Below are 56,731 nucleotides of genomic sequence, written 5' to 3' on the forward strand. Positions count from 1 at the left end.
CGAACGCACCCGCGCCGCAGAAGCACGCGCCCAACAACGCGCCACCGAACGCGCCGAGGAACGCGCGGCCGCCCAACAAGCCCTCGAGGAACTACGCGCCCAACTCGAACGCGCCCACGCCGACCACGCCACCGAGCTGGCCGCAGCACGCGGCCAGGCCGAGGGACAGGTCGCCGCGGCCCGCCAGGCCGCCGACGAACGGATCGCGAAGGCACTCGCCGACGCCGGGGATGCGACAGCTCAGGCCCAGGCAGAAGTCGAGCGCATCGGCGCGGAGGCGGAGGCGCGGGTAGCCGCCGCACATGAGCATGCCGAGCGAGAGATCGCAGCGGCCCGCCTCGCCGCCGACGAACGAGTCGGGAGGGCACGAGCGGACGCCCAGGCCGCTGTCCTCGCTGAACCAGGGCAGCTGGGGATTGCCTTGAGCGTCCCCATCCCGACAGCGGAGCTGCGGGCGCACACGGGCCCGATCGAAGACGCGTTGGCCGCGGTCCGCGAGATCGACTATCTGCTCGAAGCCGGTGTGGCCGAGCAGCAAGCGCGTCAGCCGTGGGACATCGAGCGGGTGCGCATCTTGGTGCATACAGTCCAGCAGCAAGCTTGGGACTTGGCTCAGCAATTACGCGGCCTGCCGGGGCGATACACGGGTTCACCGCAGGAGCAGGCCGCTGATAGCTACGCCACCGCTGCCGCCGCTGTCTACGGCGCCTTCCTGCAGCGCATTGCCGCCGCTGTTGAGCGCCTGGCCGCCCGTGGTGACAGTCGGGATGCCGAGATCGTTGAGGTGGTGGCTGCCATGTTGGATGAGCACCCGTGGCGAGACGCCGGCTAACCGTTGTCGATACGGTGAGGCGATGGGCGAGTTGTACCCGCCGATCGAGCCGTATGAGTCGGGCATGCTCGGCGTGGGAGACGGTAACCGAATCTATTGGGAGTCCTGCGGAAAGCCCGAGGGCATCCCTGCACTGACCATCCACGGTGGACCCGGGTCGGGCTGCGTGCCCGGGATGCGCCGGCCTTTCGACCCTGAGCGCTACCGCATTGTGGCGTTCGATCAACGTGGCTGCGGCAGAAGTACACCTCCCGCCAGCGATCCGGCCGTGGAGCTCAGCACCAATACCACCGACCACCTCACCGCCGACATGGAGCTGCTGCGCGCACATCTCGACGTGCCGCAGTGGTTGCTGGTTGGCTGGTCATGGGGCACCACCTTGGCCTTGGCCTACGCCCAAGCGTTCCCGGGCAGCGTCACTGGACTGGTCCTCACGGCGGTCACGACGACCAGTCCGAGTGATGTCGCATGGATTACTCACGACGTGGGTCGGCTGTTTCCCGCTGAATGGATGCGATTCCGTGATGGCATACCCGCCATCGAGCGCAACGGTTCCCTGGTGGACCAATACGCCGCGCTGCTGGCTAGCCCCGATGCGCAGGTGCGGAACAAGGCTGCCCGTGACTGGTGCGACTGGGAGGAAAGCCACATCAACCTCGGACCCGAGCGCCGGCCAATACCGCGATATGACGATCCGCGGTTCCGAATGTGCTTCGCGCGCTTGGTCACTCATTACTGGCGGCACGCGGCGTGGCGAGCTGAGGGGGAGCTTCTTGCCGGTGTCAGCCGAATCAAGCACCTACCGGCAGTTCTGATCCATGGCCGCCTCGACCTGAGCTGCCCACCCGACGTCGCCTGGAAACTGGCACAGAAATGGCCGGGAGCGCAGCTGCACATGGTGCCCGGCGCCGGTCACTCCTCAGCAGGAGCGATCTCTGATCACGTCGTTGACGCCCTCGACCACCTGGCGGCCCTCACCAGCGCCGATAACCGGGATGAGATCTGATCGCCGGCGTTTTCCTCGCGAGCGAGACAGGACGGGGCCGAAGCTCAGACAGTGGCGGAAGAGACCGGACGTCGCATAAACGCGCAGGTGGGGCGGCCACCGTACGGTGACCGCCCCACCTGTCTGTGTTGGAGCTAGTTGCGCCGGGTTAAACCCACTTGGCGGCTTCGTTCTGGTCGTAGTTCATCATGTTCATGGTGTTCTGCTCGTGGATCTCGACCAGGTTGTTGTGGCGCTGAGCGAGCTCCTCTTGCGCTTGGTTCCACTGGCTCAGCCACTGGTTGGCGGTCTGACCGGTGTCGCCTTGCCAGTTGGCGGCCAAGGCGGCCTGCTCGGTGCCGATAGTTGAACCGATCGAGCGCAGCGCGGCGTTGTGGCCCCGCATCTCTCCGACGTGCGCGAGCATCGCCGGGTACTGGTAAGTGATTTGGCTCATGAGCTGTACCTTTCGCTTCGTCTAGTGGGTGTGTAGCCGGGGTTGCCCCCGGGCTGCTACATGACGTATTCGCCGGCCGCGTTGGTGTCGGCGGTGGTGTAGGTGGTCGCGCCTTCGTGCACGTTCTGCTCGGCGATGGCCAGCAGCGCGTTGACCTTGTTGGCGGTTTCGACGAAGCGGGCGTGAGCCGCCTGGAAGGCCATCGCCGAGTCGCCCTTGTGGAATGCCTGGGCGGCCTGGGCGGATTGCTCAGCGGCGGCCAGGGTGCTCTTGTAGATGGCCACGTTCTGACCGAAGCTGTGGCCGGCCGAGACCATGGCTGGAACGTTGGTGTCAAGAAGTCCCATTGTCGGTGTCCTTTCTTGGGGACCGATGGTGATTTTCGGTGCTGGATTGGCTTGTGGATTTAGTCGATGCGATCCGCAGTGTGGGTGAAGGCGTCCTAGCGGGTCATTGCGTACGCCTCCTTTTCGCTGTCGGCGTCCTCGTCGACAGCGTCGTCGGCGTAGGTGTTGACCCGCTGACCGCGGGCCCGGGTGTTGTGGGCGCCGCCGCCCATCATGCCGCCGCCAGCGCCGCTACCACTGGATCCGGCGGCGCCGGGAAGTCCGGTAGCGACGGGGGTGATGGCACGCGCGCTGTTGGCCAGCGACGAGGTGGTGCTCGGCGCCGCACCCCAGGTGGAGGGCATCAAAGGCTTGCTGGGCCCGCTGCCGAATGCACCGCCGGCCAGGCTGGTCATGCCGGCGGGGTTGAATCCTCCGATGGCCCCGGTGCCAGCGAAGCCGACCGGCACCCCCTGCTGTCCCAGGGAGCTGCCCCCTCCGGTGAATTGGCCCAGCATGCTGCTGAGCTGCTGGGGCGCCGACAAGAGTTGCTGGGGCGCTGAGGTCAGCAGCTGGCCGGGGCCCTGCGTGAGCCCCTGGGCGGCCTGAGGGCCGATGGATGCGGCTTGCTGCAAGAAGCTGCCGGCCATGTTCTGGGTCAGCCCTTGCTCGGCGGTGCCGTCTTGGTTGCCGGCCGCTTGCGCTTGGTTCTGCGCCGGCGGCAGTTTGTCCGTGACTGAGGCCGGACTGCTCGCGGCTTTGCCCGCGAGCAGCTTGTCGCTCGAGATATCGGAACCGGTTGCCGCACCGCCGCCGATCGTGCCGTACCCGGCGGTATGGAATCCCGCTGAGACCGCGGTCGCCAAACCCGCTTCCCCCGTACCGACGCTCAGGGTGACCGGTGACATCGGGGTGGGGGGGATGGAGGTCGCGGCCGCGCTGGAAGCGCCATCCCAGGTGCTCATGACATCGGCGGCCAGCTGCCACATGCGCTGGTAATCGGCTTCGTTAAGCCCGATGGGGATGGTATTGACGCCCATGAAGTTGGTACCGATCAGCACGCCGTGAACGAAATGGTTTTCGAACAGCTCCCCCATGGTCGGCATCGCGCCGACAGCGCCTTCGTAGGCCGCCGCGATCTCGCCGTGGGATCCGGCCGTGAACGCCGCCTTGGCGGCGACGTCGGCCAGCCACAACAGCATCGGCTGGTGAGCGGCCACGAACTGGGTGGCTGCCTCGCCTTGATACTGGGATTCGACAGCCGCGATGATCCCTTCGAGTTCGGCCAGCGCCGCCATGTATTCGGCACTCAGATGCGTCCACGACGTTCCCGCGGCAGTGATTCCCGCCGCGGTGGCGCCAGCGTTGAGCAGCGCCGAGTGGACTTCGGGCGGCGCCGCCACCCAAATCTGGGCTAATACCGTGTCGAAGGACATGGGTGCACGTTCTGCCAGATGATCGAAGCTAGACGCTGATGCCGGCGCTGGCCCCGTATGCGCCGGCCTGAATGCCGTCGACGAGGGTGTAGCCGATACCGGATTCGCCGACGCCTTCTGAAGAGGCGGCAAGCTGGGTGTTGCCCATGCCGGCCATCGCCTGGTGCGACACACCCTCAGCGACCAGTGAGGCGGCCGTCTTCACCGACACCGCGTCTGCGCCAGGCGGCAGGATGGCACCCGTGGCCACGGCATGCGCGGCGTTGGTGCCCAAGAGACGAGCGGTCAATGCAGCCACCTGAGCTGAAGCGGCTGCCAACGCTTCGGGTGTGACATCAACTTGCATGAAACAACATCCCCTCTGGTTTCACTATTCGCGATTGTTTTGTAGTAATTATCGCTGCCCCGCCCCAGTGCGGCCACCGACAATTCGGCCCCCTGACGGCCCGGTTAGATGCACGGTACCGCCGACACATGACACCTGCGGTAATTGCAGCAGGCGCACTAACACGCTAACACCTCTATCGTGCACATTTAACATTCCGGTTACATTTGGTCGGGGATCGCCAACTGGGCATATCCTTCGTTCTGACCGCCGCTGGCCAACACATAGCCGCGGCCGGGATCGAGGTCCTGGAATTTCATTCCACCGACCTTGTCATTGCTCGCCGTGGAGCCCAGCATGATCCGGACGGCGTTTTGGTTGGCCAGCTGACCCGACACGGTATTGGGCGACATTTCCGCAGCAGCAGCTCCTTGCGCCCGGTGGGTCATGATCACCCGCAAGCCCACCTCGCTGGCAGAGGCGAAATGGCGCAGCATCGGCTGCCAGGTCTGCACCATCCGACCCGATCCGCTGGCCGGTACACCGCCGGCAGGGACGTGGTCATAGATCTGCTGCTGGGCGGGAATGGCATCGAGGTCGTCGACGAACAAGTAGATCAGCGCCCCTTGCAATTTCCAGGTCCGCTTTTCTTCCCAGGGCAGATCCTTCGGCGGTGTTCTGCCGTCAAGGACGTGCGCCATCTGCTCAAGACGCTGGGCCATGGAAGCGAAGTCGGTCTCGTAGTAGTCCTCGCCCTCGATGAGCCGTGCCGTCTCTGCGCTGAGCCCAAGACCTCTGTCGAACACGCACACAATCGCTTGCTCGGGACCCGAGCGGCGCGTGACCACGCTGCGCAGCAGGTGGGTGAGAAAGGTCGTCTTACCCTTCTCGTCGTCGCCGTAGACGCCCACGAGGGGGTTTCGGGCGAAGTCATGCACCAACGGCTGCAGGTCGCGGCCCCGCAGACCCAAGGCGAACCGCTCTCCGTCGAGCCGATCTTGACCCAGGCCGGCCGCTCTGACCACCGCCGGCAGCAATTGCGGGCTCGGCACCGGGGTGTGTCCTGCGTAGTGCTGCGCCACGGTGGCCACCGTTTCGCGCACCTTCTCGTCCAAGTTGTCCATGCTGGGCTGACCGTCGAGGCGACCCACCGCGAAGCGGATGACATCGCCGACACCGTTGATGCCGCGACCCAGATCGTGCTTGGGGATGCGGTCTTGCGGGCGGATCATCTCGTCGGTCTTCTGCGGCTTGATTTGGGAGTCGGAAGCTTGCGAAAGTTTCAGCTCGAACCGGGTGTTGATGTGGTTTTGCACCTCGTTGCCGAACTTCAACCAACTGGCCGCCGAGATCAGCACATGCATACCCCGGCCGGCGGTGGCCAGCCGTTCCACACTCTTGACGTGCGGGTTCTTGGGATTCAGAAGCGAGGTGTTGTCGTCGAGGAAGTTGTCCCAGCCGTCGACCACCAAGAACAAGTCAGTGGGGTAACCGTCCTCGAGTCCTGGCTCATCGCCTTGGCTTCGCCGCCGACGAAATTCAGCGAGCGAACCGATGTTGAACTGATCGAAGATACGGCGCCGGCGCGCGATCACCGCCTCGAGGTCTCCGAAGATCCGCAAGTTCAGTTCATCGCGCTCGTTGCCGCCGATTGCGCCGATGTGGGGCAGGCCGTTGAGCGTCCCCACCGCCGGCCCGCCATAACTCATGACGTAGAAGCCCACGTCACGCGGGGAGTAGCGGGCGGCCGCGGCCAGAATGAAGGTCTGCACCGCCATCGACGCTTCCTCTTTGCGCATGCCCAGGATCGACACATTGCCGTCATCAACGCTGTAACTGAGCAGGCTGTGGCTCAGTTGGCGCGGTCGATCGATTTTGCCCAGCGGCCACCATGGGGCCGCTGCGGGTGTCGCCGTGTCCGCAGCGCCGGCCTGGGTGAGCATGGCATCGAGCGGGATCGGCTCATCCAGCGGCGGTGACCACAGCTGCGGTGAGGGCTTGCCATAGGCGGAGGCCAACTGCGGCCCGACGGTCAATACCAGCGACCGCGGCGGGCCCTCGATCACTGATTCGCCGGCGATTTCCTCTTCGATCACGGTGTCGGGGTCAGGCTCGACACGACCGGCGGTGAACACCCGCGCGCGGGGCTTGGCGTTGATGACCTTGCGGCTGATCGTGGTCGGCGGCTCGTAGCGGGCGGGGAGCATGAATCCGCGGTACTTCATCGGCTCAGCACCGGGCGCGCGCACGAAATAGCCTGTGCCTTTGACGTTTTTGCCGTCGGGGATGTGGTAGGCGTCGCCGCTGCCGATCACTTGCCTTGAGATGGATTCGCTGGCGACCTTCAACCCGATGCGGTAGTTGGTGTTCTTGTCGATGTCCTTGATGTGGCCCTGGTCGAGCGTTTGGCTGGCAAACAGGAAGAAGATCCCTTGCGAGCGGCCCTTGCGGCACACAGTGTCGAACACCTTGGCCATCTCCGGATGGTCGCGCAGCAGCAACGAGAATTCGTCGATGATCACAAACAGGAACGGGATCGGTGGGAGATCTTTGCCGGCGGCAGTGGCCCGTGCCTCGTTGTATTCGCGCAGCGACTCAAACGCGGCGCCCCTGATCTGGCGACCGGCGTGAGCAAACGCCACACCCCGCTGGTCGAGCAACCCCAGGCACGTCTCGCCGAACCGCTCGACGTGGGATCTCTTTTCCTCGAGGTTGGTGATGACAGCGACCGCATGTGGATAACCGGCGAAGCCGTCGAAGCCGGCACCGTCTTTGAAGTCGACGAGGATCGCCTGCACCACGTCGGGGGAGTGGTGGGCAAAAAGCGTGAACACCAACGTTTTCAGCAGTGTGGACTTGCCTGAACCGGTCATGCCGATCATCAGCCCGTGTGGCCCGTTGCCGCCGTCGGCTTCATCTTTGAGGTCGAGCATCTGCGGCGCCCCGCTGGGCTGCAATCCCAGCGGCACCCGCAACATCGGTGACAGATCCACCGGCTCTCCGGTTCCTACGGGCAGCATCCGCGGCGCCCACAGGGTCTCGACGTCCAGCTTGGCGGCATTGGAGATACCCAGTAACGCCAGAAGATTCTGCGCGGCAGCTGATTCGGCATTTTGTCGGCTCGTGGGCGCGGCGTCCCACTTCGACATTTGCCGCGCCACATGCCGCGAGACGTGCGCATCGAGCACGTCTGGTTCAGCGCAAAAGGTCTGCCAGCGAAAGCTCTGCCACGTGTCCATTCGCACGGCGGCGTCGGGGGCGTCACGGGCCACCCGCAGCAGTAGCTCGCGCGAGTGGGGCGCGTAATCGCGGTCAGGGCCGGCGGCCGCGCGGAAGGCGATCACGGTGACGCCGTCGCGTGCGGCGATGCGCCGCACCCCATCGTGGCCGGCGCCGGGGTCATCGACCACGACCACCACGTGTTTGTGCGATTTGCTCACCGCCGCGGAGTCGGTATTTCCTTTGTCGTCGACCACTTTGTCGCGATCCTTGATCAGCGGGGCCAGCATGGTCTCGACCTCACGCAACGAGATACCCAGCAACCGTGCTGGCCCGGCGCCATCGATGTCGTGACTTTCGGTGTGCGGCAACCACTTCGCCCAATTCCACTGCGATTCCAATTGCGGCGAGGCCACCGCCAAAGCGATGTCGTTGGGGGTGTGCCAGCACACCAGTTGCGCCATCCAGGCCCGCAGGATCGCCCGAAAGAGCACCTGGTCGCCGTAGACGGCGATCATGCCGTAACTGGCCAGGTCAATCGCCTTAGGGCAGTGCGGAATCGATTGCTGCACAGCCCTAAGGTGCTGCAACGCCGTGTACGTGACCGGTTCTAGATCCAGTTCGGACTCAACGGGTTTGACCTTGATCTTGCTCTGTAGCCGCACCTCGTCACGGCCGACGCGCACATGCAGATAATCGGGGTCGGTAGCGCCACGTTCCCACATTCGAGGTGATCCAAGAACCGCTTCAAGCACCTCGGGGTCTGGATGTGACCACTCGGCGCTAGCTTTCTGCGCGGCCGCGACGTCCCGAATTTCTTCGCCCTTGCCCGATAGCCAGCGCAAATATTCCGCCCGCTCGGAATTGACTTCGGGAGTAGACAGTTCGCTGTTGCCGCCCTGGGCCTGCATGGACTGAAACAGCGCGATCACCATCATGGCCACAAAGAACAGGTACATCGGCTGCATCTGCCGGTACCCGGTCATGAACATGAAGACCACCATGACGACCATCGACGCGCCGAAAACCCATGGCAGCGCCTTTTTCAGTGCGCCGACCTCGACGGTGCGGGGCAGCTCCGGCGGGGGGTTGAGGGTGAAATCCTTGGCCTTGTGCTGGGGACCGGCCACGCGGCGCCGATGGGGGAATCGTTCTCGCATCAAGGAGTTCCCTTATCAGTGCGCAACCAGCGCATCGGCTTTGGACAGGGTGGGGCCAGGCGCAAACAGACTCAGCACCGACCAGGGGACCGGCAGCGGCGGCGAACTCAAGCCCAGCACTTCTGCCGTGGACGTCGTTGACTGCCCAGCTGGTGGGTCTTCTAACCCGTAGCGCACACCGAGATCAGAGACCCAAAACAGCGACTCTTTGGTCTTCGCTTGTGGTTGCTGCCCTGTGACCTGCACGTAGTAGCCATTGCCCCGGGGCAACACGACCCGCGCGGCGGTGGTGGCCCCGGCCCCAGTGAGCCCCACTGGCTTGGCGTCGGCGGCAACGGGAAGGCTCTGTCCGGACAACAGCGTCAGGCTGGACGTGGGCGCGCCGGCCAGTTTCACCCACTGTCCGCAGGTCACCGGGTCGGTCTCAGGATCCATGATCCGCAGCGCCGCCGCCGGGTAATCGTCGACCGAAATCGGTGTGGCTTTGGGCGCTTTGGCGACCTGGTCTGGTGTCAGGGCGGGCGGCTCGACAAGGCCATAGGCGTCGTTGGCACGCAGGATCGCCGCCACCACCGGGGAGATGGACTGTAGCCCTTCTGCGGTCACGACGTAGTAGCGAATCTGGTTGTTCGTGTCGTGGTCGATCACCACCGAGGCCACCGGCGGCGGCGTCTGGCCGGCGACCGGCCACACAAATCGGGGCGGATCCCCGGCGTTGGCCACGAACGGCACCACCAGCGGCGCCGACTCGGGAATCAGATTCAGCAGTGAACGGTTGATGGTCCGCGGTGCGGGCGTGTCGGCATTGATTCCTACCGCCGCGGTGACCGCGGCGTTGTGCAGATCGATTTGACTGCGTTTGCCGCCCCAGATCAGCCAGGCGGTCTGGCCGCCGTCGGTGGTGGCCAACACCGCCGAGGACGCCGGCAGTGCAGACGCGTGGCCTGAGCCGGCAACCGGATCGCCGAAGATCACCGTTGTGCCACTTTGCGCGCCGCCGATAGCGTCGCACACCATCCAGCGCGCGTCGCGAGCATCGGACTGCACCATGCGTGAGGGCGCATTGGGGATGCCCAACGTGTTGCCCAACGGGAACTTGTCGATTTCGCTGGATTTCACCACGGTCGGGTTATCTGGATGGCCCGAGATCAGGCGGGCGCTGGCCAGGTTGAGCACCGGATGTAGTTCGTCGTTGACCACCACATACAGCGCGTTGGTGGACCGTTCAGCCAGCACGTGCTTGGTGCCGGTGACGCCGGCGGGTTTGAGGATCGACAGCACCAGCGCCCCCGCCACCAGCACGGCCGCGATCAGGGTGCCCACGCTCAGGGCGCGCCCCTGCCGGCGTAGCGGATCGGTGAGCATCCGAGTGTCGCGCAGCGCGACGCCGTTGCTGATCCGCCGAATCAGGAATCGCCAGCCCGAAACCTGGTGTCGGGTAACGAATCCCCAGGGCCGCTTGCGCGCCGAGGTGGGCCCTAACTCGACGCTGCGGGACTTAAACCCCCGCCGTGGACGTGGGGTAACCGGTGCGGTCATCACGCACCTCCGCCGGTGTCTGCACCGCGGCGCCACAAGTCGGGTTCAGCTGAACCCACCGCCTCTCCGTGCTGCGGTGCCGCCCCTACGAGCGGTCCTTGATCGCGGTCGTGCCGCGATAGCTTGATGTTCTGTTCCTTGTCGGCGCGATCGAGTTCACGCGCGACCGCGGTGCGCACGTCCTCGGCGGTGATGGTCTGCAACTCCTCGGCGGTGGCCGACGCGACGAGTTTGCCGGTGACGTCGAGGCGGTGATCGCGCTGCTCTTCGGCGAATTGGATCAGGTTCTCACTGAAGCGGGCGTTGCCCAACACATCTAGCGCTCGGCGGCGCCGGCCGCTGGTGTCCACGGCGGTAGCATCAGCCAGCTCGGTGAATGCGGCCCGCAGCGGTTCAGCGTCGGCGATGATGCTGCCGCCCTTATCGGCTTTGCGCAGCGTGATTTCCACCAGCTCGTCGACGGTGTAAGAGGGCAACGTGATGCGGCGTGTAAACCGCGACCGCAAACCTTCATTGGAGTCGAGGAATTCCTGCATCTTGTCGGCGTAGCCGGCGGCGATCACCATCAGCTTGTCGGCGTGATTGACCATGGCGCGCAACAGTTCTGCGATCACCACCCGGCCGTAATCTCTTTCGGAATCCGATTCGGTGAGTGCATAGGCCTCGTCGAGGAACAACACCCCGCCGCCCTCGTCGATAATGCGGTCGATGATCGCTTTGATTTTGGCTTCAGAACCGCCGATCACTCGGTCCACCAGATCGGCCCGGCTGGCTTCGACGAAGGTGTCGGACGGCAGCACATCGGCAGCACACAACAGTTTGGCGATCACGCGAGCCACGGTCGTCTTGCCGGTGCCGGGCGGACCTTCAAGCAGCAGGTGCAACGAGCGGTTGCGCACCGGCAGCCCTTGGGCTTCGCGCAGTTTGTCGGCCCGCACGCTGGACTCCAGGCGCGCGATTTGCTCTTTGACGTCGACCATGCCGACGAAATCGGCGAGTTCAGCGGCGGCTTCGGCTTTGAGTTCCTCACGGCGCGCCGACCCCAGTTGGCGAACGAAATCACGTTCGCCAGGCTCGGTTTCGGGATCCCAGTAGTCGTTGCGGGCATCGATGCGCGCCGCCGTGGTCGGGTGGATCCCGAAAGCGGGATCGCTAAGCGCCGTGGCGATCGTCGATCGCACATTGTCGGAGATCCCCACCACGGCGTAGGCCTCGTTGAGCAGCGCGGTGGCAGCCTCAGCGCGGCCCAGCGCTCGAGCGCACAATCCCGCCCCGAGCAGCGCTTCAGCGCTGGCAGCCTCGATCGGCCCCTGCCCTTGGCTGCTCAATTGGTCAAATCCCTGCTCCCACAGGCCCAGATAGGCGCCGGACAAGCCGAGGGCCACCTGTACTGCTTGGTGCAGGAACGGATCGTTGCGTACCTGTGCGGCCAGCGGCGCCAGGACCCGGCGTACGTCATGCCAGCGTTTGGCCCGGAAGTACACCACCGCCAACACCCAGCTGGCGGGGCCGGGGACGGCCGCAAGCAACCGGTCGTCGAGCAGATCGCGGGCGCCGGCGTAGTCACCGGCGGCGGCACGCGCGGCCGCGCACGCCATGATGACGCCGTCGGCGCCGCGCGCGTGCAGCTGGATGTACAGGCCGGTATCGAAGGCGAAATCGATTGCGTCAGCAGCTACGTCGCCTGCGGTGATCAACTCACCGCAGGTGTCTAGGGCGCGGTAGGCGTTTTCCAGGACCGCTCGGCTGGCGTCGCCGCTGGTGGCTAGGCCCAGCCATCCGTCGCACTGATCGGGGTACTGCACGGTCAGGCGCTCGAATCCGCTGCGCGCGGCGCGCTTATCGGGCACCTGCCGGCGTCCGTACACTTCGGCGCCCAGGGCTGCGCAGCTGCTTAGGAAGAGGTCCAGCGCGTCGCTGCTTGTCATCGCTGCTCCACGACCGCGGCGACTTGGGCGCTGACGTGTTGTGACACTTGGGAAAATCCTTCCTCTGACATGGCCAGCAGCAGTTCACTGAGCTTGTCGCCGGGGTAGCGGTCAAACAGGTCCTCGGCGAACGACGCCTCGACGATCATGCCGTCGCCGTCGAAGACGAGGGTGTTGTCGCCGTCGGGGCAGCTCACCGTGACCCGTAGTTGTTCGAGGTTTCGGCGTGCCGCTCGGATTCGTTCGAGGAATTGCTGGCCGCGCGCCATTTCGGCGGACACGGCGGGGTGCAGGGGAATGTCCATCAGACGATGTCGCCTAACACTGGTGGGCTGGTGGGATCGCAGAGCGGGTGTGCCGGCGCGGGTGCTGTCCCTGAGGGGGTCGCACTGTGGTGTGCGGGGGGCGCACCGGCTGATCGGTCATGCCATCAGCGTGGCACAAAAGTGCGACAGCCGGGGGCGCAAGGTCAGCCACCGCTAGGCGTCGTCGCGGGTCGAGGTTTCTTTCTTGCGGGCAGCGATGCGCGCCTTGACGGCGTTGTGCGCGTCGGGTTTGACCGCGGGTTCGGCTTTTTCGGTAGCGCCGACAACTCCGGGCCGCCCTTTGGATTCGACCTCGGGTATCGGCTGCTCGTAGCTGTGCACCTTTTTGGACTCCGTGCCCTCACCGTGGCGTCCCATTGGCATCATGCCCATGCCGCCTGACCCGCTGGAGCTCGCGGCGGCGGGGCTGGCCGCCGGCTTGCTCGGCCCGGTAGTCGGCGAGGCGGCGGGGGTTCCGGTCAGCCCGGCCGAGTGGACCCCGCCGAGGGCGGCAGGTTTGATCGGGCTGCCACCGCCTCCTCCCTTGTGGGCTCCGCCTCCTGCCGGGTGCGCATGAGTCAGCGCGGCGGGCTTGATCGGTGGTTTGGTGGCCTTGGCCAGATTGCCGGCCTGCTGGCTGAGTTGCTGGCCGAGTTGGCCCAGCGACTGTAAGGGGTTGCCTTGGCCAAACGACTGCATCAGCGGGCCGAGCGCGCCCATTAGGGAGCCCAGCATGTCTTGGAAACCCGATCCTTCCCCGGACGCCGACGATTTGGACGTCTGGGGGCTGCCATCACCCGACTTCGGCGCTGGGGGATCGTCTTGCTGATCGGTTTGGCCGGGTTTGTCAGCGGTGTTCGGCGTGGGTGAGCCGGGGGCGTTTGGCGTGTTGGGGGCCAATCCGGGACCGGGGGGAAGTGTGCTCGGCGGTGTGCCGGCCGCTTTGCCTGTGGTGGTATAGCCGGTCAAGGTGACTCGGGCGGTGTGCTGCATCCCGGTCAACTGGGTTTGGTAGGCCTGCGCTCGAGGCGCCCCGAACGGGTCCGCGCGCGCCTCGGCCAAGTTCGTTTTGGTCGTGCGCCACACGGTGGGGTGGCCGACTGCTGTGGTGGCGGTCGTGTGGGCGCCGGCGGCTGTGCTGTAGCCGTTGGCTAGTGCGCTGGCGTGCGTGGCGACCTGTTGCGTCCAGCCGATGGCCCGGTCCAGCCGGGTCAACAGCGGTGCGCTCATCGCGGCGTGACCTGAGGCGAGCAGTTGGGTTCTGGCCCCGGTGAGTGCGGTATGGGCGGTCACTGCTTGGGTAGCCACGCCTTCCCATTGCGCGGCCTTGGCCAGCGCCGGCGTGGGGCCGGCGCCGGAGTGCAGCGCCAAGGCGAGCTTCTCACCGTCGCGGCCGCTGATGTCAGGCACGGGCGAGGTGGCCGGCGGCCCGGCAGGCGCTGCGCCCGCCGCGCCCGGCCCGCTGTGTGCGGCGGCCGGCGTGGCCGCTGGTGCGTGGCCACCTGCGCCGCCATAGGCCGCCGCCGCTGCAGTGTCTTGGGTGTCGAAGCCGCTGGCTGTGCTGTGAATACCGGCCGCGGCGCTAAATGCTTGCTGGGCACCGGCTTTGATGTGTTGCACCAGCCAGCGTTGCCAGGCGTTGAGGTTGTCCATCAGCGCCTTGGAGACTTCATCGTCCCCGCAGGGCGGCACGTCTGCTTCCAACTGCTGGTGTAAGGCCTCACCGGCGGCATGAACCAGTTCGCCGGCGCGGCGCAGTCCACTGGTGTCGATATCCAAGCCCATGATGCCCCTGCCGCTACTCGGACAACAGCGGGTCGTAGCGGTGGGCGAACGCCGCCTGCGCGCAGGTGAGGAACAACTCGGTGAATCCCTCGATGCCCAGTGGACGCAGCGTAGTGACGGCGGCGTCGACATCGACGATCGCGCCGGTGGTGCACACCGACACCGACAAGGCAGCCGGGTCGGTCTCGGCAGTGGTGATGACCTCGTCGTCGTCGTCCTTGAATTGCGTCACAGTGATGGAATGCATTGGTGCGGGCCCCTATCCTGCCTGTCGAGTGAGGTCGAAGACCGCCGGATCCCTATCGGGGCCGGTGACGGTGGCAAGGAACTGTCCACGCAGCGCGCGGAATGCGTCCTTGTCGTGGCCGTCGAGGGCCGCCGACAGCGCGACCTGCCATAGGTCCTGTCGAACGTTGTCATACCACAAGCCTTTGCGCGCGATTTCCACCGCGGCGCCGAACCGCTTGGCTTCGTGGTGCCGGCGGGCCAAGGCCACCGCAGCTGCGGGCACTCGATCCCGTAATTCTTCGCGCAAGTCTTTGGTCCAGGCCCATTCTTTCGGCGGGATTCTGCTCAGCGGCGGCCCGGTGACCAGATCCATCGCGGCGATCAGGTTCGGGGTAGGGGTGGTCTCGACGAGGATTTCAACCAGCCGCTCGAATTCCATCCAGTCTGAGCGCACCGCGTTGTCGAGGTGGTAGCCACCATCGCTCATGGGCGGCAACGCTTTAGGCCCGCCGGGGCGCACGACTCCCAGGCGTGCGCGCAGTAAGGAGAGCTGTTGGGTGACCGTTTTTTCCGAGGCGGCCCCACCGTAGACGCAGCCGATGATGTCAGCGGCGCTGGCCCAGGGGCGGTGTTGAAGGAACACGGTGAGTTCGTTGAGCCGCTTTTCCCGGGGCCCGGGCTCTTGGGTGCTGTGCGGCGGTTGGAGAGTTACCTGGCCCAGGATGCGGTTCCATATCGGCGCGATGACCGGCGTTGGGCCATCGGTCAGTGGCCGGGTTTCGGCTGTCTCGGGGACAGGGCGTGCAGGGGCTGGCGGGGCGGCCTGTGCGGCGCATAGGGCCGGGCCAGGGGAGTGGAGCTCGTCGGCCGGTGCCGGCCAGGGGGTGAGACGGCCAATTTCGCTGTCGTCGGGGTGGTCGGCGACCAGAGGCGTCGGCGCCGCCGGCGCCGAGGGTGCGCTCCTGGGTGCGAAGAAGTCGATCGGCTCCTCGTCGCTGGGCGCGGGTCCGGGCTGGCTGTCCTCGAGGTCTGGAGCCTCCGCGGCGCCGCTGTCGTCGTCGAGGAAAGCGAACTCGGCGTCGGGGCCGCCGGCGTCGGCGGCGGATGAGTCATCCCAGTGCGCTGCGCCGGCCTCGAGGCTGCGCTCGGCTTCCACTGATTCAGGGGTGTCGGTCGGCTGCTCGGGCTGGTCGGTGAGCAGTTCGGCGCAGCGGTCAACGACTTCGGCGCTGGGAACGATCAGTGTGGCCGTCAGCGGCCGCGATGAGGAGCCGCGACTGATCTGCCCGAGCCGATCGGGACCACAGCTGATCACCCATGTGCTCGACATCGCCGCGTCTTGGCCGAGGTCAATCAGGATCGGGCTGGTTGAGGCGGCCACGATTTGGGCGCGTTCGGCATAGGTCAGGCCGGGACCACACACCAGCACGTCGACGTCGGGAACACGCCCGGGCGTCACAGGTTGCACCCGGGTGGTCCATGGTCCTTTCCACACATCGTCGGTGACCCCGATGCTGATGGCGGGATGGGTGGCCATCAGTTCAAGCACCCAACGGCGGATCAATGCGGCAGCGGTGTCGGGATCCCCTTCGACGCGAATGCGGGGAAATGCGGCCAGGTTCAGCCCCACCAGGCCACCGTCGTCGGTGGTTCCGAACACCACCAGGTAGACCGGATGCTCAGGGTCGGGTGGGTGTCCGGGATCGATGGCTTCCCAACCGATTCGGGCTTCTCGTCCGGCGGGCTGCCACGGCTGGGGCAGGGGGGCCTTGAGCCCTTCGACGAACGTCACCGTCAGTTCGTCGCGGCGGGCGGTGATCACCCCGGCGGGCCCCGGTGCCGGCGAGAGCCCCGACAGCGATTCCAGGCGCCGCGCGACGTCGCGCGCTCGGCTTTGCCCGTACCACCATGAGGTGACCGGGACGCTGCTTACGGCGGTGGCAACCATGACCTGTGTGTTGTGCCCGGGCTACTTGCTGCCCGTACCGCTGGTGGCCGGGTCAGCGGGAACTGCGCCGCCATCACCGCCGGAGAATGCGTCCAGATCAACACCCGCGGTGTTCGTCGCGCTCGTGCCGGGCTTGGAGCCGCCGCCGGTCGCCGGAACAGCCCCCGCACCGCCGGCGCCACCGCCTTGGCCGCCGGGGTTGTCTGCGGTGGTGAACGGGTTGGTGGCCGCGTTGGGGTTGCTGCCCGCCGGGGTCGCGTTGGTGGCGCCGGAGGGGGTGCTGGCGAAGGGGTCTGAGGTGGCCCCCACAGTGGTGGCTGCCGGCGCGCCGGGGGAGGCCAGCGGGTCGGCGAAGGGGTTGGCGGCCGGGCTGGCCGCCCCGGCCTGCTGGGCACCGTAGGGGTCGCCGAATGGGTTGGCGCCAGCACCGCCCATTCCTTGCCCGAATGGGCTCATGCCTTGTCCGAGCGGGTTCATCCCCTGTAGCCCTGAGCTTCCTGAGCCGAGCAATTGGCTCAGGATGTCCATCAGGCCGCTGCCGCCTTTGGAGTCGTCCTTATTGTCGTCGTCTCCATGGTGGTGGTGGCCACCGTTGGCGGCGTCCTCTCCGTTGGCCTGCTGTGTGGCCGAGGATTCTTCGACTGTGCCAGCGCTTTTGGACTGGTATTTCTCGATGATCGCCAAGATCTGGCGTTGCCCTTCGGGTGATTGCGGATTGGGGACCGCCGCGATTTCCGCGGCCTCGGCAGCGGAGTTACCCGCGATGGCGTTGCCGCCGTTGATGTTGACGTCGGCGCTGCCGTCCGCGGCGCCACCGGCGCCGTTCGCGCCGCCGTGGAACCCGTCCAGGGGTAGGTGATCACGACCGGTTGTCTGGGCAAACGGCCCCCCGCGAGGCCCCATTAGCCGAGCACCGCCGTGGAGAAGTTCGAATCCAACACCTGTTGGCGGATTTCGCGGGCCTGCTCGGCGCATTGCCGGCTCAGTTCACCGACCTCACGCAGCCCATCCCCACGCACCGGGTTGTGGCCGAACAGCTCGTAGTAGCGGCGGTGCTGATCCTGAGATTCTTGGACCAGTGCGTCGATCGCACTCATCAGTACTCCCCTCGGTTGGCGGCGCCCACCGAGGCCAAAGCCGGCTCGGCCGATACACCGTTGGTCTGTGGATCAGAAAATGGCTCGGGCCGGCCCGCGGCGGCGTCCGGCTTGGACGCCGCGGGGCTATCCGAGGCGGGTGTGGCGGGGGTTCTGGGCGGCGGGGTGGGCAGCTTGGCGGTTTTCTTGTAGCCCATCTGGTCGAGTTGATCGTTGGTGACCGCACCACCTTTGACCGCTGCGGCGCGCGCGTCTTCATAGCGCTCCCGTGCCGCCGCAGCGTCATGGAGCTGGGCCACGTAGGCATCCCAGGTTTCTCCGACATCACCGACTAACGCGGTGTTGTCTTTGAGCAGGTTGGCATACGCGGCCTCCGCGGCAGCCCTGCCGGTCTTTTTCCTGGGCGCCATTCCCACCTCCGTTGTCGCTAATGCATATGCAGTTTGCGAGCCTGCACCACCTCGTAGGGATCGACCTCGATGTCGGCGGCGTTGTGACCGTCTTCGAGGTCCCGAAAGGGGATCACGAGCCGGTCAAGACCATCAGCATCTTCGGTGAGGTAGGGCTCGGCGTGAACGTACTTCCAGTCTGCGACACCGTCAACGGAAACGTCCACCAGATCACCGTGGGCGACCTCGTTGGCCGCGACCGGGATCGCGGCGTCGTATTCGTCCTCGATGGTCGGCAAATAGTCATCGTCAAAACCGTCAACGGGCGCCCCGAATGACGCGGCCGCCGCCGCGGTGGCGCCCTGCCTATCGTGGCCGTGGTGCACCTCCGCGAACTCGGGATGCTCGTCGTCCATGGTGGCCTGCCGGACTGCGCTCAACGGTCGCACGTATTGGTCACTCAGGGGGTCCAGATCGGGACGCTCAGAGGCGAGCACGATCGGTGATTGGCGGATGTCGGCGAACGACAGCGACTGGTCTTCGTCCTCGGGGTCATAGCCGCGCAGCGCACTGTCGACAACCCGGCGCGGCCAAAAGCTGTCGACGTTGCGCAGCTCGGTCAGGATTGCGCGTTCGTGGTCGGACAACGCCGCCCACTGCTCCTCGGTGGCTGGGATTTTCGGCGTGTAGAACGCTTGCATCTCCCGGAACCGGCCGTCGGGCAGCTGCACGGTTCCGCGGCCTTTGATGCCCGGTTGGATGCGGGTGCCAGCGACCGCGTCGTTGAACATCATGATCGCCGCATCCTTGGACCGCAGGCGGCCCATCGCCACCCGCAACGCGGTGTTGTCGCGCGCCTCACCGGAGATGAACATCGTGTCGGGACGCTGGATGCCGATCGCCATATGGATGGCCACTGCCCGCGCGGTCCGCAGCAGGATCCCGACGTCTTTGGTGGTCGGCGGCGCCCCTTTTTCCTTGCTGGTCTTATACGTCGCGTAGAACTCCGCCAACGCCACCACCAGGTTGGAGAACTCGTCGGTGATCACGATGATGGGGTCGAAGTCATCAGCGCGGTTGGGATTGATCTTGACCTGCGAGAGCCGATCGCGCATGGTGTCGGCGATGAACCGCAGCGCGGCGGTGTGTCCGACCAAGCCGTCTTCGTCGGTACCGGCGGTCACCAGCGACACGTTCGGCCAATCCCGCATCCCGGGGGAGTCGAAGCCCTTCGGGTCAATTTCGACCACGTTGAAACCTCGCCGCGCGCACTGGGTGGCCACGGTCATCAGCGCCGACGTCTTGCCCGAGGAGGTCTGGCCGGCGATGAGCATGTGCGGGGACTGTTTGAAGTCCCAGCTGATGGTGTTGCCGTAGGCGTCGACGCCGAACGGGATGACCGTGTGCTTGTACAGGGCGCGGATCGTTGCGCGGGTGACCGTGGGGAACTCCAGCGGCGGGTCGACCAGGGTGGGCAAACCGGGGCTGCGCACGAAACGTACCCGCCGCGAGGCCATGCTCCATTCGGCTTCCCAGGATCCTCCGAGTGCATCAGAGACCATGCCTTCGATGACTCCGCGCCGATATGCCGAGCTGACCTTGAGGTTGTAGGCGAAGCCGACGGTGAACTCGCGGATCCGCGCGGCGATGGCGTCGTTGCCGGTGGCGGCCGCCCGCTGCGCGAGCTCCTGATCGGCAGCGTCGGTCGGGTTGGGTGCGCCCTGCCCGTCGACGGGGTTACCGGCCTCGTCGATCGCCGGCGCTGGGGTGTCCACGGTCACCGAGGCGATGTGGGCTGCCGCGTCAAACCAGGAGGCGACCAGCGGGGCCAGCACCGTTTCGGCGTCGTCGACGGCGTCGTGGTCATCGACGGTGACGGTGTGGGTGGCGGTCAGTGTGCGGGTCAACGCCTCATGCTCGAGGGTGTAGGTGTGGCCGGTGACCTCGCGTAGCACCGCGGCGACTTCGGCGAGGAGGTCGTCGCCGACCGCACGGGGATGCTGGCTGTAGAGCAGCTTGATCACCTTGGGGAACGCCTTTTGCCGACGCGGGTAGGCGCACCGGATGACCTTGACGCGGCCGGCGCGCAGGTCATCGGTCCAGCCCAGCGTGAACGACGCCAGGTAGGTGACCTTGTTGATCTGGCGGGTGATGGTGCCGCGCAGGTAAGCCCACCAGGCGAATTGGGTGAACCCGTAGCCTGCCGCGACCAGCAGCGCAACGACCAACAGCCGACCAGGCAGGGTGCTCGCCGCGGTTCCGGCCCACCGCAACAGGGCCCCGGCCAGGGCCAGCGTGACACCAGCGCCTCCCACGATCAGCGGCACGGTGGGGTACTGCTCACCGGTCCAGGCCTGTCCGGCACGCAGGTGACCCAGATGGCCGGTGCGGGCGCGGTGGTTGGACCACGCCAGCATCGCCCACCACAGTGCGGCCGCGACGGCGGCGATCGCCGGGGCGGCGATGAACAAGATCCAAAACCAGCCCACGCCCACTCCGGCGACGACGTAGATCGGGTTGGCCGAGGGGGGCAGCAGGTAGTCCCGCACAGGTGAGGGTGAATAAAGCAGGTGGTGGGCTGCTGGCCACACCTTGGTGTAGGTCAGTAGCGCGATCACGCCCAGCCCGGACAGGATGATCCATCTCCACCCCTGGGCGGCCTGCTTCTGCTCGGCTGCGGATTCGCCGGCGATGTGGGGGCGTTTGAGCTCGGCGTTATTGATGGCGTAGGGCCGCGGCGGCGGCGCCGTCCTGGTGTCGGCCTTGGCGCCAGGGGCTGTCTTGTTCGCCGCCATCACCGCACCCCCGGGGCCGGGGAGGAGGTGGCCGGCGCCGGCGCCGGGTCGGAGTTGACCGGCACGACGTTGGCGACCTTCCAGCCGTCTGCTGCCAGGGCCAGACGGATCTCGATCTGGGTCCCGTCGTTGTAGGTGGCGCGAAACGCCACGGCGCCGGGCAGCTCGTCGAGCGGCCCGTCCAGCGAACTCACTGCGGCCTGGGGGACGTTGCGGATGTCGGTGAGCCGGTATTGCTCGATCAGCTGCTGGGACACATCGGGGCTGATGCGGGCCAACCAGTCGTCGTGATTGTCGTTGGGGGAGGCGAAATTGGTGGCGAACCGAGCGGCGAGGGCCCGCGCGGCGTCGATGGAGGCCAGCTGCGGCGCCACGGTGGGTGCCGGCAGCTGGCCCACCTCAGGATTGTCGCCGTAATCAGCAGGCGGGGCCGCCGGCGCCGGCGCGGGTGTGGCGCTGGCGGCTGGCCGCTGCTGGTGGCGCTCGCTGGCGCCGGCGTCACCGTGGTGGGTGCTGTACTGCCAGCACAGTCCCGCCACGGCCACGATGCCAGCGATCACGCCCAGGCGGATACGCAGCGGGACACGGCGCAACCACCACCGCAGGCGCCACCATCGGGCTCGCAGTGATCGCTGCTGTGTGCTCATGCTCATGTCAGCCTGCCTTCTTTCTTGGTCACAGGACGCGTTTGATGACGACGAAGCGGGAGGGAAACGGTGAGAGCTTCACCGGGATCCCGAAGTCTTGGGCTTCCACGATCGTGGTGGGGTTGACCACCATGGCCACGTGACCGGGCCCGCGGGAGTCGGGGTTCAAAAACACCAGATCCCCTGGCTGCACGGCGGTACGCGGGACGATGCTGCCGTAGTGGACCATGTCGTAGGTCAAGTGGGGCAACACAATTCGATGCCCTGAGGCTTGGTAGATGGCGTAGAGCACCAGACCTGAGCAGTCGAATCCGCCTCCGGTGGGGCCGTTGATGTTCCCGCCGCCCCACACATAGGGCAGCCCGATCTCGGCTTCTGCGGCGCGCGCGGCGGCCACCCCGGCCGCGGTGCCGGGCCCAAGGTTGCTCGGAGCGCCGGCGTGCGGATCGCGCACCACACCGCAGATGTCGCGGCCGCTGTCGTCTTTGGTGGATTCTGGCGGGGTGGGATGACCAGAGCTGGCCATCACCTCGTGTAAGTGCTGGCGGTAGAACGCCGTTGCCTGGGTAACGAATGCGGCGTAGGCGTCGGGATAGGCCGATCCTTGGACTGTTTGGGCGGCCACGGTGGGGGCCATGTTCTGCCAGCCCCCGACTTTGAGCAGCTTGGCGAAGAACTTTTGCGCCGCGACGCCGGGGGTCATCAGGTCGCGCAGGCTGCCCCACCATGGCTGTTGCTGCATGATGCCGACCGACTTGTGGTCGTGTCCCACGCCCTCGTGGGGAATCCCCAGCGACTCGGGCACATTGGAGTTGGCCAGGTTGCGCAGCCCGGATTCCTCCATGCCCACGGCCAAGCCGATGATGATGCCCTTCTCGGGCACCTTCATCTGTAGGCCGGCGGCGATGACAGCTTTGCCGTTGTTGATCGGCCCGGGCCCAAAGGACACCCCGGTGTCGGGGCTGATGCCCTGGGACTGCAGCTGGTGCTGGCACTGCGGGGTCAGCCCCGCAGTGGCCGGCGGCGCCCCGCCGCCGAGGAACACCACGAACATCACCAGCAGCGCGGTCAACGCGAACGGGGCCAGCAACGCCAGCGCGGCGTACACCTTGCGGCGATGCGCCCATACCGTGCGGGCGATCGCCACCCATTCCATCGGCTCCATCAGCGCCCGGCCCTAGTCAGGCAGCCTCAGACAACGCGTGTCGGCCCTCGCGGCCGCCCATGCCCCCGCCGCGGCTGGCGCGGTAGATCCGGACCGCTTCGGCCAGCCGGTCCTGGACTCGACTGGCGTCGCTGACCACGACCGCCGGTTCGGCCGGCTGCGGCGCGCGGTGGTGATCGCCGGCATCCGAGGAGGTGTCGGCGTCACCGCTGGCGCCACCCGCCCCGGACCCGCCGGCGCCCCCTGCCGCGGGGTCGCTGATCGCTCCGGGCCCCGATCCAGGCCCGCGCCCGCCGTCTGGACCGCCCCCACCGCTGCCGGCGGCACCGCTGGAGGAGTCCGATTCTGGTTGGATGCGACCGGGCTCGCGGTTGTTGCTCGAGCCGCCGCGGCCGCCGGGGGCCAGGTTGCCCTTCAGCGCCGCCAGATCAGCGGACTTCGAAAGCCAGCCTCGACCGGACCCGCCGCCGTTGGCTGCGCCGCCGAGTTTGGCGGCCATGGTGTCGCGGCTGCGGTCGAACATGCGCCGCAGCGGCCCGAAGAACGCGAACCCGAACGCCAGCACCAGCGTGGTCAGAAAGATCGACTGGATGGCGTTGGTCGATTCCTTGAAGACCTGGTCGAGGATCACGTTGTAGCCGCCGAAGGCCGCGGTGTAGATGACCATCGCCGCGAACGCCATCGCGCAGTCCAGCAGGGTTTTCCACGCGAACATCTGCGGCCCGCCCGGTATCACGCCGATGGCGAATGCCGGCGGGGCCAGCGCGGCATACAGCATGGCTTGGACCGCCGCGCGCACCACGTGCCACACGAAGTAGCAGGCGAAGGCGACAAGAATGGCGGCGAGAAAACCGCAGATAGACAGCGGCACCAGGAAGGCGGCGGGGTTACCCATAGACCGGTCGTGCATTTGGTCGCCTTTTTTGGAGTCGCACCCTTGAATGTCGTCTTTGAGTTTGTCGCCGTGCTGGTCTTTGATTCCTTTCGACCAGGCTTCTTTGCACTTACGCGAAATTGAGTCGCTGACTTGCCCGAAATTGATCATCTGGGTGGGTGAACGCAGAAACCTATCGGCCAGACGTGACACCATGTCGTCGACGTTGGCCTTGCCGCCTTGGTCGCTCATGTGTCCGTCAGACACCGACGAAGCGATCTGCAGACCGGTGTCACGCCCTTTGGCCAACAGCCCATCCGGGCCGACGAGTTCGGCCAGCGGGTTAGCGAAAATCGTTGCGGCAATACCGATCATCACCATCGCCATGGCGATGTTGGACACTGCTTTGGCGGTCCGCCCGGCCAGCACCGTGCAGACCGCGATGATCGCCAGGACCGCCAGGGCTGTGGCGGCCAACCCAAACCGGTCCATCGCCGTATCCACGCCGTGACCGATCGTCTGAAACGGCCCGGTGAACAATTTCAGCCACGAAAAGTCGAGCACGAATTTGATCAGCCATAAGGCGGTCGTTGTGACGCACAGATACACCTCGTAGACGACAGAATCGACGTAGGAAAAGATCTTGGCTGTGGGATCGTCCCAGCCGCCCTGATTGAGGGTGAGTGTGTATTTGGCGACCGGCACATTGTCGGAGTCCTTGATTCCCATCCAGGAAATCAGCACGTCCCCACTGCCGGTGTCGGCGCCGGTACCGGGATCCGCTCCGGCCCGGACGGCCCCAATGACGAGCAGCGTGAATCCGATCAGCACCGCCGTGGTCGCGACGCGGTGACGCCCACACCACCGCAGCACGACCGCGGGAGTCCAGGCTCGAATCCAGTGAGCCCAGCGCGCCAGCCGATCGGCGTCGACGAGCACCAGGCCGCCGTTGTTGGGCCGATGGTCCCTCACATGAACCTCCCTGGTTAGGCGACTTGGCTGTGGTCGGGGGGAGTGGTGCTCATCGCTTCGCGCCGCAGCTGCGAGGAGGGGCCGAGCACCTTGATGCGACCGATCGCGCCGCGGGCGTCGCGCATGTAGCCCTCGCCCTCGCGGCCGCGCACCACCTTGCCGTCGGCGCCTTTCGGTGAGGTGTTGGTCGTCAAGTCACGCACGATGTGCGGGTTCTTGTCCGGGTCGATTCCCAGCCATTTCAGTGACCGCCTGGCCAGAGTTTCGTCACGGTGGCGCATGACGATCCGCATCGGTATCAGGTCCAATGCGGTGCCCGCGGGATAGTCGTTGACCGGGTCGTGGCTGCCCAGAATCAACGAGATGTTGTCCTTGCGGCCGTCGCGCGCCAGCCGCGCGGTACGGGCCAAACCGGTGGAGGTGGAGGTCACGTGGTAGGCCTCATCCAGGGCCACCGCGGCCGGCCGCGCTTTGTTGAGCTGGAATGCTTGGCGACCCAACTCCATCGACAGCCCATAGATGGCGCGGCCGAACACCTTGCTCGGGCTCAGCGCCTCGCGGCCCGCCACTTCCTCACCGGTGGGCACCTCGACCCTGTTGGTGCGGATCACGATGCCTTCGGTGTTGAGATCCAACGAGGGCAGATTCGGGTCGAACAGCGCTGCGGCGTACCGCCGGCCTGACCAGTAGGCCAGGTGGCGGTGCAGCTCATCCCATCCCGAGGGCAGCGGCTTGCCGTCCGCCAACTTGCCCATGTCAGCCCCGCGTTGCAGCACGGCGAGCAGGTCTGGGATCGAGCGCACACCCCATTCCGGGCGCAACACCTCACCCAGTGTCATTCCCATCGGGGAGTTCGCTTCGCACTCGAACAGCGGCGTGAGTAGTTCGACGGCGGAGTCGACCCCAATCTCGGCCTGGAAGGTGCGCAGCGGATCCATCGACCATTGCGGCCGCATCAGGTCGATGATCGCGTGGCTACCCAGGGCGGCCGCCGGGCGCGCGTACTCCCCGGAGTCGGTGCGGTCGATCGCCAAAAATTGGCCACCGATGTCGACCAAATGGAACAGCATGTACATGATCAGCCAGGTCTTGCCCGCACCCAGCTCACCCGCGATCGCGATCGCCGAGGACGCGTCTTTGAGCGGCTCGCGCCACCACTCCAAGTGCACCGGCTGATTGCGCCGGCCCGACAAATTCAGCGCGATGATCGGCCCCTGCGCATCACCGACGGCATTGGTGGCGAACGGCACGCTGGCGGCCTGGTACTCACTGATGGTGACGTGGGAAAAGTCGGCAACGACACGCAGGTTGGCACCGCCGGGGTTCATCGCCGACCACAGCTCGCGTTGCCCGCCCAGGGGGGCGACCACCTTGATGCGGTTGCGTTCGAAGGCCTGCACCAGTTTGAGCGCCCCGTCTTCACACTGGGCGCGCGAGTTGCCGGCGATGGCGAAGATCGGGCACATCGACACCTCGATCTCGTCGTCGTTGGTTTCCAGCAGCGCGTTGTAGTCGCCAAGATCGAGCGCCTGCTGCGACAGCATGTCTTGGGCGAAGGACACCTCGGAGTCGCGCTCACCGACTTGCTCGTTGAGCCGGCGCAGGTTCTTGGTGTTGCGCGCGATCGCCTGCTCGCGGCTGGTCTTGCTGATCCGCGCTGCCCAGTCGACGTCGAATCCATCGACGCGGTCGGCGATGGTGAAAAACTCCGAGCCCGGAAACTGCAGCCCCTCCAGGGGAAGTGATTCGATCGCCAGCAGCGTCTGCCACGACGGGGCCGCGCCGATCCGCCCGGGCTGAGTGATCTTCACCAGCGGCGCAAAGCTGTCCGGGCGCCACCGCTTGCGGTCGTTACGCCGTTCACCTTCGTCGAATTCCGCCGCGGCGAACGCTCCGGCGGGGGAGGACACATTCGACGAAATCGAGGGCGGAAACACCTCGCGGCGCGTCCCACGTGCCAACGCATGGTTCCACAGCCACACCATCTGCGCTGCTGTCAGTGGCTCGAACGCAAACACCGAGGGAAGGCGCGCCACGATCGCGGCCGCTAACGCTGCCGCCTTTGCCATCTCGACGCGGTCGCGTTCAGCCGAGCGGCGCGCCATGCCGCCCCAGCCGGTGAGATCGGATACGACGTCGGCATCGGTCACCGGAAACGACAGCACGAAAATCCGCTCGGCGGCGTGCACCGTGGACGAAAAGTACTCGTGCTTGCCCTCGCATTCTTCGCGCCACATCGGGCGGGCGCTGAGGTCTGTTCCGGCGATCGCGCGCGCCAGGATTTCGTCTGGATTCATCGCCGCGATGACGCCTGCGATGACCGCGTTGTTCGGGAGTGCTCGGATCAGGTTTTTGTGGTGGATCAAGGTGTCGTATTTGCGTTCGTCGCTGGTGTATCCATACGCCAGTCCGGTGAGCCGGTAGTCGGCCCAAATTGCGCCGTCGCGCATGCGGCGCAGGTTGCCCATCACCGACATGGTGGGTTGCAGGTTCTGGTCGAGCTGGTGAGCCATCGGAAGCGTCCTTACGAGGGGTGTTTGAGCGGTGATCAGGTGAACAGTTCTGCTGCCGTGCTGTGCGGCTGGTCGAACAGGTCGTCCCACCCGGAATCGGTGACCGTTCGGGCGGGCGCAAGCGGACGCGTCTCGGCGCGATGCGAGAGGGTCGCCGCGTCGATTTCGTCGAGAATGGTGATGGTCGGGCGCACCGTAGACACCGCGTCGACTCGCCGCTGTTCGCCGCTGCTGCTGCTGGCGGGACTGGTGTACAGGCGGTAGATACGGTGCACCCGAGTGCTGAATTTGACCGGGGAGTACGGCATGCGCCGCATCACCCCAACCGCGGCGACCGTGGAGACCACTCCCACCGCACCGGTCAACAGCGGCTTATCGAACCGGGGCAGCGCGAACAGCGTGATCAGCAACCCACCGACAAGCGCAATTAGCTCGGGGATCGGGAAGGGCCCGCCGGGGATCTTCCAGCGCCCGTCGAACTTCGCGATGACGATGCGCACGCGCGACGCTCGCGTGTACCACTTGGCGACAAACATCGGCGCTGTCCCGGCTCAGCGAGTTCCGCTATTGGTGAGGCCGTGGACGGTGTCTTTGGACACCACACCCAGCGAGGGCAGCGCCCCGATAATGCCGATGAGAATGACACCGACCGCGACGGTTTTCAGCGCAGCGGTCTTGTTCTTGACGACGAAGTACTCAAACACCGCCAAGACCGCCGTGCCGCCCATCAACAGGAACACTGCGAAGCTGATGCCCTGGTTCTTGACGTTGGCGCCGATATCCCAGATCGGGGCTGCCACTGTTCGGACATGGGCGGCCGCTGCTGAGGCAGACCCATCAGCGATGAAAGACGCGAAATTGTGAATCATTTCTTAGCTCCCTCCGGGGCTGTTGGTCGCGTAAACGCGCGGTGACTTACTGGGCGTCGTCGTGGTGGTCGGCGGAGTCAGCGACGGTCCAGATGGCCCCGCCTGGTTGGGCGGGATGATGCTGGGCGCGTCGTTGATCCGGTCGACTTGCCAGTGACCGGCTGCCACCGACATCACGAGGGGGAAGTCCATCGGCATCAGCACGCCGCTGGCGGTTTGCATCACAGCCCGCACGGTGACCTCAATGCCGTCAGCTTTGGCGGGCACATCTTGGGCGGTGGCAGCCTCGGAATTCGTTTGCACCCGCTCGATAGCCATCGTGGTAAACCGCGGTGGTTGTTCGGCCGTGATCTTGGCGGCCGCCGCGATGTAGGGCGTCAGGTCTCCCTGCCCGGTGAGCATCGCGGCGAGGAACCCGGCGACGGTCTTGTACACCGGCCGGTCTTCGGACACCAATGTTTGCGTGGCCAGCTGCACCGGCAGCCCCGGTTGGCGATCCGGACGCGCATGCGGAAGCGTGAACGCGCGGTACAAGTTGTGGCTGTCGGCTGAGATATCGACCTGGAGCTTGACCGGCACCATGGAGGCGGCGTTGGCGGCTTTCGGAATCTCGGCGTCAACGACGACCGAATAGGTCTGAAAACCATCGTTGAAAACACCGGGAAGGCACGACGCAGCGCGTAACGCCCGTCCGCCGGCAGGCAGCGCCGAAGGGGGGATGTCTCCGTCGTAGAACTGCTTGATCGCCGTGGCGTTCGACGGGTCTTTCAGATACGCATCCACGTAGCGCGCGGCGTAGGACTTCACCGCGGTGAATTGGTCTTGTTCGGCCGCTTCATCGGGCAGCTGGGGGCGGTTCAAGACGAGCAGCACAACCGCTGCGAGAAGCGGGATGTAACTGACCATGATGAACGCCAGAAACGACGCACTCGCTCGCGCGCGAAGCTCGTCGGCGCGGATGGGGTCCCCGCCACTGACACGCAGAAAGATCGAGTCCAGCGCACCGGCGATAGGGCGGGTCAACATACGGACCCCATCGCCTGGTTTTCCAGCACGTCAAGCAGCTGCAGTGCCGTGCTGCGGTTGTTGATGATGTGCGCGACCAGGGCCACGGACTTGGACTCGTTGAGGGGGTCGGCCCGCAGCTGGTCCATGAGCTCGCGCAGCTGGTCGCAGTAGGAGCGGACCGCAGCGTGGGTGCGGCGAATCGGCTGCGGCATGGGTAAGGCCTCCAAGAGGGGTAGATGCTCGGACACCCTCTAATGCGGGGCAAAACCCCGATTTGGCGACAACCGCATACATAACGAATTGGTAACGCATACGCGCATATGACATCGCGATGTTCGCTTGATGCTTGACAGGGGGATTACGCTCGGCTCGGCTGTAGCCGCGAGGCGGAAGCCATGGACGAGCGCTTCCCCCTCCTGCATTAGCTCGTCAACGTATGCGCCGAGCGCATCACCGCATATGCGCTGACGGCGGCCTGGCCGAATCTCCGCCGCACCCCTCTCGACGGCCCCCACGCATCGCTATGCCCGGGTGCCGCCATGCGGTACGACGCGCCAGCCCCTGGACACGACGTGCCCAGCAACTCCCGGCAGCTGCGCACACCCATTCCTCGTCAACCGAACTGACAACCACGTACCCCCAGGTCACCACCCTGGTATGTGATGCACATCACCCCTATAGGGGCGTGCTGTCAACCGCGCTAAACACCGCTTCGCAAACCCCCGCAACAACCTCCACGGATTCCATAAGCGCGTCACCTCCCCGCGACGCCAAGGAATCCAATGACCATCTGGGACCAACTCGCCGACCAGGCCCACCGCCTGCTCACCCAGCCCCGCCGTGGCGACCTCACGCCCGCGGTGACCCTCATCCAATCCCTGCACCCGCGCGCCCCGCACACCCCCAACGCCATCTGCGCGCACCTGCCCACCGCATCAACCGTGCTGCCCACCCTCGCCGGCTACGCCCGCAGCGGCGACCGCCACGCCCTGCTCATGGCAGCCGTCCTGATGCGCCACGCCCTGCGCCGCATCGCTGAACTCGCCGACCCCGACGGCTACCTGTCCACCGACCACGACGTCCGCGACAACGACACCCTGACCATCTTTTTCACCCTCATCCGCACCGCCGCAGAACCACAGATCTTGACGTCGCGCTACCTCTACAACGCGACCCTGCGCAAAGTCATGGCCACCCGGCCACGCGCCGGCACCCCCACCGCGGCGGTGCGCGTCGACCCCCACTCCGCGATCCTCGACCGCACCGACAACGGCACCGACGACGACCACACCGCGCACCTGCTCTCCCAGGCCCGCGACCACCGCATCATCACCGCACTGGAATACGAGACCCTCAAAGCGCTCTACCTCAACACCGACATCTACAGCCCCAGAAGCGCAGCACGCAGCCTCGGCGCCAACGTCGGCGCCATCGAACGTCGCGCCCAACGCGCCATCCGCAAAATCAGCAGCCACTTCCAGAGCGTGGCAGCAGCAGCATGACGATCCGCCACCGCTGCACCTCACTGGCGGTGTCCCTGCCCCTCACCGCCACCCTGCTGCTGTCAACCGCTGCGCCTGCCCATGCCGCACCGGCCACCTGCCCAGCTGTCGAAGCCATCGCGATCCCGGGCACCACGCAAACCAACCCACAGGCCGACCCCACCAGACCCGTCGGCGTGCTCGGCGACATCCTCGAACCGATCAAGCGGATCGTTCACCTCGCCGTCGACACCTTCTACACGCCCTACCCGGCCACCATCTTCGGCGGCACAGAGGGCGGCGGCTACCTGGCCTCCAAACAAGCCGGCATCGACAGCGCCGACGCCCGCATGAGAGCGGTCGCCAACCGTTGCCCACACACCAACTTCCTCCTCACCGGCTACAGCCAAGGCGCCGACGCTGCCGGTGACATCGCGGCCGCAATCGGCCACAACAGGGGCGCCATCCCCGCCAACCGGCTCCTGGGCGTCGCCCTCGTCGCTGACCCCTCACAGTCCCCGGTAGGCCAGCCCACCATCGGGCTCAACCAGCCCGGCGTAGGCTTCGCCGGCGTCCGCGCCGGCGGCTTCGGCGCACTCACTCAACGCAACGGCATCCTGTCGATCTGCGCCCCCCTGGACTACTTCTGCAACCTGCCCCAAGCCGACCTCGTCATGCGCTTCATCGGCCACCTCGGATCTCACCTGGACGCCTCCGACCCGGCCGGCTCCGCTCAAAAGCTCGCCACCATGTTCATGGCCGGCCTCATCGCCCCCGCCACCGCCGCCGTCAACCAAATCCTGCAGCTCGTCAAAGACCCCAATCTCATCCCCGACCTCGTCCACCGCGGCGTCGCCTTCGGCGTCGCCCTCGCCCAACAGCTGTTCTGGCTCGCCGGACCACAGGTCGCCGCCACCGCATCCGAGCTGTTCAACGCCGCCGGCCAAATCATCAATCTCATCCAGGCACGCGCGTGGACCGCGCTGCCCGCGCTCATCACTGCCATCGCAACCAAAGCCGCCAACGTCGCCAACGCACTGTCGAAAATGCAGGAGCAGACCAACACCATCAACGTCAGCGCCTTCGGCCCTGTCGGGGCCGGCCTCGCCCACCCCGGACCCGGCTTCGGCGATCTGGTCACCGCAGTCATCAACGCCATCAGCGTCGCGACGGGCGGCATTGGCACCCAGGCCACCGGCATCTTCGGACCCACCTTCGCGCAGTTCAGCGCCGCTACCGTCGCCACCGCGCTCAAACACTTCGCCGAGTTCATCAAGGGCGACTACCACAACGACTACGACACCGCCCGCCTCGATCCCGCCGGCCACACCGGCACCCAGCTCGTCCAACGCTATTTCGTCAACCAACTCAACAGAATCGTCTGAAAGGCACCCCAGACACCATGACCTCAGACACCCCCGCCCAGGCCTCGTAATGACCGTCTACCAGGAGACCACCCACATGGACTACGGGCTTTGGCTGCTACGCGAACCGACCGGCGCAATCACCCTCACCGGCTGGTCAGAAACCCCCAGCGTCGCCACCAGCCCCGCCGCCTCGAGCAAGACCGAACACTGGCCCGCCTACACACTGTGCAGCGAACCCAGCCACCTCCCCTCCCGCCTCACCGAGCTCGGCCTCGACCTAGCCGCCGGCCACGACCTCAGCGACCTGGACAAGGACTGGGATGTCTACGTTCGCCACCCCGACATCGACGCGTTACGCGCCGCACTCGACGCGCAACGAGCACGCGACCGCCGCTAACCGATCCACCGCTCCAGGCCGCACCAACCCGCCTCCAAACACCCACCGGCGGACCCCGCCGCGCGCGATCAACAAGCAGACCCACCGCCACCAAAACGTCCCTGCCAAGCCGGACCGGGCCCGGCGCGCCACAGCGCGCCGCAACGCACCAATCACGAGCTGCAACGCCCCCGGCATTGGTCACTCAATCTGCCCGCCAAGCTTGCACCCAGACCTCCGCCAACGCTGTGCCGGCACCCCTATCGATGCCCGCGCCAGCCACTCCGCGACGGCGCCGCAGGCACGTACGCAGCGCGGTTGATCCCAACGCTTTCACCGCCCCCTAAACGCCCTCGATCACCCGCGCGCCCGCCCGCGCCAACGTGCACCACGGCGCGCCGAGCCGCCCGCGCCGGTACCGCGAGCGGGGACCCTTCCGCACCGCTCGCTGCGTGAGCCCCCAGGGGAGCCAGGGCGTGGCAGAGCACGGTCCGCGGGTGTGGCAGATGCGGCAGTTGGGTTGTCGTCTCCGCGTCGTGGCGGTGACCGCGGATAACGTCGTCGCAGGGACAGCGATCGAGGAAGACCACGCAATGGCGCAAACGAATTCGCCCTCACCAAACGCGACGTTGGGCCTCAAGTGCAACGAACAAACTCGCCGCCGCCGGGGCATAGTCGTGGGCACGTTGACGCCTCCGCTGGTCGAAGCCAGGGGATTCCAACCTGTGCCTGCCCTCCAGAGGGACGTCAAAGCGGCCATTTCTCGACGAGCCCCCAAACCGTTCCCGCCACACCGAGGCTGAGGACGGTAAAGCCCATCACCTTATCGATGAGGTGCGGGTGATCCCACGTGAGCCATAGACCTAAAAGCGCCAAGACGATGGCCACGAACGGCCACCGCAGTTTCGCGTTGTGATCCACCGTTTCTCCGATCCGAGTCGATTCTCATGCCTCAGGCTGAGTACGCCGACCCGTGCTTCACCCTGCGGGCTTCCGCCGCCCGTCTCGCTCGTTCGACCAAAGGTTGGCGTCGACTGGTCTCCGTCAGAGGAAGTCGTCGCCGTCGCGGATCCGCTGCCGAAGCGGGTCCAGCGGCACCTCGATCAGGTAGTCGTCGTCGTCGAAGAAGCGCTGCCGATAGGCGTGCAGCGCGGATTTTAGCGCGTAACGGTTAGCGTGCTGGCCGAGGAACTGCGGGCCCGCCGTAAGCGGCACCATACCCGCGGTCATCCAGTACTTGTTCAGGCGTTCGACCGTCTCCAACTGCTCGACGGACGGTGCCAGATCAGCCTCGGAATCCCAATGCGGATGCATCAGGATCAACCCGTTGGAGGTGGGGATCATCGTGTCGATGCATTGGCATAGGGACCACGCGCCAAGGCGGTGGCCCTGCAGCGCGGGGTCCACGACGATCCACAGCGCGATCATGACGACCTCGACACAGTCGGAGAACTGTTGTGCCAGTTCGGGTCCGATGCGGTGGTCGTCGAACAGTGGGGCGAACCGGTCGGTGCGTAGGTGATGGAACTCCTCGCGGCCGAGCAACTCCTGGGCGAGACCTTCGACGCCGGTGCGGGCCATGACAAAGTAGCCCTGGCCGACGACCACGTCCGGGTCCCCCAAGCGGGAGTCGAGGTGGGTCATCGTGATGTCGGCGCGCCACAGCACCGTTCCGGAGTCGTAGACGTCGTCGATGGTTTCTAGGTGCAGGGACGGGCTGAACATCTCAACGGTCGCGCGGGCCGGGTCGAGGGTGTTGACGAAGTCGTCGAGAGAGATCCTCATCGTCGTCGCCTCCTCCGCCGCACGCCGCACGCAACTGGCCGCGCCTGATCGTTGTCAAGGCTACGCAGTAGCCACCCGAGGCGTACGAAATCGTTGGTCGGAGACCAGGCACTTTGAGGCGAGTCGGGCACCTAGCCGTCGGAGAATCGTTCGAGGTGTTCGGCGGCCAAGGGCCTGCAACGTGAGACAACAGCCAAAATTATGTACCTTATGTAGCACGCTGAGTTACTATGTGCTACATGAAACGGGTTGGTGTCCGTGAACTGCGCCAGAATGCGAGTGTGCTTCTGCGCGCGGTGGCCGACGGCCACACCATTGAGATCACCCACCACGGGCACCCGGTCGCGCAATTGATTCCGGCCACCAACGACACCTGGTCGGCCCTGATCGCCAGCAAGGAAGTCACGCCGGCCCGCCTCACCCCGGCCGAGATCCTGGACCTCCCGCACCGCCTCTACCGCCCCCAGCCCCCGCCGCCGTGATCTACCTGGATCCCACCGCCATCATGAAACTCATCACCACGACGCCTGAGTCCCCGGCCCTCACCGACTACCTGCGCTCCCGCACCGACACCACTTGGTTCACGTGTGCCCTTAGCCGCGCCGACGTCATGCGCGCCGTGACGAGTGTTCATCCCGACGCCGCGGAGCATGCCCACCATGTCCTGGCCGGCCTGGACGTCGTTGCAGTCACCGACCGGCTCCTCGACGCCGCGATCGAGCTTGCCCCTGCCCCGGGGCGTACCACCGACGCGCTGCACATCGCTGCCGCCCTGTCCGCCGGCCCCCAACTCCACACCTTGATCACCTACAGCCCGGAGCTGACCCGCGACGCCGCGGCCCACCACATCCATACCACTTCGCCCGGAGGTTCACCGTGATACGCGCTCTGATCGCCGCGGTGCTGCTCACCGGCGTCGCCGTCCACTTCTTCGGCGCCCCTGAAGACGCCGCGCTCGGTTACAGCCTTCTGCTGTGCGCAACGCTCTGGTTCACCTGGCCAGCAGCCCGTGTGGTCGCCGGCCTGATCCGCCGTACTCGCCGTCGGCGCCACCCCCGCCGCGCTCCCGCCAAGCCCGCTAGCCCCGGGCCCCACCTGACGCAGATCAACCACCATCACCACTACTACGGCGGCCCACCCATGGCGACGCCGGCGACGACGCTGCGCCCCGACTACAGCTTGCCCGCACTCCCCGAACGCAGCAGCCAGCAGCTCGCCCACGACGCCATTTACAACACCATCGACATCGACCTGTAGCCCATGAGCAGCACAGACCAAGACCTTCACACCGACCACGGCTGGGAAAACGGGCGCCTCATCTTGGCCTCGCTGGCCCCGCGCACAACCACCAGGCCGGCCCGTCGCGGCCTACCTCCGCCACCCGACGACGCGCCCAGCGACGGTCAACCGTCGGACAAGCCAGGCCTACTCGCCCGCACCCTCCACGCCTCGGGGCGCGCGGCGCGCGCCGGCGGGCGCGCGTTCAACAAACGGGTGCCACCCGATCGCCGAATGCACACCCCATTCATCACCGCGGCCGCCGTCGTGATCCTGCTGGTGGCCCTGGCCGCCGTCAACTACTTCACCTCAGACATCAACCCGCAACCACACATCGCCACCCCAACAGCAACCGCACCGCCACCGCCACCCCAGGCGCCGCTACGCCAAGACACCATTCTCAAAGGGGTTACCGCCAGCGACTTGTGCCCGCGCGACGCCAACTACTCCGACGCCAACCGGGCCTTCGACGGCGACTTCAACACCGCATGGGTGTGCACCCGAGTCAAAAACCAGGACGGGCAGGCCCTCCAAATCGATTTCGGCCGCCAAGTCACCCTGACCCAACTCCGGGTCATCGGCGGCTTCGACGCCACCGCTCCCGACGGCTCCGATCAATGGTCCAAGCACCGCATCGTCACTCAACTCGAGGTGTGGTTTCCCAAGGACCTCAAACGCGACCCCGTCACCATCGACACCGCAGGAGCTAGGGATTGGCGGTTCATCACCTTCAACCCACCAGCCACTGTGAGCAAACTACTCATCCGCATCAAAGCGACTTCTGATCCACCTCAAGCATCCACAGCCCCAAGCCCAACCGCCTCCGGCGCTCCCGATGAGGTGACCACCGTAGCTATCAGCGAGATTCAATTCATCGGCACCGAAGGCAGCCATCCGACGTGAAATATGACGTGCAGATCCGCCGCGACGGCGAAGTGGTGTGGAAAAGCACCACCGGCGACCACGACGGCGACTCCGCCGCGCGGGCCGTCTTCCATGTCTTGCACACCACCTTCGGCGTTCCCGACGGCATCATCCGCCGAGCCACAGCCGAGCTCGATCTCGACGACCTCAAGCCCGGCAGCACTGTGAGCGGCACCGTTACCGACGAAGTCGCCTTAGAGTTCACCGTCCACGCGCACTGAGCCGCCGCGGTGATGCAGCCTGCATCACCGCGGTAGAACAGGCCACCGCTCTGCGCAGGGCGCGTACCGTCGATCCGGTGGCCACCAAGACGCCTGTGCGAGACCCAGCGTGGGCGCCGATGCTGGCGACCCTAGGGGCCCCGCCCCGACGCGCGGACGGCTGGGCCGTCGAGTGGAAATTCGACGGCCAGAGAGCAACCGTCCACATCCAGGACGGCGACGTCACGGTCTTTACCCGCAATGGCGCCGACGTGTCGCGGACCTTCCCCGAGCTCGCCGGCGTGGCCGCCGCGATCGGCGATCGCCAGGCCGTCCTCGACGGGGAGATCGTCGCCGTCGATCCGACCGGCCGACCATCCTTCACTCGACTGCAGCGCCGCTGGCCACAGCAGCGCCGACCACACCCCGAGCTGCTGCGCGAAGTGCCCGTCCGCCTGCTGGCTTTCGACCTGCTAGCACTCGACAACCGAGACATCACATCCCACGGCTATAGCCAACGTCGCGAACTGCTCGACGCACTCATGATCGTCGACACGTCGCCCACACTGACCATTCCGGCCGCCCTGACCGCGGTGACCCCGGCAGACATGCTCGAGGTCGCGGCCCACCACCAGATGGAGGGAATTGTCACCAAGCGGCTCGACGCTCCCTACCGGCCCGGCCGCACCACTCAGTGGATCAAGTCGCTCGTCCGCCCTACCAGCGAGCTGATCATCGTGGGCTACTGTCGTGCCGCCGGCCCCGGCGGCCGCACCAGTATCGGCTCGATGCTGCTGGCCGGCCACACCGACGCCGGCGACCTCATCATCGTCGGACAAGTCGGAACCGGATTCAGCAGCACCACCCGCCGCCACCTCTACGCCATGCTCCAACCAATCACACGCGCCACCACGCCCGCCGCCAATCCCGTGGAGGCAAACGGGGTGTGCTGGGTCGAGCCCCAACTGGTATGCGAGGTCGCCTACCGCGAATATGTCGCCAACCGCTGGCTCCGCCACATAAGCTTCAAGGGATTACGAGACATCGATCCCGCACACATTCGTGTCCCGAGCGGCTCCTGAGCGGCTGCGACGAGCTCGCAGAATTGCGACCGGCCCGCTGCGCCTGATCACCTAGTGGCTCGACTCTGATGCCGCTGATACAGTCGTATTACTTATAATGCGTATGTATTAGGCGAGGTCGCTAATGGAGGACGGGCCGAACCAGCTCGCGACGCGAGCTCGGATCTTGCGGGCGGCGCTCGACAGCTACGTTAGCGCTGGGACCGCCACTCCATCGGTGCGCGCTGTCGCCGCTGCGGCCGGTGTATCCGCCGGATCGGTCCAGCATTTCTTTCCCTCCCAATCGGCGCTGAGGGCGGCGGTCAACGACTACGTCATCGGCTTGGTGGACCGCGCGTTCGGCATCACCCTGACCGGCGAGTCCGGTTCTGCGGTGGAAGCAACGCTCGATACGAGGCTCACCAATTTTTATGCCACTTATCCAGATGAATGTCGTTATCTGGCAAGGACATTGATCGGCGGAGAGGAGACCGCCAGTGAACTGTTCGCCGCGTTGATGCGATTGTCTGAGCGGCAGTGGCAACAACTCGATGCCGACGGCGCACTTCGCCGCGACGTCGACTTGACCTGGGCAGCGCTGCAGGTCGTCATCATCAACATCGGAACAGTGCTCCTCGCTCCGAGGATCGCCGAATATCAGGGCGCCCCGCTGTCAGATCCAGCGGTTCTGGCGCGCTGGCAACGCAGCCAGACAGCGCTTTTCACCGGTCTGTATGCCGACAACGATTATCGGGAGGACGACAATCATGCGGACAGCACCTCAGCGACGCGTCAGCGTTGAGCACACTATCGCGGCCGCCCCAGAGGTCATCTTCGCTGTGCTGACCGATCCTGCCCAACATGCCGCCATCGACGGATCGCGCACATTGGTTGAATGTGGCGCTGACAACGCCTCGGGCCCAAGCACTTTGAAGCTAGGTTCGACGTTCTTCACAACGATGCGCCGGCGGCCGGCCAGCCTGCACATGACCGACCTCGTGCAGGCCACTATCGCGACGGCCCAGCGGGGCCAGATGCGCAACGTTGTGGTCGAATTCGTCGAAAACGAGCGAATCGCCTGGCAGAACTTCGGGCACCACATCTGGCGGTACGAACTGCAACCGGTGAGCAACTCTGAAGAGGATCGCACCCTCGTGCGCGAAACCTTCGACTACGCCACCAACATCTGTCCGCCCCTCTTGGAGATCGCCGGCTTCCCCAAGCGCAACGCCGCCTCGATGCGGGCAACCCTGCACAACCTCGAGAGTCACTGCGAAAGGCTTTGATCCAGTGAGACTGTCCCAACACCTGTCCGTTCTCAACGATGTTGGGGCATTCTCATTGAATCTGGGGCACGGCGTTTAGTCATGTCCGGAGCCGGCTCGGGAGGTGTACGCATCGGTTTCGACAACCGGACGACTCGATGACGTAGGTTATCGGGTGTCTGCCAGGCGGAATAGGTTGATCCGGTAGGTGCGTAGGCCCGGGATCATGCGGGCCAGTAGCGGTATTCCGTGTCGATAGTGCAGGGGCCACGTCTTGGCGGCCTCGGGCTGCGGGTTGGCCCACGTGTGGCTGTCGACCAGGTGAAGGCGCCAGTCCGCCAACATATGGGGGTCGTCACAGGCCCATTGCATCCGGGCGTTGACCGCCTTTAACGCCTTCCCTTGCTTGTCGATGATCTTGGCTCCGTAGGTGTCGAAGGCGATCAGCGAGCCGGGGAACCGCTCGGCCAGGTTAGTGATAACGCCGTGGACCTGGGTTTCGGTCAGGTAGGCGAACACGCCCTCGGCGACGAACAGATGCGGACCAGGTCCAGCGTTGACGGTGTCAAACCAGTCGGTGTCAAACACCGATCCGGCGATCATGGTCTGCCGGTCGGTCTGGGTGAAGAATCGCTGCCGCAACTCGATGGTGTCGGGCAGATCGAGGTCGAACCAGCGGACCTGGCGGTTGTCGGTCCGCTCGAAGCGGGTGTTGAGACCGGTACCGATCTCAACGACGGTACCGGCGGGATGTCCGCCGATGAACCCGCGCACCCAGGCATCAAACACCGAGGTACGCAGCACCGTTGTGAGCAACAACCCCCTGCTGAAGCGGGCGAAGTCGTAGTCAATACCACCCACCAGTTCCCGGGCGCGCACGTCGTTGAGAATTGACCGACGAGCTGTGGCATCGCGGGCACGCCCGTACAACGGCACGAGCAGCGTTTCTTGCACCTCACCAAGGTCAGGTCTCGATTTCCCCACGGGAAGGCCACCTCCAAGCGTCCGTTGGCCGCGGTGCGAACGAGCCTGCTCTTGGATTCTCACTACATCTGGGGCAGCGCAGGTCGTCGCCTCACTCAGCATGCCCCAAATTCAACGAGAACGGACAACACCGATGAGAGCGGACATCCAAATTCGCGAACCGAGAAGGCAGGCACCCCACCGACGGCCCGTCACGTGACGAAATACTAGGAAGGCCACCGGGTGGGGGGAAATCGGCGCCGTCGACGGTCAGTTGGCTGCGATACTGCTTCAATGGATTCCCTCGAAGCCAGGGCCAGGCGGCGTGCACGCCCGTTCGACCTCGACTCGCCCGCGCAGTGGAAATCGTTGGCGCGGTGGGACCAGCGGGCATTGCCCATCGCGGACGTGGCAGCGATCCTCGACACCGTCGATCGAACACACAGCTTGCTGCCTGGGTTTCTCACCAGTTACCCGCCAAGCCCCTTCCGCGGAGAGCAGTGGAGTTTGGCGCAGGTCTATAACTACCTCCTCAGCGAGAACCGGTCCGGCGGCATCATCCCGAGACTGTTTCCCACGCCCAGCCACCCGGGCACCCCAGCACGCCTGCTATTCACCCAAGCGGTCGACATCAGCGCTGGGGGACAGGAGTTCGCCGTCCACGCCTGGGATCCGCGCGACAATCGCGGTCGAATCGCCATCGCATACCCGGTCCGAGACTGCCCAGGCGCCAACACACCGCAAGCCGCGCACCAACTCATGGTCCGCCTCTCGTGGGCGAGCGCGGTCGTCGTTCCTGCCGACGAAGACACCCCTGTCAGCTGGGGCAAAGTACAGCCGGTGGTGTGGGTCGCGGACGGCCGCCGAATCGGCACTGACCCAGAAACTTTCACGGAACGCCACACCTGGGGTGATGTCGCCAACCTGCTACGCATCGATGTGCCATGGTGGTCACCCGGCCTGCGTGACCGCGACGCCATGCTGACGTGGCGCCCGTACGACGATCCGATACCGATCGCCCCGGGCACCGCCGAACGCGACCCCCAAGCCCTCCGTAACATCTTGACCCCCGAGAGCTCGCCGGCACTACGGCACACAGTCGACGAGATGATCCGCGAGATCCACCACGATCTCTGCGCCAGCTACGAGTACCCCTACTGCTATGACCATCACCGCGCATCCCTCGGCCTCATACAGGCCGCAAATGCGGCCATGGATTACCGGAACCCCCGACCGCAACGCACACCCAGCCAGGTGGCCCTGTTCCTCCACCACGAAGTGCCCAACCCGCTCACCGCAGCCCACGCCGCCGCCGTCGCCGGCGGCCATCCCATCGCACACTGCGTCTACGTCGTCACCCCGCAGCATCAGGACAACCCCATCGTCCGCGCATGGGTCGCCCAGCTCCGCCCCGCCCGCCGCCGCGACGAAATCGGCTTCCACCTGGCCCTGCGCGCGCTGCCAACGCCGGCCGCCGAGGACGACCCGCTCGAAACGCCTACCCGGATCGGATATTTCACCGATCCTTACTGGCCGGATAGCTGGATCGTCACCCAAGGCGACACCATCGCTGTCACCTGCGGCAACGCTGTACCAGCCCAAGGCACCCTGCGAACGGCCTACATTGACGGCCAAGTCGGGTTTTTCACAGACCCGCCGACCACGCCTGGCCGCTTCCCTGCCCGTGGAAGGCCTCACCCGACCCCACTGAAGCCTTGGCTCAAACCATCTCACGGCTGGTGCTCGATGCCGGCGCCGACGTCGCGGATTCCGATGCCGCCGTCGACACCGAACCCAGTCTCTTGCAACACCTCCGCACCAAGGGGCTACCGCTGGAGGTCAACGTCGGCGCCGCCACCGACCAGTGAACCGAGCCGACATCAGAATGGGCTCGACGAGCGGGAGATGCGCCAGAATCCCGGACTGAGCTCTTCGGCCAGGGCCGCTAGCTCGTCGACGAACTGCGCGGCACAGGGACCTTCGATCACCAGTGTCACATAGTCGCTGCCTCCACGGGATGCCGTCATGCGTGCGCCGTCTCGGCCGGCCCAGGCCACAGCGGTGAGCTGCTCGACCCGCGCGACGTCATCACTGGTCTCCAAATCTCCTGTGACAACAGACAAATGGCGCTTCCCGTGCGCCACATCCTCTGCTTCGGCGACCAGCTCAGCCTGCCGAAGCTGTTCGAGATATGCCTCAACCACGTTACTCGGCCGCCCACCATCCAACTCCCGCATTACTGGATTATGCGGTCCACCGCTGACATGTGATGCAGCCAGCCGATCGTACGTACAGCCACCGGTTTATCCGCTGCTGTCGCTCCGCGGACTTACAGTCCCACCAACGCAATAGAAAAGGCGGAAGGCACATGACTCATCTCGCGAGCGCGTCACACCACACCGGTCACGGATTTCTCAACACGCTGGTACACGGATTCGCTTGGCGCACTGGCAGTGACGCGGCCGGAGCACTCTTCCACCTAGCGCCAGGACTCATCATCCTCACAGTGGTCGCGGTGGTGATTTTCATCGGGGCGCGTTGGCTGCGTCGCCGCAACCTTTGACCGACTGAAGGTCGGTGCGAGCGCCTTGCCCTGGCCGCTGCCAGTTGTCGACGGTTTCTGGGAGCCAGCCTGGGTGGCGGATGTCGGCACCGTCGGTCAGTTCTCCGTCGGGCTGCGGTAGTCGGCCTTCGACGTGGTAGCGGCGCACGGTCCCGTGTGCGAGGCCGCGGCGGTTGGCGAAGCCGCGCAGGGACAGCAGCTGGATCACATGCACGACTTTACAACACAATTGACCTTACAGCGCTATCGCTGTAAGGTCTGTCTTATGCCAACCCACACAGTGTTTTTCAAGGCCGGCGACTACCTCAGCGCCGGCCAAGCATGCCAGGACGCCGTCAGCCGGCTCGATGCCTTCGACGACGTCGCAAAGATTGTGGCTAGAAACGCGGTCGTCGAGCTCATCAACCTCCAAAACGGCACCATCAACTGCCACCAGGTGGCGGTCATCGCCAGCGCCATCGCCAACGTCCTACGAGGCAACACCGATGGGGAGGTCCTCTGATGTCCGCCCAACCCGCGGGCGCCCGGACCACCGTCGCCTACTGGCACACCAGCTACCGCGAACCCTGCGAACACGGCCCAGAGACACCACACGACGCCATCTGCGCCGCGCACGGCCTCCTCACCGCCCCCGCCGGCACCAAGGGTTGGCCCACCGACCTCAACGACCTCGGCGCCCTGCGCCTGCGCGCCTACACAGCAACAAACTGGTTCGACGTCCTCGAAGTAATCGACTGGCACACCAAGAACGGGCCGGCAGGTCGTGGCGTTGACTACACCCTCGTCATCGACAACGGCGGCCAGCCCGTCACCATAACGACCGACACGATCGCGTTCCTCGTCGATGCGTAACCCCACACCCCGTCAGATCGAAGCGTTGAGCGCGGTCGACGCGGGCCGCATTCACTGGGGCAATGCCTACCCGGACATGGCGCGCAGAGGGCACACCGGCCCGCTGGTGTTCCTGATCGACGGACACAGCGTCTATGGCGGCCAACACGCGACCTACTCGCGGCTCGCCGAGCTGGGCTGGATCGTCGAACGCACCGACCTGCTCCCACTGAAAACTGTTCCCGCCCGAACTCGCGTCTCCCACACCATCACTGGCAGCGAAAAGGTCATCGAGCTCCCGGAGCACTCCGCCCCCGCCGATGACGGGTGGCGCGCCACGGTCGAACTCACTGACGCCGGCCGCGCTGCACTACACCGAGCCACTGGCCAGACAACCGCCCGCACAATCCAAGAGATCGAGCGCCCATGACTCAGCGAAACGGCCGTACTGTCGCACTCGCGGCGCACCATCAAGCGATGACGCCACCGAAAGCGGAGGCCGTGCGCCACGCTCCGTATGCCCTGCTCGGCGATTTCGTGCTCGTCTACGGAAAGACCACAAAATCCGCGTGCGGCAAACGGATTCGCACGGCACTGCTGGTCAGCCGCGACGACACAACATGCCCAGGTTGCCGCCGCGCCATCGCAAGTGATCGCACCGAGGCCGCCGCCATGCGCGCCCTTGCCGAGGACCTCCTACGCGCTGAAGGCTGCCCACACTGCGGCGCACCCTTCGACGACATCTCCGCCTGGAATCAGCACCGACGCCAAGCACATTCACACTGACCCACACGGAAGGCAGAACCCGATGGCCACCACCGAAATCGACGCCCCGATGACACTCGATGACGTCGCCCTCGTCGACAGCTCACGCGCGCGACGGTTGCTGCAGTCCGCGCTTCGCCACGGCCTCGAGGTGTACCCGACGGCAAGCACGCAGCGCTGCTGGACGATTCGCAAGCCCAACCAGCGCTATGGCGGCGAATCTCTCACTGTCTACGGTGAAGCCAACAACTCTGCCCATGTTCTCTACGATCCGGCCACCGGGTCGACCTGGGAGGAGATCACCCAGGCGCGCGCCTTCACGATCATCCAGGCCATGAGCGATCTGCAATGAGGTCCGCCTGTCGTAACAGGCTGCCCGCCAACGTGATTCAGGACGACCTCTTCGGCGAGGTGGAAGCCGCCGAAAAGACTGCTCAGGCTGCGGCCCTGGCCGCTTCCGCGGCGGCGCGCTCTTTCCTCACCGAGACGCCGTGGCCGGACCTGCTCGGCTGGTGGCTCCACGGCGACACGATCGAAGCGAACCTTGACCGTGGTGAAGCCAAGGCCAGCTACCGGCGCGGCCCGAACGGCATCCCCGGCTGGGCGTGGGCGATCTGGCGAGACGGGCTCCGCTTCGAGGCCGGCGATACCTGGCAGGGATGGAATCAGCGCCCACGCTGGTGCATCCCGTGGCCCGAGCTACGTCGCCTGCGCGCCGCGCATCCCGAAGTCACCGCCCAACTGCACGCCCTCGCCGTCGGCCGCGGACACCCCAACGGGCTGGGGTGGCGCTGGTGGACCGACCCATTCTCGCTGCATCCCGACGGCTGGCATTCGAGCTACTTCGACGACGAGCAACAGCCGGACTGGTACGACGGTTGCGCCCGCCCTGAGACTGCCTACGCCGACCGCATGGAAGCGTGGCGCCTGGTGCTCGGCATTGTGGGGGAGGCCACGCTCTCCGTCAACGACCAAAGGGCAACGCGCTGACCGTGATGCAGCCTGCATCATGCCGTGGACGGCGCCGCTTGATTGGTTCTTGGTCGGAGCGGTTGGTCGCGTTAGGTGCGGGCGCGTTGGATCCCGGTCGGCGACACACGCGTCTGGCCCTTATCGCAACCACATCGTTCTCTTATTTTTCTTAATATTGGGGTAGGGTTTCGCCGTGTGCCGGGACCCCCGGCAGATACGCGGTATCGAACGCCAGGCAGGCAGGCAGGAACCATGGAGAGTCAGCCGACGGGCCGGCAGGTCATCTTGATCACCGGAGGCTCCCGGGGCGTCGGGGCAGCGACCGCACGCCACCTCGCGTCCCCGAGCACGCACGTCATCCTCACCTATCGCGAAAAATCCAGACGCGCCAACCAGGTCGTCGACAGCATCGCCGCAGCGGGAGGATCCGCGTCGGCCGTCCGCCTCGACATCTGCGACCCGGCCGCGTGCGGCGACGTCATCCGTGCTGTACGAGACGAATTCGGCCGCCTCGATGCGCTGATCCTCAACGCCTCCGGCGGCCTGGAGCGCGGCGCCTCCGCCGACTATCCGATGCGCATCAACCGCGACGCCCCAGTGCATCTGCTCAACCGCGCCGTGCCGCTGATGCCCGCCGGCGGCCGCGTCGTGTTCGTCACCAGCCACCAAGCCCACTTCCACGGCCTCAAACCGGTGCCCGCCGACTACATCCCGATCGCGGAAAGCAAACGCGCCGGCGAAGACGCCCTCCGCGCCATGCGCCCCGAGCTGGCCGCCAGACACGTGTCGCTGACCGTCGTCTCCGGCGACATGATCGACGGAACGATCATCGTCCGATTGCTTCAACGGCGTGACCCCGACGCTGTCGAAGCTCGGCGCGCCCACGGCCCGCTGCCCACCCTCGACGAATTCGCCGCAGCCATCGCCGCGGCCGCGTTCAACCCGGGATCAGCCGGAGACACCATCTACGTCGGCGGCCGCGACTACCTGCGCCTCACCAACAACGCGCCGACCACCCAACAAGCTCCGCGCCGAACGGCAGGCAGGGCACGCTCACCCCAACCACGTTGCCCCACAACCCAGTAAGAATGGGAGCGCAGATGTCTTTCGCAGAGCCAACGCACTTCACGCAAGCCGCTTTGGCCGTCGACAACGTCCTTGCTCACGTGACCGACGACCAGTGGAGCGCCTCCACCCCGTGCATCCAGTGGACAGTCGCCGATGTGACCGAACACCTCATCGACGTCAATCAGTCATTCGCCACGAAGCTTCGGCCCGAGGATGGCATTGCGTGGACCGCCCACACCGGATCGCCGTCCGGCGAACTCCTTGCCCAATACCGCTGCTCCACCGAGCAATTGCGCCACGCGCTTGTCTGTGCGACGCAACCCGGTGGGCAGCTGCCCACATCGCTGCGCATTCGGCTTGCGCTCCGCGTAGCCGATCTGCTCATCCACGGCTGGGACATCGCGACCTCGACCGGCGGCTGCCTACGGATTGATGACCACCTGGTCGACGAGGTGCTCGTATTCGCTGACAGCCGCCTCGCCGCCCTGCAACGCGGCGGCCAGTTCGCCGCACCCCAACCGATCAGCAGCGACGCGCCGGCGATCGAGCGCCTCGCCGCGCTGTCTGGCCGCACCCGCACGAGCACGCCGGCGCAGGGGGAGTAGCCGCTCCCGAAAAGCATGGTGTCTGCTGGTCATTGAGCGCTGGGGTGTGCTTTCGGGTGGGCAATGGTGAGGGCGAGTTGGAGGTAGTGGTTGGCGTCGGTCGGGTTGTCCCAGTCGCCGCCGGCGCCGTCGGCGAGGCCGCGAGCGAGGGTGACGACGGCGTTGGCGACCAGGTCGAGGTTTGCTGGGTCTGCGGCTTCGGTGCCAGCGAAGTGGTCGGCGATGGTGCGGAGCTGGTCTGGGGTCGGCGGGATGGGGTTGGCTTGCGCCCTGGTGGGTTGAGTGTCGGGGTCGATGCGTCTCAGTGGTATTTCGGCGTCGCGAATGACGTCGACGACAAAGGATTGGCCGTCGCGGTGTTCGATGATGGATCCCCACCGTGAGTAGGCGGTTTGCTTGCTGACATCGACGCGTTCACCGATTTGCGCCCAGGTTGCGCCTTCACGTCGGGCGCCAGCAACGGCGTTGCTGAGGTAGTGCTCGCAGGCTTTGTGGATTTCATTCAGCACGGTAATCAGGTCAAGGGTGAATTCACGAGCGGTTGCGTTCGGGGCTTCTGCGGCTCGCCGATGCATGTAGCCCACGATGAGGTGTGCGATCCAATTCGTGTCGTGGGGGGATAGGTTGCGGCCAACGTCGTTTGCGGCGTCCCCTAGCGGTGATCTCGGAACGGCATATCCGTCGGCGTCGTTACCAGGCATTCCCCCAGGGTACCCCAGTGTCCCGTTTTTCGGACCGTTGTCCGACCTGATTGACGATTGCTCAGGGTTGCGACATACTCGGTGGCACAGGCGCCGCTCCCATTTTGGACACCAACCGGCGCCCCGCCGCGACATTGAAAGAGCAGGGGGACGGCAGTGAATCCATCCGCTGAGTACCGCGCCGCAGCCGCCAGAGTGAGCGACCTCACTGATGCGCTTGCAGAGCAGGCGATCGATCAGAGCGCGGTCCGCGATGCCATGACATCCGCGATCGAAAGCGTCGTTCCTGTTGAACCGCAGCCGGGTACACGAGCGGCCCTGCTCGATCTTGCGGAGCGTTTGCGTCACGCGGACTCCCTAGGCCCAGAGCAGGTCCGAGAAGTTGCGGCCGTCCTGCACCAGCTTGCGCACAACCATGACGAGTTGGCCGCCCAGCTTGGCGCCATCTGGAGCTAAATACTCGCCGCCCGATTCGGAGCGCTGCGGATAGCACTGCCTTAAAGCGCTGGGGGTGAAAATGGAGGGGATCTGGATGCTCAGCGTGTCACTGGACCGGGACACCGCGGTCGCCTTGATTGCCCATTCGCAACAGCTCCCGGTCGCGGACGTGGATGCCCTCGAGGACCGCGAGTTGGCGGTTCGACTCCGAAGCGTCGATATCCGCCGCATCCTCACGCGATTCAGTGACGCCTCGACAGCGGAATCCTCTCCACATGCCCTGCCCCACAACGGCGACGGGCTGGACACGCAACTCACCCCGCTTGAAGCGCGTGTTGTCGCGGACGAGTTGCTGCTGGCTGGCGACAACCTGATCCGCAAAGCGCTCGCCCAGCTCGACCGCGGCGCGGTGCTCGATGAGCTGATGAGGGCGGCGAACGGCCTGCTGCAGCGCGGAAACGAACTCCTTCTTGCCGCGGAGCGGGCTGAGAACGGGCAGGCGGCGCCCTAAGCCTCTATCGGTTTCGACGCCCAGTATTCGCGCAAGCTAGCGATGCGATCGCCGTCGAGCTCGAGGATGGCCACCTCCCGCATCAGTTTGCGGTGGCCTTTGACTAGGTCGTCGAAACGGGCTTCCCATTCAGCGATCGCGGTGGATCCGTCGACGTACAGGCTGATAAGCCGTGCGTCGATGTTGGCCTGCTCCCGCGCAACTTTGGTTTCCCAGTACCGTCGAATCTCTGCGGTGGTGCGCATCGGCTCGTCGAGGACGCGCTCGTGATACGTCGCCTCGGGCTTAAAGATCGTGACGATCAGGTCTGGGTCTTGCGTCGTCCACGCGCGCAGATAGGTGTCGATGAGTTGGCGCACATCCTCGTGCCGCGTGGGTGCGTTCAAGAGTGCTACGTTACCTGAGCGAGCGGAATCGGTCCGTCGAAACGGGTTCGGTCTCTGAGCATTTCGAAAATCTTCTTGGGTTCTGCCAGCTTCACGGTGGTCAGATCCACACCTGCGGCGGATCCAGACTCCACTCGTGCCCATCGCCATCGCTCGGAAGCGACTTCCGTGTCGGTCAGGACTGCGGTATAGAAGCCGTCCATTGACGTTTCGCCGGGCAAGACGGCCAGATGGATTGAGCCGTAGAAGTAGCGGTCGTTGACGTTGCGCCACTTGCCGATGATGTGGCGACCGAAGACTTCGGCTTCGATGTCGTTGGCGTACCCGCGTTCGCGCTCTTCGAGCCGTGGGCTCGGTGGGTAGTTGGTCGCTGTGACGCCGCCCTTGGTCACGTCGACCTGTGACAGATCGGCGTGATGCAATCCATCGACCACGTAGCTGGTCACCCATAGGCCGGCGAGGTCGGTCGGTTCAATGCCGGGCCGGACACCTGTCAGCAAATCGCCCCGATGCGGGGTATCTGGGTGTCCAAACAGTTCTTTGGCAGACCAGCCCGGGAACATCCGCTCCAGCACAGCGCAATGGTAGCCGCGCGGCAGGTTCTGGATTTCGCCTCCGAGCCAGCGATAGTACTGCGCCTTGGTTGGGGGTGCCGCTTGGCGTGAGACGCCCAATTCCTTTGCCGTCCGGTTGTATTCAGCGACAAACTCCGAGTACGCGTGCAAGTGGCGTTCCTCGAGGAGGGACTTCAGAGCAATTACACGCACGTGGATCAGCCTACCTATGAACGAGACTCAACGAGACGCAGAGAGACTTACCGCGCACCTAAGGATCCTTGGCTGGCTCTCTTGGGCGCAGCTGGGCCGCGGGCCAGCGCTCGACGAGCTTGAGAGGGGCTAGTGACCGGGTGTGGTGCGGAAACGAACTTTTTTCGCCTCGATTCGAGAGCAGCCCGAAGACGGACCCGGCGCCCTAAGCTGCTAAGTCGTCTTTTTACTGGCTATCTGTCTGTATTATATTGACGGTCGGGTTCATCCGGACATATGATCGGTTTATGCGTACTGCGGCTCCAGCGTTACTTCCCGTCTTCCGGTCCCAGCACCAGGGTCAACTCCTGGCCCAGCTGCTGCTCAATCCCGGCCGGGAGTACACGGTCACCGACCTTGCGCGCACGCTCGGTGTTTCGAAGCAGACCGCCCAGCAAGAGGTCGAACGCCTCGTCACCGCCCACGTGTTGCGCGATCGCCGGCAGGGCCGCAACCGGCTGATCAGTGCGAATCCTGACCATCCCGCGTACACGCCGCTGACTCAGCTCGCGCTGCTGACCTTCGGTCCCCACACAGTCATTGCCGAGGAATTCGGCGCCATCCCAGCAGTGGAGCAGGTGCTGATCTTCGGGTCCTGGGCCGCCCGCTACACCGGGCAGCCCGGCCCGCCGGCCAACGACATCGACGTCCTGGTCATCGGCGAGCCCACGCGCACGGATCTGTTTGATGCGGCCGACCGCGCCCAAAAGCGCCTCCAGATTCCGGTCAATCCCGAGCAGGCCACGCCAGCCCAGTGGGCCAACCCTGGCCAGTGGGCTCTGCTCACCGAGATCCAGCAGCGCCCGTATGTCCAAGTCTTTCCGTCGCAGGACGCGGTATGAGCGGCTGGAAGACGGGCCAAGCGCAGATCGCCGCGCTGGTTGAGCGCCGCCACCTCGAGCAGGTCAGCGGTGACGCTGCCAACGGCGCATACCTGCTCCAACAGGCTCGACAGCGGCTGGCCGGCGCACGCGCTGCCCGCTCCGCTGATCACATCGGGGCTTTCGAGCTGGCCTACGACGCCACCCGTCAGGCGCTCACCGCGCTACTGGTGCAGCAAGGCCTGCGTCCGACGACTGCAGGGGGCCACATTGCTGTTGCCGAGGCGGCCGAAGCGCAGTTCGGCGCATCGTTTCGGGCGTTCAATCGAATGCGCCGAATCCGTAACCAGCTCGAATATCCGCGCAGCAGTACTGATCTGGATCTACCTGCCGCGGATACCGACCAGGCGCTCGTCGACGCCGAGCGGATCATCGACGCCGCGGACAAGCTTCTCCCCGATCTCGGGCTGTGGCCATGACCTCGACCCTGCGCAGCTCAGCGTTCAAAGCGGTTTCCATTGTCGGCAGATGCTGGGACAATGCACCTATGGGGAGCAAATCCAAGCTGCAGATCGACACTCAAGAGTTGGCGTCAGCGGGCGGTAAAGCCACGCAGACGCTGACCGGTAGCGCCGCGCCGACGTTCGCCCCGCCACCGCCTGCCGCCGCATCCAAACTCGACGCAGCACTGGTTGGCGTGATCGCGAAAACCGAAGCTGTACGCACGAACGTGGACACCCAAGACTCGCTGTGGGCCACCAAACAGCAAGCCGCACTCACCCAGTCGCCACCCGTTCTGGCCCAACAGGATCAGCACGCCGCGCAGGACTACAACCAGGTCCAGTTCCCGACGCCGGTCATGAAACCAGGCGGCGGATCCAACCTGCCACGAACCATCTAGCCAGGAGTTTTCACCATGTCGATCGCCCCACCGGCCCAACCCGCGTGGCCGCCGCCCCCGCCGCTGCAGCGGCGGCGCCGCTGGCCGGCGATCACGGCAGCCGCAGGCGCCGGGGCAGCCATCGCCGGAGTCATCACCACCCTGGTCACCATCGCCGCCACACCCGGCCCGGCCAACGACAGCACGCCAGCCCAGGCACCGACAGTCACCGTGACCGCCTCACCCCCAGCGCCACCGGCGCCGCTGCCGGCAGCTGAAGCGGACAAGAAGACCTGCCAAGGCTGGGCAATCACCGACGACCTGGTCACCACCGCGGCCTCGGGCCTCAACGTCATCCCGCAGAACATGCCGTTCACCGACCCCGCCGTACAGGCCAACCCCACCTGGAAGGCAGCAGTAGACCGCGCCAGCCAGCTCTACGGCCAGGCCGCCGAAACCCTGGCAGGCCAGATCGCGCCCGGCACCAGCCCAATGCTGGCTGGGTTCGCTGACAGCACCGTCAGCGCGCTACGCACCCTCGCGGTGGCCTACAAGACCTTCGACCCCACCTCAGGCACCGTCGTGAACATGTTCACCGCCGGCCGTGACTCCCTCGATTGGGTGTGCGGACGATGACTCAGCACCACACCGTCGACATCGCTTTCCCGCCGCCGCTTCCTCCGCCGCCGGATCCAGGGAAGTGGCCGCCCCCACCCGGGCCGCCGCCACCGCCTCGGGGCGGGTCGCGGCGGAGTTGGCCCGCACTCGCCACCGCCGCCGCGGCCGGCGCGGTTGTGGCCGCGATCATCGCCGCGGTGATCACCATGCAGGTCCGCGACACCACGCCGGCCGCCGCGCCGACGCACGCGCCCGTGACGAAGACCGTTCAGCCGCCGGCGCCGGCGTCCCCGGCGCCTCTGCCGAGCGCGCAAGCAGACCACCAGACCTGCTACCAAGGCTGGGACTCCGCCGACCACTACGCCAACATGGCGCACGATGCACTGCCGGTATTGCCTAAGGACGTCAAGATCGGCGATCCCGCGATCCAGTCCAATCCGAATTGGACAGCCGCCTTGCAAAAGTCTGGCAGCCTCTACCAGCAGGCTAGCGATGCCTTGCGCTCACAGATTGCGCCGGGCACGACGCCGGTCCTGCTTGAAGCGTCAAACACCGCAGTCAAAGCACTGCAGACGTTAGGAACCGCTATCGCCACCGGCTCGCCTGCCAATGGCAACGCGTTCGGCATCGCCGACGCCGCCGCCAAGGAAGTTGGCACTCTGTGCAATCGCTTGGCACCTTAGGCCGAAAGGACTGGAATGGCTTCTGGCGCTGGCGATCCCGCAAAACCTACTACTGAGCACTCGCAGGCGATCTTGGGGACGTCCTGGCCGTTGCAGATGGCCTCCGCGTGGTCGGCTTATGCGGAGAGCTTCACGGGCGCGGCAAACAAGTTATTCCCTGAACTCCATACGCAGCACGACATCCGCAGCATCGTGGCGCCGATGGAGGGCGCCTTTATCGATGCGGCCCGCAGACTCGTCGACGGTCGTCAGACGACGCTGGAGAATCGTATTGAGGGCTACCGTTACCTCGCCAAGAGAGCGTTGTGGGCCTCGGGCGAGATCCATGCCACGAAGGCCGATTTGGTCGAAATCGTCAACAAGGCCGAAGAGGACATCAAAGCCGCACGCGAGGCCGCCGAAAAGGCCAAGCAGGCGGCCGCGGCCGTCCCGGGTGCTGCTGCAGCGATCGACGCCCAGCTCAAGGCGGACATCGCTTCAATCGTTGCCGGCGCCGCGGGTCTGGCCCAGGCGCGCGATGCCGAGGGTGCAGGGAAGATAGCGACATTGGCGGCCGATGTCGGCAAGTGGGCGGTGCCGTACGGCAACCCAACACTGCCCGAATCCGGCGGCGTCCCCGGCGTCGGCGCTCCTGCGCCTGCCGCACCAGCTCTACCTGCGCCTCAAGGCGGTGGCCCTAAGGTCGAGTCCGTTCATAACGGCACCGGGCTAAAAGATAGCCCGGATACAACCCAGTTCAACAAGGGTGACACTCCGCAGTCGCAGCAGCAGAATCAGGTGCAGCAGACCGCGTTTCACAAGCCGGATGGAACTGATCAGAACGGGACTAATCCGAAGCAGGCACCGGCTGCTCCGCAGATGGGATCGGGCGGTAGCAATCCGAGTTCGGTGATCGGACAGATGATGAAACCGATCTCGTCGGGGGCCGGGGGAGGCGGGTCGCCCGCGTCGATGGGATCGATGATGTCGCCGGGATCGGCGGGTGCTGGCAACGGTATGGGCAACCCGGGTGGGATGAATCCTGCTGGGACACAGGCTGGGCAGTTCCCCAACGCTACCGGCGCGGGCACTGGCGTCGGGACCGGCGCAGGCGCGGGCGCGGGGGCCGGTCGTGCGCCGGGGTTGGCGGGTTTGGGGTCCGGTATTGCTGAGACATCGGCGCGGATGGCGACTGGGGCGGTCAGCGGTGTCGCGAATGGTCTTGGCGCGGCAGCCAATGTGGGTCACCAGGTCGCGCAGAATGTTGCCGCGGCGGCGGTGCCGGCTGCTACCACTGTCAGTTCGTCCGCGGTGACAACTCCTGCGGCTGCCGCGCCCGGTGTGGGTGGTGCCCCGATGGCGATGATGCCGTCGGCCGCCGCGGGTGCGACACCGGTGACTCCGGTGAGTAGCACGGGGCCGGCCGGGCCTGTGACGCCGTCAACGCCCGCGGGCGGTCCGCCAGGGGGTAGTGGGCCGCCCCCGGCGGCGGCCGGCGCGCCGAATGGGGCGCAGGTGGCGCCGTTGGCGATGCCCCAGCAGCATGCCCGTATTCAGGCCATCGGTGCCGACGGTGCCAGCGGTGAGCTGTTGTTCCAGCAGGCCATGGACGCCGGCCATGACGTCATCGGGGCCATGCTGGCCCAGACCCTGGCCCAGGGCTATATCCAGACTCACTACGCGGTCTCGCTGATTTACGAACGCACCGGGGGAGTTACGGCGTGGCTGGCGACCAGCGAGGGTCCCTCGAGCATCCCGCTGGGGGTACGGGTGCCGCAGGATGTGCGGTTGGCGGTCACCGATCCGGTCGTGGGTCGCGAGCTGTGGGAGGCCAGCGCCGCCGTCGGAGGGATCAATCCCCTTGATGTGGTGGTGCGTCACGCCCAAGCCCGAGAGATGGCCGCCCCGGGTGCACGCGTGTTGGCGATCGCCTCATCGCTGCCTATGCAGCAGATGACCGACTGGACCCATCAAGTCAATGCGCGGGCTGTCGAGGTCAACCCTCGCGAAGTCTCGCCGACCACCAACCCAGGCGGGCATTTTGTGCATCGCTGCCAGGTCGCGATGCCGTGGGAGTGGCGGCAGGCCAACGCTTTTGATGAGCAACAACGGTTGCAGATCGCGGCCCGGCACATGCACATGGCGGCCCTTTCTGGTCACCTGCACGGGGCTGCGAGCGAGAAGGTTATGCGGCTGTTCGAGGAACGCAAACCGATCGGTGAGAAGCTATGGGCGCAGGTTCGCCAAGAGCGGTTCATGGCGCTGATCGAATACGAACAGGCCGTAGGCGGCCAGGGCCATGGCGGATCAGAGCCAGCGTTGTCCTTGGCGACGGTGCGGGCCGCTGAAGTCATTGAGTCGTTGCGTCACTACGACACCGCGGAGGGGTGTGCGGACTTGTTGTATGCGACGCGGTTGGCCGGCGCCCCGCTGAGTCCCGCGGCCGCCGTCGCCTGAGCAGGGGCGTGTGGCGGGTGGAGTACGGCAGCGAGTGTTGGCAGAAGGCGGCAACCGTCACCTATGTCGAACGGCGCCGCAGCTGCGCGGAATCGATTCTCGATCGGTCGCGGCGGGGCGCGTTGGAGGTTGATTGGCGCGACCAACTCGTCGACGCGGCTTTGCTGCGCGTCGCCGCGGTTCCCATCATGCAAACCTACGTCGACATCGATGTGATGGTGGCGATGGAGGTGGCCGGCTGGCCCCGTCGGCCGTGGGAGCCGTATGCCGCCAACGGCGACTGGCGGCTCGCGCTCGAGACTTGGTATGAGGATCGGTTGGCCGTCGAGGAAGCTTACGAGGCGGCCGGGCGGACCGGGCTGATCAACCTTGCCCGTGCAAGAGAGAGCAGCTGGTGGCGCGACCAGCAGCGCGGCCGAGACTTCATTGGCGCGTGGTATCGCGCCGGACTTGCCGCCGGCGGCGAGCCGTGCGACTGGAGGAGCTGGTTCAAACAGCGGATCAGGTTGCGTGAGGAGACCGATCCGCTGCGGATCCGCGGCCGCGATCGCAGCTTAGCGGGCGTCGACGCGAACAGCTGGATGGAGGTTCTTCCCGAATGTTGGACCCGCACTCAGCCTTGACGTCAGGCGGCGCTCGCCTTGCATGCCACGCCGCTCCTGCTGCGGCAGTGTTGAATTCGCCGAGGAGTCGTTGAGTGCCGCCCACTTCATTGCTTGACGCGGCACTGCCGGCGACTCCGGTAGTCCCTGCGGTCGATGAGCGTTGGGTTGCACCACCAGCTAGCAGCGTGCGTCGACAGCAGACCGTGTCGACGCCGGCGGCCACAACGACGATGGCGGGCGCCCGCCACGCGTTCTGGCTCAACCCTGATGACCGCAACGCTCATCAGGCGCAATTCCGTGTCCGACGGCCCGATACCACCGCAGGCCCGAGCGTGCTGCTTTCAGTGACCGTTGAAAGCACGAAAACCGTTGTCACCCAGCGCGGATCTGATAAGTCCGGTTTCTTGTCGTTCGAGCTGCGTAGCGACACCGCGACGATGACGGGAACATTCACTTTCACACGGGCCGGCATCGTAGGGGCCAAAGTTGTTGACGCACTACCGAGCATCGAGCTACTTCAGGACTTTCGGGCGCCGAACGTGTTACAGGTGTCCTGGGCGTCGGGGGAGTTCGTCGACTTCCAGGAGCTCCCGCCTTCGGACGAAATGTTCCCGGAATCGCTGATGGAGTACTTGCGCGCGTTGGCGAGCCTGCAGCCATACGCGGGTACGCCGGTGGTGATTCCCGACTTGAGCAGGGTGAGCCGCCGGGACGCGCGAGCTGTCAAAGACGCTGCCCGCCTGGTCGCAGGCGACACAGTCGAGGGCGAATGGGAAGCCTTCACTCTGGCGCCGGGAACAGCCATCGACCCCAGGGCGCACTACGAACTGATCATCGTTGAGCCGCTAATCGTGCCCGTCGGCACACACACCTACACGCTGGGCGCCATGCACACACACTTGCCGTCGGTACGGTTCGTCGTCGACGACGAACGCCTGCGGGCCCAGCCCTTCCTCAACGACACGATGCGGCGGACCTTCGCGCCAGGGGAGCCGGTACCGAAGCGCTCTCATCGCCCCGTGAAAGGCAGACCGGTCGGCTTCATCGACCACCCCGAAGCGAGCGCGGCGTCGGCAGAAGCTGAGGAGCCTGAAACGTTGCCTGAGCGCGACAGCGTCGCGGTGCATGCGGCGCTGCGTACACGCGTCTTGGTCGATGCGCTGGCCGAACCGGTGTCACTGCGGCTGGCGTTGTGGCATGCCGTCGACGAAAGCCCGTTCGCGACACGGCAGCAAGCGTGGGCTGATGCCGCGACGGCGGTGCGGTCGCTGGCCGCCGACGGCCTGATCACGCTCACAGACGAGACCACCGGCGACGCGCCGCCGTTGGCCGACGAACAGGAACACCTCAACGCCGTTTTGGACACAGTCACCGCGGAGGTTGAACAGGGCGGGCGGCCAGCGTGGACCGAGGGTCCCTGGCTCACCTTGACCGCCAACGGTCAACAGGCGGCCTCGCAGTTAGCGCCACATCCTGAGCGGCCCGCGACGAGGCGCCGGCGGCGTTTGCATGCCGCGGCCGCCGGGCGCAGCGCGCGCAG

The 56,731-nt window shown here is 65.9% G+C and carries 61 protein-coding genes and 1 pseudogene (1 of these 62 running past the window's edge); 31 read left to right on the top strand and 31 right to left on the bottom strand.

Translation table 11 applies throughout. The features are described 5' to 3' along the window. Together K883_RS28040 and pip are read left to right on the top strand one after the other, a co-directional pair. Positions 1–832 (top strand): annotated as a pseudogene (locus tag K883_RS28040) (hypothetical protein); the annotation flags it as partial. A 22-nt stretch (positions 833–854) separates the two neighbouring features. Beyond that, complete coding sequence (gene pip, locus K883_RS25640) at positions 855–1,838, top strand: prolyl aminopeptidase (RefSeq protein WP_051701210.1); 984 nt, start codon at positions 855–857, stop codon at positions 1,836–1,838. 148 nt (positions 1,839–1,986) lie between these two features. Here the strand turns inward: pip and K883_RS25645 are convergent, their stop codons facing one another. The 23 genes from K883_RS25645 to K883_RS25755 all read right to left on the bottom strand — a co-directional run bounded on the left by K883_RS25645 (position 1,987) and on the right by K883_RS25755 (position 29,014). Beyond that, complete coding sequence (locus K883_RS25645; RefSeq protein WP_036456385.1) at positions 1,987–2,274, bottom strand: WXG100 family type VII secretion target; 288 nt, start codon at positions 2,272–2,274, stop codon at positions 1,987–1,989. A gap of 56 nt (positions 2,275–2,330) precedes the next feature. Further along, entirely contained in the window at positions 2,331–2,621 is a 291-nt protein-coding gene (locus K883_RS25650; protein ID WP_036456387.1) for a WXG100 family type VII secretion target, read from the bottom strand. A 95-nt stretch (positions 2,622–2,716) separates the two neighbouring features. Next, a complete protein-coding gene (locus K883_RS25655; RefSeq protein ID WP_036456389.1) occupies positions 2,717–4,036 on the bottom strand; it encodes a PPE family protein in 1,320 nt (439 codons plus the stop codon). 28 nt (positions 4,037–4,064) lie between these two features. Beyond that, entirely contained in the window at positions 4,065–4,382 is a 318-nt protein-coding gene (locus K883_RS25660) for a PE family protein (RefSeq protein WP_036456391.1), read from the bottom strand. 200 nt (positions 4,383–4,582) lie between these two features. Further along, positions 4,583–8,740 (bottom strand): type VII secretion protein EccCa, encoded by a 4,158-nt coding sequence (gene eccCa / locus K883_RS25665; RefSeq protein WP_051701211.1) that lies wholly within the window; start codon positions 8,738–8,740, stop codon positions 4,583–4,585. A gap of 15 nt (positions 8,741–8,755) precedes the next feature. After that, positions 8,756–10,279 (bottom strand): type VII secretion protein EccB, encoded by a 1,524-nt coding sequence (gene eccB / locus K883_RS25670; RefSeq protein ID WP_036456393.1) that lies wholly within the window; start codon positions 10,277–10,279, stop codon positions 8,756–8,758. Then, positions 10,279–12,207 (bottom strand): type VII secretion AAA-ATPase EccA, encoded by a 1,929-nt coding sequence (gene eccA / locus K883_RS25675; RefSeq protein WP_081914429.1) that lies wholly within the window; start codon positions 12,205–12,207, stop codon positions 10,279–10,281. Before eccA ends, eccB begins: the two co-directional genes overlap by 1 nt. Then, a complete protein-coding gene (locus tag K883_RS25680) occupies positions 12,204–12,512 on the bottom strand; it encodes a YbaB/EbfC family nucleoid-associated protein (RefSeq protein ID WP_036456395.1) in 309 nt (102 codons plus the stop codon). The genes eccA and K883_RS25680 overlap by 4 nt, the downstream gene beginning before the upstream one ends. A gap of 174 nt (positions 12,513–12,686) precedes the next feature. Continuing rightward, positions 12,687–14,297: a PPE domain-containing protein gene (locus K883_RS25685; protein WP_036456397.1), complete on the bottom strand. Its 1,611-nt coding sequence runs from the start codon at positions 14,295–14,297 to the stop codon at positions 12,687–12,689. Between the two features lie 13 nt (positions 14,298–14,310). After that, positions 14,311–14,544: a hypothetical protein gene (locus tag K883_RS25690; RefSeq protein WP_036456398.1), complete on the bottom strand. Its 234-nt coding sequence runs from the start codon at positions 14,542–14,544 to the stop codon at positions 14,311–14,313. 12 nt (positions 14,545–14,556) lie between these two features. Further along, positions 14,557–16,473 carry a bacterial transcriptional activator domain-containing protein gene (locus tag K883_RS25695; protein WP_036456400.1) on the bottom strand — a complete coding sequence of 639 codons (1,917 nt, stop codon included), beginning with the start codon at positions 16,471–16,473 and terminating at the stop codon, positions 14,557–14,559. 21 nt (positions 16,474–16,494) lie between these two features. After that, a complete protein-coding gene (locus K883_RS25700; RefSeq protein ID WP_036456402.1) occupies positions 16,495–17,376 on the bottom strand; it encodes a hypothetical protein in 882 nt (293 codons plus the stop codon). Next, entirely contained in the window at positions 17,376–17,570 is a 195-nt protein-coding gene (locus tag K883_RS25705; RefSeq protein ID WP_036456404.1) for a hypothetical protein, read from the bottom strand. The genes K883_RS25700 and K883_RS25705 overlap by 1 nt, the downstream gene beginning before the upstream one ends. After that, positions 17,570–17,980 carry a hypothetical protein gene (locus K883_RS25710; RefSeq protein ID WP_036456405.1) on the bottom strand — a complete coding sequence of 137 codons (411 nt, stop codon included), beginning with the start codon at positions 17,978–17,980 and terminating at the stop codon, positions 17,570–17,572. Before K883_RS25710 ends, K883_RS25705 begins: the two co-directional genes overlap by 1 nt. A gap of 17 nt (positions 17,981–17,997) precedes the next feature. Then, positions 17,998–20,754 (bottom strand): FtsK/SpoIIIE domain-containing protein, encoded by a 2,757-nt coding sequence (locus K883_RS25715; RefSeq protein ID WP_036456407.1) that lies wholly within the window; start codon positions 20,752–20,754, stop codon positions 17,998–18,000. Continuing rightward, positions 20,754–21,401 carry a hypothetical protein gene (locus tag K883_RS25720; protein ID WP_156035697.1) on the bottom strand — a complete coding sequence of 216 codons (648 nt, stop codon included), beginning with the start codon at positions 21,399–21,401 and terminating at the stop codon, positions 20,754–20,756. Before K883_RS25720 ends, K883_RS25715 begins: the two co-directional genes overlap by 1 nt. Positions 21,402–21,429: 28 nt before the next feature. Continuing rightward, positions 21,430–22,557, bottom strand: a complete 1,128-nt coding sequence (locus tag K883_RS26355; protein WP_081914445.1) for a C40 family peptidase — start codon at positions 22,555–22,557, stop codon at positions 21,430–21,432. Positions 22,558–22,582: 25 nt separating this feature from the next. Next, on the bottom strand, positions 22,583–24,412 hold the full coding sequence (locus tag K883_RS25730) for a hypothetical protein (protein WP_255359003.1): 1,830 nt from the start codon (positions 24,410–24,412) through the stop codon (positions 22,583–22,585). Between the two features lie 14 nt (positions 24,413–24,426). Then, positions 24,427–26,925: an ATP-binding protein gene (locus tag K883_RS25735; RefSeq protein WP_036456408.1), complete on the bottom strand. Its 2,499-nt coding sequence runs from the start codon at positions 26,923–26,925 to the stop codon at positions 24,427–24,429. A 35-nt stretch (positions 26,926–26,960) separates the two neighbouring features. Beyond that, positions 26,961–27,461 (bottom strand): hypothetical protein, encoded by a 501-nt coding sequence (locus K883_RS25740; protein ID WP_036456410.1) that lies wholly within the window; start codon positions 27,459–27,461, stop codon positions 26,961–26,963. Between the two features lie 15 nt (positions 27,462–27,476). Next, positions 27,477–27,794, bottom strand: coding sequence for a hypothetical protein (locus tag K883_RS25745; protein ID WP_036456413.1), 318 nt, complete (start codon positions 27,792–27,794; stop codon positions 27,477–27,479). 3 nt (positions 27,795–27,797) lie between these two features. Then, on the bottom strand, positions 27,798–28,601 hold the full coding sequence (locus K883_RS25750) for a hypothetical protein (protein WP_255359004.1): 804 nt from the start codon (positions 28,599–28,601) through the stop codon (positions 27,798–27,800). A gap of 212 nt (positions 28,602–28,813) precedes the next feature. Beyond that, positions 28,814–29,014, bottom strand: coding sequence for a hypothetical protein (locus tag K883_RS25755; protein WP_051701214.1), 201 nt, complete (start codon positions 29,012–29,014; stop codon positions 28,814–28,816). A gap of 570 nt (positions 29,015–29,584) precedes the next feature. On the opposite strand from K883_RS25755, the gene K883_RS25760 reads away from it, so the two are divergent. From K883_RS25760 to K883_RS25770, 3 genes are read left to right on the top strand one after another with little or no spacing between them, the layout of a single operon-like run. Next, positions 29,585–30,304: a hypothetical protein gene (locus K883_RS25760; RefSeq protein ID WP_036456418.1), complete on the top strand. Its 720-nt coding sequence runs from the start codon at positions 29,585–29,587 to the stop codon at positions 30,302–30,304. Further along, positions 30,301–31,668: a cutinase family protein gene (locus tag K883_RS25765; RefSeq protein ID WP_036456421.1), complete on the top strand. Its 1,368-nt coding sequence runs from the start codon at positions 30,301–30,303 to the stop codon at positions 31,666–31,668. Before K883_RS25760 ends, K883_RS25765 begins: the two co-directional genes overlap by 4 nt. Before the next feature lie 49 nt (positions 31,669–31,717). Beyond that, positions 31,718–32,047, top strand: a complete 330-nt coding sequence (locus K883_RS25770) for a hypothetical protein (RefSeq protein ID WP_036456423.1) — start codon at positions 31,718–31,720, stop codon at positions 32,045–32,047. 726 nt (positions 32,048–32,773) lie between these two features. Here the strand turns inward: K883_RS25770 and K883_RS27785 are convergent. After that, positions 32,774–32,947, bottom strand: a complete 174-nt coding sequence (locus K883_RS27785) for a hypothetical protein (RefSeq protein ID WP_156035699.1) — start codon at positions 32,945–32,947, stop codon at positions 32,774–32,776. Between the two features lie 123 nt (positions 32,948–33,070). Then, a complete protein-coding gene (locus K883_RS25775) occupies positions 33,071–33,811 on the bottom strand; it encodes a hypothetical protein (protein ID WP_156035701.1) in 741 nt (246 codons plus the stop codon). A 239-nt stretch (positions 33,812–34,050) separates the two neighbouring features. On the opposite strand from K883_RS25775, the gene K883_RS25780 reads away from it, so the two are divergent. From K883_RS25780 to K883_RS27345, 8 genes are all read left to right on the top strand, one after another. Next, entirely contained in the window at positions 34,051–34,293 is a 243-nt protein-coding gene (locus K883_RS25780; protein ID WP_218917180.1) for a type II toxin-antitoxin system Phd/YefM family antitoxin, read from the top strand. Then, positions 34,290–34,691 (top strand): PIN domain-containing protein, encoded by a 402-nt coding sequence (locus K883_RS25785; RefSeq protein WP_036456429.1) that lies wholly within the window; start codon positions 34,290–34,292, stop codon positions 34,689–34,691. The genes K883_RS25780 and K883_RS25785 overlap by 4 nt, the downstream gene beginning before the upstream one ends. Next, positions 34,688–35,068 (top strand): hypothetical protein, encoded by a 381-nt coding sequence (locus K883_RS25790; RefSeq protein WP_036456431.1) that lies wholly within the window; start codon positions 34,688–34,690, stop codon positions 35,066–35,068. Before K883_RS25785 ends, K883_RS25790 begins: the two co-directional genes overlap by 4 nt. A 3-nt stretch (positions 35,069–35,071) precedes the next feature. Next, the gene (locus tag K883_RS25795) at positions 35,072–35,992 is read left to right on the top strand and encodes a discoidin domain-containing protein (RefSeq protein ID WP_036456433.1); all 921 of its coding nucleotides are present in this window, start codon (positions 35,072–35,074) and stop codon (positions 35,990–35,992) included. Beyond that, entirely contained in the window at positions 35,989–36,234 is a 246-nt protein-coding gene (locus K883_RS25800; RefSeq protein ID WP_036456435.1) for a hypothetical protein, read from the top strand. The genes K883_RS25795 and K883_RS25800 overlap by 4 nt, the downstream gene beginning before the upstream one ends. A 77-nt stretch (positions 36,235–36,311) precedes the next feature. Then, positions 36,312–37,295, top strand: a complete 984-nt coding sequence (gene ligD, locus K883_RS25805) for a non-homologous end-joining DNA ligase (RefSeq protein ID WP_255359005.1) — start codon at positions 36,312–36,314, stop codon at positions 37,293–37,295. 124 nt (positions 37,296–37,419) lie between these two features. After that, positions 37,420–38,076, top strand: coding sequence for a TetR family transcriptional regulator (locus tag K883_RS25810; protein ID WP_081914430.1), 657 nt, complete (start codon positions 37,420–37,422; stop codon positions 38,074–38,076). Between the two features lie 37 nt (positions 38,077–38,113). Next, entirely contained in the window at positions 38,114–38,560 is a 447-nt protein-coding gene (locus K883_RS27345) for an SRPBCC family protein (RefSeq protein ID WP_255359006.1), read from the top strand. 147 nt (positions 38,561–38,707) lie between these two features. Here K883_RS27345 and K883_RS25820 read toward each other — a convergent pair whose 3' ends face one another. Next, positions 38,708–39,625, bottom strand: a complete 918-nt coding sequence (locus K883_RS25820) for a class I SAM-dependent methyltransferase (protein ID WP_179945138.1) — start codon at positions 39,623–39,625, stop codon at positions 38,708–38,710. A 285-nt stretch (positions 39,626–39,910) separates the two neighbouring features. Between K883_RS25820 and K883_RS28470 the strand changes: the two genes are divergently transcribed. After that, the gene (locus K883_RS28470; RefSeq protein WP_255359007.1) at positions 39,911–41,503 is read left to right on the top strand and encodes a hypothetical protein; all 1,593 of its coding nucleotides are present in this window, start codon (positions 39,911–39,913) and stop codon (positions 41,501–41,503) included. Between the two features lie 524 nt (positions 41,504–42,027). On the opposite strand, the gene K883_RS25835 is transcribed toward K883_RS28470, so the two are convergent. Continuing rightward, the gene (locus K883_RS25835; RefSeq protein ID WP_036456669.1) at positions 42,028–42,273 is read right to left on the bottom strand and encodes a hypothetical protein; all 246 of its coding nucleotides are present in this window, start codon (positions 42,271–42,273) and stop codon (positions 42,028–42,030) included. A gap of 57 nt (positions 42,274–42,330) precedes the next feature. On the opposite strand from K883_RS25835, the gene K883_RS25840 reads away from it, so the two are divergent. The 8 genes from K883_RS25840 (at position 42,331) to K883_RS25870 (ending at position 46,306) form a co-directional block, all read left to right on the top strand. Further along, positions 42,331–42,567 carry a hypothetical protein gene (locus tag K883_RS25840; RefSeq protein WP_036456444.1) on the top strand — a complete coding sequence of 79 codons (237 nt, stop codon included), beginning with the start codon at positions 42,331–42,333 and terminating at the stop codon, positions 42,565–42,567. Beyond that, entirely contained in the window at positions 42,567–42,917 is a 351-nt protein-coding gene (locus tag K883_RS25845; protein WP_036456447.1) for a hypothetical protein, read from the top strand. The genes K883_RS25840 and K883_RS25845 overlap by 1 nt, the downstream gene beginning before the upstream one ends. A gap of 25 nt (positions 42,918–42,942) precedes the next feature. After that, positions 42,943–43,326, top strand: coding sequence for a hypothetical protein (locus K883_RS25850; protein WP_036456450.1), 384 nt, complete (start codon positions 42,943–42,945; stop codon positions 43,324–43,326). Positions 43,327–43,373: 47 nt separating this feature from the next. After that, positions 43,374–43,682 carry a hypothetical protein gene (locus tag K883_RS27800; RefSeq protein WP_179945139.1) on the top strand — a complete coding sequence of 103 codons (309 nt, stop codon included), beginning with the start codon at positions 43,374–43,376 and terminating at the stop codon, positions 43,680–43,682. A gap of 22 nt (positions 43,683–43,704) precedes the next feature. Continuing rightward, positions 43,705–44,013 carry a hypothetical protein gene (locus K883_RS25855; RefSeq protein ID WP_036456453.1) on the top strand — a complete coding sequence of 103 codons (309 nt, stop codon included), beginning with the start codon at positions 43,705–43,707 and terminating at the stop codon, positions 44,011–44,013. A 32-nt stretch (positions 44,014–44,045) separates the two neighbouring features. After that, complete coding sequence (locus K883_RS25860) at positions 44,046–44,651, top strand: hypothetical protein (RefSeq protein WP_255359009.1); 606 nt, start codon at positions 44,046–44,048, stop codon at positions 44,649–44,651. 234 nt (positions 44,652–44,885) lie between these two features. After that, positions 44,886–45,719 (top strand): SDR family oxidoreductase, encoded by an 834-nt coding sequence (locus K883_RS25865; RefSeq protein ID WP_081914433.1) that lies wholly within the window; start codon positions 44,886–44,888, stop codon positions 45,717–45,719. A gap of 14 nt (positions 45,720–45,733) precedes the next feature. Then, on the top strand, positions 45,734–46,306 hold the full coding sequence (locus K883_RS25870; RefSeq protein WP_255359010.1) for a TIGR03086 family metal-binding protein: 573 nt from the start codon (positions 45,734–45,736) through the stop codon (positions 46,304–46,306). A gap of 29 nt (positions 46,307–46,335) precedes the next feature. Here the strand turns inward: K883_RS25870 and K883_RS27805 are convergent, their stop codons facing one another. Both K883_RS27805 and K883_RS27810 read right to left on the bottom strand, forming a co-directional pair. After that, on the bottom strand, positions 46,336–47,355 hold the full coding sequence (locus K883_RS27805; RefSeq protein WP_156035709.1) for a hypothetical protein: 1,020 nt from the start codon (positions 47,353–47,355) through the stop codon (positions 46,336–46,338). A gap of 9 nt (positions 47,356–47,364) precedes the next feature. Continuing rightward, positions 47,365–47,568, bottom strand: coding sequence for a hypothetical protein (locus tag K883_RS27810; protein WP_156035711.1), 204 nt, complete (start codon positions 47,566–47,568; stop codon positions 47,365–47,367). Here K883_RS27810 and K883_RS25885 point away from each other — a divergent pair. Then, complete coding sequence (locus K883_RS25885) at positions 47,549–47,956, top strand: hypothetical protein (RefSeq protein WP_156035713.1); 408 nt, start codon at positions 47,549–47,551, stop codon at positions 47,954–47,956. The two genes, K883_RS27810 and K883_RS25885, sit on opposite strands and share 20 nt — an antisense overlap. On the opposite strand, the gene K883_RS25890 is transcribed toward K883_RS25885, so the two are convergent. Both K883_RS25890 and K883_RS28475 read right to left on the bottom strand, forming a co-directional pair. Then, entirely contained in the window at positions 47,953–48,342 is a 390-nt protein-coding gene (locus tag K883_RS25890) for a nuclear transport factor 2 family protein (protein ID WP_036456466.1), read from the bottom strand. The genes K883_RS25885 and K883_RS25890 overlap by 4 nt on opposite strands. A gap of 5 nt (positions 48,343–48,347) precedes the next feature. Then, the gene (locus tag K883_RS28475) at positions 48,348–49,109 is read right to left on the bottom strand and encodes a hypothetical protein (protein ID WP_255359012.1); all 762 of its coding nucleotides are present in this window, start codon (positions 49,107–49,109) and stop codon (positions 48,348–48,350) included. Between the two features lie 287 nt (positions 49,110–49,396). Between K883_RS28475 and K883_RS25900 the strand changes: the two genes are divergently transcribed. The 8 genes from K883_RS25900 to K883_RS25935 all read left to right on the top strand — a co-directional run. Continuing rightward, a complete protein-coding gene (locus K883_RS25900) occupies positions 49,397–49,990 on the top strand; it encodes a MarR family transcriptional regulator (RefSeq protein WP_036456472.1) in 594 nt (197 codons plus the stop codon). After that, complete coding sequence (locus K883_RS25905; protein ID WP_036456475.1) at positions 49,987–50,448, top strand: hypothetical protein; 462 nt, start codon at positions 49,987–49,989, stop codon at positions 50,446–50,448. Before K883_RS25900 ends, K883_RS25905 begins: the two co-directional genes overlap by 4 nt. Then, on the top strand, positions 50,445–50,870 hold the full coding sequence (locus tag K883_RS25910; protein ID WP_156035715.1) for a hypothetical protein: 426 nt from the start codon (positions 50,445–50,447) through the stop codon (positions 50,868–50,870). Before K883_RS25905 ends, K883_RS25910 begins: the two co-directional genes overlap by 4 nt. Before the next feature lie 15 nt (positions 50,871–50,885). Continuing rightward, positions 50,886–51,485: a hypothetical protein gene (locus tag K883_RS25915; protein WP_036456478.1), complete on the top strand. Its 600-nt coding sequence runs from the start codon at positions 50,886–50,888 to the stop codon at positions 51,483–51,485. A gap of 158 nt (positions 51,486–51,643) precedes the next feature. Then, a complete protein-coding gene (locus K883_RS25920; protein WP_051701220.1) occupies positions 51,644–52,150 on the top strand; it encodes a hypothetical protein in 507 nt (168 codons plus the stop codon). 15 nt (positions 52,151–52,165) lie between these two features. Then, on the top strand, positions 52,166–54,586 hold the full coding sequence (locus K883_RS25925; protein ID WP_036456484.1) for a hypothetical protein: 2,421 nt from the start codon (positions 52,166–52,168) through the stop codon (positions 54,584–54,586). Between the two features lie 122 nt (positions 54,587–54,708). Next, positions 54,709–55,209, top strand: coding sequence for a hypothetical protein (locus K883_RS25930; protein ID WP_156035717.1), 501 nt, complete (start codon positions 54,709–54,711; stop codon positions 55,207–55,209). A gap of 185 nt (positions 55,210–55,394) precedes the next feature. Then, on the top strand, positions 55,395–56,731 hold the 5' portion of the coding sequence (locus K883_RS25935) for a hypothetical protein (protein ID WP_156035719.1). Its footprint extends 52 nt past the window's final position; only the first 1,337 of its 1,389 coding nucleotides appear in the window; it begins with the start codon at positions 55,395–55,397; its stop codon lies off the right edge, out of view.

This window comes from Mycobacterium sp. TKK-01-0059 (assembly GCF_000709305.1).
GTDB classification, from domain to species: domain Bacteria; phylum Actinomycetota; class Actinomycetes; order Mycobacteriales; family Mycobacteriaceae; genus Mycobacterium; species Mycobacterium intracellulare.

What these genes read in the sequence shown, in the direction of transcription:
- K883_RS25925 (WP_036456484.1), top strand. Translation starts at nt 52,166, where the DNA reads ATGGCTTCTGGCGCTGGCGATCCCGCAAAACCTACTACTGAGCACTCG.
- K883_RS25905 (WP_036456475.1), top strand. Translation starts at nt 49,987, where the DNA reads ATGAGCGGCTGGAAGACGGGCCAAGCGCAGATCGCCGCGCTGGTTGAG.
- K883_RS25780 (WP_218917180.1), top strand. Translation starts at nt 34,051, where the DNA reads ATGAAACGGGTTGGTGTCCGTGAACTGCGCCAGAATGCGAGTGTGCTT.
- K883_RS25680 (WP_036456395.1), bottom strand. Translation starts at nt 12,512, where the DNA reads ATGGACATTCCCCTGCACCCCGCCGTGTCCGCCGAAATGGCGCGCGGC.
- K883_RS25910 (WP_156035715.1), top strand. Translation starts at nt 50,445, where the DNA reads ATGACCTCGACCCTGCGCAGCTCAGCGTTCAAAGCGGTTTCCATTGTC.
- K883_RS25755 (WP_051701214.1), bottom strand. Translation starts at nt 29,014, where the DNA reads ATGCCGCAGCCGATTCGCCGCACCCACGCTGCGGTCCGCTCCTACTGC.
- K883_RS25645 (WP_036456385.1), bottom strand. Translation starts at nt 2,274, where the DNA reads ATGAGCCAAATCACTTACCAGTACCCGGCGATGCTCGCGCACGTCGGA.
- K883_RS25855 (WP_036456453.1), top strand. Translation starts at nt 43,705, where the DNA reads ATGGCCACCACCGAAATCGACGCCCCGATGACACTCGATGACGTCGCC.
- eccA (WP_081914429.1), bottom strand. Translation starts at nt 12,207, where the DNA reads ATGACAAGCAGCGACGCGCTGGACCTCTTCCTAAGCAGCTGCGCAGCC.
- K883_RS25760 (WP_036456418.1), top strand. Translation starts at nt 29,585, where the DNA reads ATGACCATCTGGGACCAACTCGCCGACCAGGCCCACCGCCTGCTCACC.
- K883_RS25865 (WP_081914433.1), top strand. Translation starts at nt 44,886, where the DNA reads ATGGAGAGTCAGCCGACGGGCCGGCAGGTCATCTTGATCACCGGAGGC.
- K883_RS25915 (WP_036456478.1), top strand. Translation starts at nt 50,886, where the DNA reads ATGTCGATCGCCCCACCGGCCCAACCCGCGTGGCCGCCGCCCCCGCCG.
- K883_RS25870 (WP_255359010.1), top strand. Translation starts at nt 45,734, where the DNA reads ATGTCTTTCGCAGAGCCAACGCACTTCACGCAAGCCGCTTTGGCCGTC.
- K883_RS25775 (WP_156035701.1), bottom strand. Translation starts at nt 33,811, where the DNA reads ATGAGGATCTCTCTCGACGACTTCGTCAACACCCTCGACCCGGCCCGC.
- K883_RS25745 (WP_036456413.1), bottom strand. Translation starts at nt 27,794, where the DNA reads ATGATTCACAATTTCGCGTCTTTCATCGCTGATGGGTCTGCCTCAGCA.
- K883_RS25715 (WP_036456407.1), bottom strand. Translation starts at nt 20,754, where the DNA reads ATGGCGGCGAACAAGACAGCCCCTGGCGCCAAGGCCGACACCAGGACG.
- eccCa (WP_051701211.1), bottom strand. Translation starts at nt 8,740, where the DNA reads ATGCGAGAACGATTCCCCCATCGGCGCCGCGTGGCCGGTCCCCAGCAC.
- K883_RS25810 (WP_081914430.1), top strand. Translation starts at nt 37,420, where the DNA reads ATGGAGGACGGGCCGAACCAGCTCGCGACGCGAGCTCGGATCTTGCGG.
- K883_RS25690 (WP_036456398.1), bottom strand. Translation starts at nt 14,544, where the DNA reads ATGCATTCCATCACTGTGACGCAATTCAAGGACGACGACGACGAGGTC.
- K883_RS25740 (WP_036456410.1), bottom strand. Translation starts at nt 27,461, where the DNA reads ATGTTTGTCGCCAAGTGGTACACGCGAGCGTCGCGCGTGCGCATCGTC.
- pip (WP_051701210.1), top strand. Translation starts at nt 855, where the DNA reads ATGGGCGAGTTGTACCCGCCGATCGAGCCGTATGAGTCGGGCATGCTC.
- K883_RS25685 (WP_036456397.1), bottom strand. Translation starts at nt 14,297, where the DNA reads ATGGGCTTGGATATCGACACCAGTGGACTGCGCCGCGCCGGCGAACTG.
- K883_RS25650 (WP_036456387.1), bottom strand. Translation starts at nt 2,621, where the DNA reads ATGGGACTTCTTGACACCAACGTTCCAGCCATGGTCTCGGCCGGCCAC.
- K883_RS25695 (WP_036456400.1), bottom strand. Translation starts at nt 16,473, where the DNA reads ATGGTTGCCACCGCCGTAAGCAGCGTCCCGGTCACCTCATGGTGGTAC.
- K883_RS25660 (WP_036456391.1), bottom strand. Translation starts at nt 4,382, where the DNA reads ATGCAAGTTGATGTCACACCCGAAGCGTTGGCAGCCGCTTCAGCTCAG.
- K883_RS25845 (WP_036456447.1), top strand. Translation starts at nt 42,567, where the DNA reads ATGTCCGCCCAACCCGCGGGCGCCCGGACCACCGTCGCCTACTGGCAC.
- K883_RS25655 (WP_036456389.1), bottom strand. Translation starts at nt 4,036, where the DNA reads ATGTCCTTCGACACGGTATTAGCCCAGATTTGGGTGGCGGCGCCGCCC.
- K883_RS25770 (WP_036456423.1), top strand. Translation starts at nt 31,718, where the DNA reads ATGACCGTCTACCAGGAGACCACCCACATGGACTACGGGCTTTGGCTG.
- K883_RS25720 (WP_156035697.1), bottom strand. Translation starts at nt 21,401, where the DNA reads ATGAGCACACAGCAGCGATCACTGCGAGCCCGATGGTGGCGCCTGCGG.
- K883_RS25710 (WP_036456405.1), bottom strand. Translation starts at nt 17,980, where the DNA reads ATGGCGCCCAGGAAAAAGACCGGCAGGGCTGCCGCGGAGGCCGCGTAT.
- K883_RS25705 (WP_036456404.1), bottom strand. Translation starts at nt 17,570, where the DNA reads ATGAGTGCGATCGACGCACTGGTCCAAGAATCTCAGGATCAGCACCGC.
- K883_RS25765 (WP_036456421.1), top strand. Translation starts at nt 30,301, where the DNA reads ATGACGATCCGCCACCGCTGCACCTCACTGGCGGTGTCCCTGCCCCTC.
- K883_RS25735 (WP_036456408.1), bottom strand. Translation starts at nt 26,925, where the DNA reads ATGGCTCACCAGCTCGACCAGAACCTGCAACCCACCATGTCGGTGATG.
- K883_RS25840 (WP_036456444.1), top strand. Translation starts at nt 42,331, where the DNA reads ATGCCAACCCACACAGTGTTTTTCAAGGCCGGCGACTACCTCAGCGCC.
- K883_RS25900 (WP_036456472.1), top strand. Translation starts at nt 49,397, where the DNA reads ATGCGTACTGCGGCTCCAGCGTTACTTCCCGTCTTCCGGTCCCAGCAC.
- K883_RS27800 (WP_179945139.1), top strand. Translation starts at nt 43,374, where the DNA reads ATGACGCCACCGAAAGCGGAGGCCGTGCGCCACGCTCCGTATGCCCTG.
- eccB (WP_036456393.1), bottom strand. Translation starts at nt 10,279, where the DNA reads ATGACCGCACCGGTTACCCCACGTCCACGGCGGGGGTTTAAGTCCCGC.
- K883_RS25795 (WP_036456433.1), top strand. Translation starts at nt 35,072, where the DNA reads ATGAGCAGCACAGACCAAGACCTTCACACCGACCACGGCTGGGAAAAC.
- K883_RS25820 (WP_179945138.1), bottom strand. Translation starts at nt 39,625, where the DNA reads ATGCTGAGTGAGGCGACGACCTGCGCTGCCCCAGATGTAGTGAGAATC.
- K883_RS26355 (WP_081914445.1), bottom strand. Translation starts at nt 22,557, where the DNA reads ATGGAATGGGTGGCGATCGCCCGCACGGTATGGGCGCATCGCCGCAAG.
- K883_RS25700 (WP_036456402.1), bottom strand. Translation starts at nt 17,376, where the DNA reads ATGGGGCCTCGCGGGGGGCCGTTTGCCCAGACAACCGGTCGTGATCAC.